This window comes from Lelliottia sp. EB106-05-01-XG201, from assembly GCF_058791735.1.
Window position 1 is genome coordinate 2015821 of sequence record NZ_JBYTDV010000001.1, and the last position, 57259, is coordinate 2073079.

The following is a 57259-nucleotide window of genomic DNA, read 5'->3' on the forward strand; positions in this document are numbered from 1 at the left end:
ATTCACCGCCTGGCTGGATCTGTGGCAGCACGACGGTCTGTACGTGGTGCCGATCGACCCGAACGAAACCGACTTTAAAAACACGCTCAACTACGCCTGCGACGATCACCACATGCGTGAAAAACGCGTCCACCGCCTCTACAGCGGGGAGTCGATCTCCACCACGCCGCGCGCCAGAACCCTGCGCACGCTGTCGCGTTTTCGTCTGCTGGAAGCGAACGACGATTTACTGGTGGTGCGCGGGGCGCAGTCCCTGTGGGAACACCGCAAGGGCCACAGCCGCCATTACGCGGCGGATATCACCTGGCAGCTGCAGCGCGAGACCGACCGCCTGCGCATCCAGCAGAAGGTGATCCGCCTGGTCAACAGCGACGATGTGCTGCACAGCATCGGCTACATCCTGTGAGGAATCGCTCATGACGCAAACCGCATTAGTGACCGGCGCGGCCGCCGGTCTGGGCAATGTCATCGCCGCGCATCTGCTGGAGCAGGGGTTCCAGGTGGTGCTGACGGACGTCGACGCCGCGCGCGCCCGACAGGCGGCGGACGCGCTCGACCACGACAACGTGCTGGCGCTTGGGCTGGATATCCGCCAGCCGGAGGATTTTACCCGCGCGCTGGACGCCACCGTCGCCCGTTTCGGCAGCTTACAGGTGCTGGTGAACAACGCCGCCCTGACCCTCGCCACGCCGGTGATGGAGATTGGCGTCGATGAGTTCGACCGGGTGATCTCCACCAATCTGCGCGGCACCTTTGTCGGCTGCCAGACGCTGGGGCGCTATTTCGCCGCCCAACACTACGGCCGCATTATCAATCTGGCGTCGCTGGCCGGGCAGAACGGCGGCACGGCATCCGGCGCGCACTACGCGGCCTCGAAGGGCGGCATTTTGACGCTGACCAAAATCTTCGCCCGCGAGCTGAGCAAATCCGGCGTGACGGTCAATGCCATCGCGCCGGGCCCGATGGATTCGCCGATGGTTCACGCCCTGGTGCCAGAAGAGAAAATGGCCGGGCTGCTTGCGATGATCCCGGTCGGGAAACTCGGTGAGCCGGAGTTTATCGCCCAGGCCGTGGCATTGCTGGCTTCCCCGCAGGCGTCGTTTGTCACCGGGGCGACCTGGGACATCAACGGCGGCCTGTTCATGCGCTAAGGAGTTCTCATGCTGACTTTACAGGTGATCCGCCGCGAGCTGCAGGGCGAGGTGGTCCTGCTGACCCTGGCGCATGTGGATGGCATTCCGCTCCCGACGTTTCGCGCCGGGGCGCATATCGACCTGCATCTGAGCGCCGATCTGATTCGTCCGTACTCGCTGTGCAGCGACCCTAAGGACGCGCAGCACTACCAGCTCGGCGTGCTGAAAGACTCACGCTCAACGGGCGGGTCGCTGGCTGCCCACGCCCTGCGCGAAGGGGATGAGATTCAGGTCAGCGAGCCGCGCAACCTGTTTGCGCTGGACGACGCCGCGGCCCACAGCCTGCTGATTGGCGGCGGGATTGGCATCACGCCGATGCTGGCGATGGCTGCGGAACTCCACGCCGCCGGACGCAGTTTTTCGCTGCACTACTGCGCCCGATCGCGCTCGCAGGCGGCGTTCATTCCGCAGCTGGAAAACGCCCCCTTCGCGGAACGGGTACACCTGCACTTTAGCGACCAACATCGTCTGAATCTGGACGCGGTGCTGTGCGACGTGCCCGACAACACCCACGTCTACACCTGCGGTCCGACGCGGCTGATGGATGCGGTGACCGATCGGGCGAAAGCTCAGGGATACCGCCTGGAGCAAATCCATCAGGAGTGTTTCAGCGCGGAAGTGCAGACCGGCGGTACGGCTTTTGAAGTGGTGGCCGCGGCCAGCGGCATCAGCGTGAAAGTGCTGGAAAACCAGACCATCGTCGAGGCGCTGGCTCAGGCCGGGCTGAAGGTGAATGTGTCGTGCAAGCAGGGGATCTGCGGCAGCTGCCTGACGGACGTGCTGGAAGGCGAGCCGGATCACCGCGACCACTATCTGACCGACGAAGAGAAAGCCGACGGCGATCAGATCCTGCTCTGCTGTTCGCGGGCGAAGTGCGCCCGTCTCGTTATCGATTTGTAAGGAATCACTTATGACACTGCAAACAGAATTTCGTAATGCGATGGCGCAGCTCGGCAGCGCGGTTTCGGTGATCACCACCGACGGTCCGGCGGGGAAATTTGGCTTTACCGCCTCGGCGGTCTGTAGCGTGACCGACCAGCCGCCAACGCTGCTGGTGTGCATGAACCGCAACTCCTACGCCCATCAGCACTTCAAACAGAACGGCACCCTGTGCGTCAACGTGCTCTCCGGGGAGCATCAGGATCTCTCCGGTGTTTTTGCCAACGCCAGCCTGCGTTCCGAAGAGCGATTTCTGCACGACCGCTGGCAGGTGATGAGCAGCGGCGCGCCGGTGCTCAGTTCAAGCGTCGCCAGCTTCGACTGCACCATCGACACCTGTCACGAAGTGGGCAGCCACAGCGTTTTCTACTGCCAGGTGCAGGCGATCCGCATCAGCGAGCAGCCGCGCGGGCTGGTCTACTTCAACCGCCGCTATCACACCGTCGGTGACGATGTGCAGGCGTAAGCCCACGACAACAAGAGGGGACGCGCGTTATGAGTAATGTCGTCACTGAAAACCGCGTGACCACCGCCGCGGGCAGCCAGGACGCGCAGCAGATGCGCAAGCTGGTGATCGCCTCGGTGCTGGGCAATGCGCTGGAGTGGTATGACTTTTTCCTGTACGGCACCGCGGCGGCGCTGGTGTTCGGCCCGCTGTTCTTCCCGGTGGGCGGCGATCCGCTCCAGGGCACGCTGCTGGCGTTTTCCGGTTTCGCGGTGGGTTTCCTGGCCCGTCCGCTGGGCGGGATTGTCTTCGGACATATCGGCGATCGCTACAGCCGCAAAATGACGCTGATCATGACCCTGACGCTGATGGGCGCCACCACTTTCGTGATCGGCCTCCTGCCGGTCTACGCGCAGATCGGCATCTGGGCACCGCTGTCGCTGATCATTCTGCGCTTCTTACAGGGCGTGGCGTCCGGCGGGGAGTGGGGCGGCGGGGTGCTGATGCTGAGTGAGAACGCGCCCGCGTCACGTCGCGGGTATTACACCGCCTGGAGCCAGATGGGGGTGTCCGGCGGGTTTGTTCTCTCGGCCTTTGCCTTTTATCTGGTGCAAAAACTGCCGGAAGAAGACTTTATGAGCTGGGGCTGGCGCGTCCCGTTCCTGCTGAGCATCGTCATCTTTTTGGTCGGCGTCTACATCCGCAAAAACATCCGCGAGAGCAAGGCGTTTACTCAGGCCAAACCGGAAGACACGCACGAGAAAATCCCGCTGCTGGTGATTATCCGCGAACACCCGAAAGCGCTGCTGCAGGCGATTGCCCTGCGTCTGCCGGAGAACGGCGCGTCCTACATCTTCTTTACCTTCTCGGTGGTCTACGCCAAACACATCGGCATCAGCACCGGGGAGATCATCAGCGCCGTAACCCTGGCGATGCTGGTGGAGTTCTTCTCGATTCTGTTCTGGGGGGCGCTGTCGGATCGCATCGGCCTCAAGCCGGTCTACTACATCGGCGTGATCGGCCTGCTGGTGATGGCGTTCCCGTTCTTCTGGCTGCTCGCAACCGGGACGTACGGCTGGATCATGCTGGCGATGCTGCTCGGGCTACCGTTCTGCCACGGGGCGATGATCGGCACCCAGCCCTGCATCATGAGCGATCTCTTCCCGGTGCGGGTGCGCTACTCCGGCCTGGCGCTGGGGCACGAGGTGGGATCGATCTTCTCCGGCGGTCTGGGACCAATGCTGGCGGTGGCGTTGCTGATGGAGTTCAACGCCTCGTGGCCGGTCTCCCTTCTGCTGATGGTTTACGCCCTGCTGGCGTGGATTGCCCTGCGCAGCCTGCCCAATCACAACAAAGAGGCTCAGGAATGATTGATAAACGGATTGCCACGCTGGATGGCGCGGTGAAAGACATTTTTGACGGTGCGACGGTGATGGTCGGCGGTTTTGGCCCGGCGGGGCAGCCGTCGGATCTACTGGACGCCCTGATCCGCCGCCGTCCGCGCGAACTCACCCTCATCAGCAATAACGCGGGCAACGGCGACTACGGTCTGGCGGCGCTGCTGAAAGCCGGATGCGTGAAGAAGGTGATCTGCTCCTTCCCGCGTCAGGTGGATTCCTGGGTGTTTGACGATCTCTATCGTCGCGGCGAGGTCGAACTGGAGCTGGTGCCGCAGGGCAATCTCGCGGCGCGCATTCAGGCGGGCGGGTCGGGGTTAGGCGGAATTTTTACGCCAACCGGCTACGGCACAGAGCTTGCCGGGGGCAAAGAGACGCGCCATATCGACGGCAAAGATTATGTCTTTGAACTGCCGCTGAAAGCCGATTTCGCGCTGATCAAAGCGCTGAAAGCCGACCGCTGGGGCAACCTGGTATACGACAAAACCGGACGCAACTTTGGCCCGATCATGGCCGCTGCGGCGAGCTGCACCATTGCGCAGGTGAGCGAGTGTGTGGCCCTCGGCGAACTGGACCCGGAAGCGGTGGTCACGCCGGGGATTTTCGTCCAGCGCGTCATTCAGGTTACTCCCACGTCACTCAAGGAGATCGCGTGAACACATTGACGCATCAACAGCTTGCCGAACGCATTGCGCGCGACATCCCCGAGGGGGCCTACGTTAATCTCGGCATCGGCATGCCGACCCAGATTGCCAACTATCTCCCGGCGGACCGCGAGATATTCCTGCACAGCGAAAACGGCATTCTCGGCATGGGGCCAGCGCCTGCGCCGGGGGAGGAAGACGCTGAGCTGATTAACGCCGGAAAGCAGCCGGTGACGCTGCTGGCGGGTGGCTGCTATTTCCACCACGGCGACTCCTTCACCATGATGCGCGGCGGGCACCTGGATATCTGCGTGCTCGGGGCCTATCAGGTCTCGGCGCGGGGCGATCTCGCCAACTGGAGCACCGGCGCGCCGTCCGCGATTCCTGCCGTTGGCGGGGCGATGGACCTGGCGATCGGGGCCAAAAAAGTGTTCGTGATGACCGAACACCTGACCAAAAAGGGCGAGTGCAAAATCGTCGAGCACTGCACCTATCCCCTGACCGGGATGGCCTGCATCGACCGCATCTACAGCGATATGGCGGTGATGGATATCACCCCGCAGGGCGTGGTGGTGCGCGAGCTGTTTGGCGACATCACGGCGGAGTATTTGCAGTCCGTCACGCCGGTGGCGCTGACGTTCGCGCTGCTGACCGAAGACGCGACGGCGTAAGGAGAACCCATGGATATTGAGTATCGCCTTGATGGCCCGGAGGATGCGCCGCTGCTGGTGCTGTCGAATTCGTTAGGCACCACCTGGGAGATGTGGCAGGCGCAAATCTCTGCCCTGACGCAACATTTTCGCGTGCTGCGCTACAACACCCGCGGGCACGGACGCTCGGCCGTCGGGCAACAGCCCGTCACCCTCGAGCGACTCGGGCAGGACGTGATTGCCCTGCTGGATCATCTCGACGTGGAGCGGGCCTGTTTTTGCGGGATCTCGCTTGGCGGCATGACCGGGATGTGGCTCAACCGCCACGCGCCGGAGCGTTTTCAGCGAATTGTGGTGGCCAACACCGCCGCGCGAATTGGGCAGGAAGCGGGCTGGCGTGAGCGTGCCGCGACGGTGCGCGCGCAGGGCATGATCCCGGTTGCCGAGAGCGCCGCCGACCGCTGGTTTACGCCTGCGTTTCGCCACAGCAATCCGGAGGTGGTTTACCCGCTGATTGAGCAGCTCGCCGCGACGCCCGCCGAGGGCTACGCCGCCTGCTGCGACGCGCTGGCGATGGCCGATCTGCGTGATGAACTGACGCAGATGCCGCGCCCGATGCTGGTGATTGCCGGGGAAAGTGACCCTGTCACCACCTCGCGAGACGCCGAAGCTATCGTGGTCGATGCCCCCCATGCGCACTTTCTTATTTTACCCGCGTCACACCTGTCGAACGTCGCCTGCGCGGCGGCGTTTAACCAGCATGTGATCACCTTTTTAACCGCAGGAGCCGAGCATGAGCCTCACCATTGAATCCATCACCTGTTGGCTGGTGGATATCCCGACCATCCGCCCGCACAAACTGTCAATGGCGACCATGGGCTGCCAGACCCTGACCATTGTGCGCATGGAATGCGCGCAGGGCGTGGTTGGCTGGGGCGAAGCCACCACCATCGGCGGGCTAAGCTACGGGGTGGAAAGCCCGGAAAGTATTCGCTCGGCGATTGAAACCTATCTCGCGCCGCTGCTGTGCGGCCAGACGTTTAGCGGCGTCGCATCGCTCGCCGGGAAGATGAACGCCAGCGTTAAAGGCAACACCTTTGCCAAATCTGCACTCGAAACCGCGTTTCTCGATGCGCTCGGCAAACAGCTCAATGTGCCCGTCAGCACCCTGCTCGGTGGGGCACTCACGCCACGTCTGCCGGTGCTCTGGACCCTGGCGAGCGGCGACACTCACAAAGACATCGACGAGGGTAAACGCCTGCTGGCGGAAGGGCGGCATAACACCTTCAAGCTGAAAATCGGCGCGGGCGAACTGCACAGCGATATTCGCCACGCCCTGGCGATCAAGTCGGCGCTGGGCGATGAGGTCAGCATTCGCGTGGATGTGAATCAGGCGTGGGATCTGACCAGCGCGATCCAGGGCATGACGCGGTTACAGGCGGGCGGAATCGACCTGGTCGAACAGCCGATCCCACTCTGGGACACGCGCGGTCTCATTACGCTGAGTCAGCGCTTTACCCTGCCGATCCTGGCGGACGAGGCGGTGGCAACCCTTCACGACGGCTATGCCCTGGCGAGCGGCGGCTTTACCGGGGCCTATGCCCTGAAAATCGCCAAAGCGGGCGGTCCGGCGCAGGCGCTGAAGCTGGCGCATACGGCGCAGGCCGCAGGCGTGGCGCTGTACGGCGGGACGATGCTGGAGGGGACGCTCGGCACGGTGGCCTCTCTTCACGCCTGGTCGACGGTCAACATGCAGTGGGGCACCGAGATGTTCGGCCCGTTGCTGCTGAAAGACGACATTGTGGCAAACCCTCTCGATTTCCGCGACGGCCAGGTGACCCTACCGCAGGGGCCGGGCCTGGGCGTCGAAATCGACGAAGACAAACTGCGTTATTACGCCAGAAAAGAGAGGAACTGAGCATGCTATTTAAAGTCGAGATGACGGTGAATATTCCCGCCACGCTGTCCGCAGCCCAGGCAGAAGAGATAAAAGCCAGAGAAAAAGCCTATTCGCAGCAATTACAGCGCGAAGGGAAATGGCTGCATATCTGGCGGGTGGTCGGGCAATACGCCAACGTCAGCCTGTTTGAGGTGAAAGATAATCAGGAGCTGCACGAGATATTAACCGGCCTGCCGCTTTTCCCTTATATGGAAATTAGCGTGCAGCCGCTGTGCCAGCATCCATCGTCTATTTATGTTGAAAAGCCGTAACACCTAATAATAAACCTTACCCTACAAGAGGAATACGCAATGTCAGTCAATCCAACCAAACAAACCGAACTGGAAACCTTACTCGCCATCAGCAGCGGATTAAATTCTGCCCAGGGTAACGAGCGTTTTAAAACGATTATGCATCAGCTCCTCGGCGACCTGTGCGCGACCATTAAGAAGTTTGATATCACCGACGAAGAGTTCTGGCTGGCGGTGAATTATCTCAACGAACTGGGCGAGCGCAAAGAGGCGGCGCTGCTGGCCGCAGGACTCGGGCTGGAGCACTACCTCGATATGCGCGCCGATGAAAAAGAGGCGGCGACGGGCAACGATGTCGGCACCCCGCGCACCATCGAAGGGCCGCTGTACGTGGCGAACGCCCCGCTGAGTGAGGGTTATGCCCGCATGGACGACGGCAGCGAGAAGGCCGAAACCATGTGGCTGCACGGGACCATTACCGATCTGCACGGCAAACCGGTGGCCGGGGCCATCGTTGATATCTGGCACGCCAACACCCTCGGCGGCTACTCGTTCTTTGACGCGTCGCAGAGCGAATACAACCTCCGCCGCCGCGTAAAAACCGGCGCGGATGGTCGCTACGCGGTGCGCAGCATCGTGCCGTGCGGCTACGGCTGCCCGCCGGATGGGCCAACGCAAAAGCTGCTCAACGGGCTGGGGCGTCACGGTAATCGTCCGGCGCATGTGCATTTCTTTGTCTCCGCGCCGGGCTTTAAACATCTCACCACTCAGATTAACCTCAACGGCGATGAATATCTGTGGGACGATTTTGCCTTTGCCACCCGTGAAGAGCTGATCGCCGATCCAATTAAAATCACCGACAGCAAGGTATCGCAGGAGCGTGATATTAATGGCCCGCATACGGAGGTCAGTTTTAATTTCGCCTTAGTGACCAGTGCCGACAGTCAGGAAGAAGCGCGCGGCAAACGTGCGCGGGTGAAGGAATAACGCGCGAGGACATTGTCGGGTGGCGGCTTCGCCTTACCCGACCTACAAAACCACGAATGTTGACGTATTTGTAGGCCGGGTAAGCGCAGCGCCACCCGGCAATAAACCGCACCGTTCTTTCTATTTCCGGCAAAGCATTACCATTTAAATTCTTTGTGATTTCCGACGTTATCTCACATCTTCGTGGGATAACGTCATATTACGGAAATGGCATTGAAACACATGGGTCAACGGTCGCCTCTCTATTTACACCCCCAGCAACGCGATACACTTCGCCAGCTCTCCCAAAGCTGGCTCTGGCGCAGCGAATTCCCCACCTGGGGGTTAATCGTCGTCATTTACGGCGGCTGGTTTGCCACGCTGTTTTACTGGCAAACCCTCGGACGACTGCCCGCCACGTTGCTGCTGATCGGGTTTACCGCCTGGTATATGTCGCTCCAGCACGAGCTGATCCACGGGCATCCGACGCGTCGCGCCTGGTTTAACCAACTGCTCGGGACGCTGCCGCTGGCGGTGTGGTACCCGTACGGGCTGTATCGCGATTCGCATCTGGCGCATCACAATCATGACCACCTGACGGTTCCGGTGGACGACCCTGAATCCTACTATTTCACCGATGAAACCTGGGCAACATTCTCCCCCTGGCAGCGCAAGCTGATTCACGCGCGCAATACCTTTCCCGGTCGGCTGCTGCTGGCACCGCTGCTGGATATTGCCCAGACGCTTGCGGGCGCATACCGGGCGTTTCGCCATCTGGAGCGCAAGAGTATGGCGATGTGGTTGATTCACGTCGCGCTGCTGGTGCCGCTGTTTGTCTGGATGGAGATGATCGGCTTTTCTGCCCTGTATTTTGTCGTCGCGGTGAGTTATCCCGCGCTGGCGCTCACGAAAGTGCGCTCGTTCCTCGAACATCAGGCGGCGGACGATCCGCACGCACGCTCGGTGATCAACGAAGCTTCCCTGGTGTGGCGGGTGCTGTTTCTCAATCTCAACTATCATGTTGTGCATCACGATCTGCCCGGCGTGCCCTGGTACGGCCTGCGGGCGATCTATCTGCGCGATAAAGCGCAGTATCAGCAGCGCAATCAGCACTTTGTGGTGCGCGGCTACGGGGAATGGCTGCGTCGCTTCTGGGCGAAAGCCGTTGATGTCACCGTCCATCCGGGTGTCAAACAACATGACTAATACCCTCGCGTTTCCGATGTATGGCCTGAACCAGGCTGATAATGAACGGCTGTGGCAGGCGGTGCAAAGGCTGCTGCTCGAACGCGGTCTGGCGGTCAGCGGCTGGAGTGGAGAAGATTTGCTGGCGCACTGGCAAAGCGGCGACCTGCTCCTCAGCCAGACCTGCGGTTTCCCGCTGGTGACACAGCTGCCGGAGGTGCAGACGGTAGGGTGTTTTCACTACACCGCGCCCGGCTGCGAAGGGATTCACTACCGCAGTTTTCTCGTGGCGCGTGAAGCGGATGCGGGCAAAACGCTTGCGGATTTTCGCGGTCAGCGGGCGGTGTGTAATTCTATTGATTCGCAGTCGGGGTATAACGCCCTGCGCAAAATGGTTGCCCCGCTCGCAGAGCAGGGACGGTTTTTTGCGCAAACGAGTTTCAGCGGAAGTCACCGGCAGTCGCTTATCGCGCTGACAGAAGGGGGCGCGGATATCGCTGCTATCGACTGTGTGACCTGGGCCTTGTTGCAGCGCCATGAGCCTGAGTTAGTGGAGGGTTTGAGCGTGGTGGGGGAAACGCCGCTCGCGCCGGGGCTGCCGCTGATTACGGCGGGGGAGGCTTCGACGGTTGAGCTTTTGCGGGATGCGCTGAGCAGTCTGGTGAGTGACCCGCAGTACCGGAGTGTGTGCGAGGCGATGTTGATCGGCGGGTTTAGCGCGGTGTCGCGCGAGCCGTATTCTCTGTTGCTCGCGTGGCGCGATGAGGCGGCGGAGTTGGGGGTGACGCGGATTTGACGTTGTGCCCAGAGTGTCGGGTGGCGGCTGCGCCTTACCCGACCTACAAAATCCGCGACTGCCACCCGGCAACATACCGCATCACCCCAACCAATAACTCAACCCCGAAAACGCCACCATTCCGGCGATCACCGTGGCAAACAAGCTGCGGGTGATAATCCCGGCGACCGCCGCCACGCCGGCTGCCAGCAGCGAAACGCTGATCCCCGACGGGGTCAGCGCCGGTTTGTCGACCAGCTCCGCCGTGATAATCGCCGCCATGATCGCCGAGGGGATAAAGCTCAGCCACTGCTGCAGCACGGGCGCCAGCCGAAAGCGCGAGAGCAGCAGAATCGGCACCGTACGCATCAGCGCCGTCACCACCGCGCAGGCGATAATCGCCAGTAAAATGTTTCGCTCCATCATTTCCCGCCTCTATAAAACAGGCGCAGCCCGAGGGTCGCCAGGGTTGCGGAGACCGATGCTGCGACAATCACCACCACGCTCATGTCCGTATGGCTGGCGGTCAGCAGGGTAATGACCACCGCCGCGGCGATGCTGAAGGACTCCAGCGCCTTGCGGCGGCTGGCGAACCAGATCATCAGCACCAGGCCGATAAACATCGACACCAGGCTAAAGCTCAGCCCCTCCATCAACGACGGCGGAAGGGCGGAGGCCAGCCACGCGCCGACGATGCAGGCGAGGATCCAGTTGAGCCACGCGGCCATGTTCAGCCCCAGCATCCATGCAAAGGGGACTTTGCTCTGCTGGCTACCTTGCTGAACCGCTACGCCAAAGGTTTCGTCCGTCAGCAGCAGCCCGCTGACCACTTTTTGCAGGGTGGTATAATCGCGGAAAAATACGCTCATCGCCGAGCTCATCAGCAGATAGCGCAGATTGACGAGGAAGACGCTCAGCACCACCGAGGCGATCTCCGCGCCGGTGGCCCACAGGGAATAGAACAGAAACTGGGCCGAGCCTGCGTACAGCGCGCTCGCCAGCAGGGCCGTTTGTAAAATGGTAAACCCGGCGAGGGTACCGATGGCCCCGGCGGCAAAGCCGATGCTCCAGTAGCCGGGGATGGTCGGCAGACAGGCGGTGATCCCGGCGCGAAATTCCATGCTGGCCTCGTTCCGTGGCAGCGCTTTTGTTTTCATCAACATCACATTGTCTCTTTTATATCGCACGGATCTCTTTTGATCGCAGCGTCACCCGGACGGGCACCGATTTATAGGACGGTGTCCCGCTGTCTTTGTCAAGATAATCGAGGGGAACCAGCACGTTAGCCTCGGGATAATAGGCCCCGACGGTCCCCGCTGCGATGCTATAGGCCACGACGGTGATGTCTTCCAGATGCTGCACGCTATCAGGCAATGCGGTGGAAATATCCACCCGGTCGCCATGCTCCAGGCCGAGCTGCGCCATGTCACCTTCGTTCATAAACAGAATATCGCGGCGGCCAAATACGCCGCGGTAGCGATCGTCCAGGGCATAAATAGTGGTGTTGTACTGGTCGTGACTGCGAAGCGTCACCAGGCGCAGAACGTTGTCGCCGACGCCAGCCCGGTTTTCATCCACGCCCTCAAATACTGAGAACATCGCTTTGCCGGTTGGTGTCGGCCAGACGCGCTCGGTCGGCGGAAGCGGCATGCGAAAACCGCCGGGGACGCGGATGCGCTGGTTGTACTGCTCAAAGCCGGGGATGGTTTTTTCGATCAAATCGCGGATCAGATCGTAATCCGTCACCAGGTTTTCCCAGTCGACTTTGGTGTGAGTCAGCGTGGCTTTCGCCAGCCCGGCGACAATCGCCGGTTCGGAGCGCAGCGCGGGCGAAGCGGGTTTGAGCTTGCCGGAAGAGGCATGCACCATCGACATGGAATCTTCCACGGTGATGGACTGACGGCCGGTCTGCTGCATATCCAGCTCCGTGCGGCCCAGGCAGGGGAACAGATACGTCTCTTTCGCCGTGAGCAGGTGGGTGCGGTTGAGCTTGGTCCCGACGTGGACGCTGAGATCCAGGCTGCGCATCGCCGGAAACGCACGCGCATGATCGGGCATCGCCACCGCGAAATTGCCGCCCAGACAGAGCATCGCCTTCGCGGAGCCATTGATCATCGCCTCGGTGGCCTGTACCGCGTCGTGGCCGTGCGCCGCAGGCGGCGTAAAGCCAAACACCTCTTCGATTTTGCCAAGAAATGCCGCGGTCGGTTTTTCGGAGATCCCGACGGTGCGGTTGCCTTGTACGTTCGAGTGGCCACGCAGGGGGCAAATCCCCGCGCCCGGCTTGCCGATATTGCCGCGCATCAGCAACAGGTCGGCAATCAGGCGCACGTTGGAGGTGCCTTTGTTGTGCTGGGTAATGCCCATGCCGTAGGTGATGATGGTGGCGTTCGATTTGGCGTAGGCCGCGGCGACCTGATGCAAATCCTGACGCGTCAGGCCTGACTCGCGCTCAATCGATTCCCAGCGGGTCGCCTGAATATCCGCCGCAAACTCTTCGAATCCCTGGGTGTGGGTGGCGATAAACGCCTGATCCAGGGCGTTTTCAAATTCCAGCAGATGTTTCGCGATGCCTTTCAGCGCGGCGGCGTCACCGCCCGCTTTGACCTGGAAATAGGTCGAGGCGATATCGGTCGAGCTGTAGGTTGCCATCTCCACCACGCTTTGCGGATCGGCAAAGCGCTCCAGGGCGCGCTCGCGCATCGGATTGAGCACGATAATCGGCACATTACGGCGGGCCAGCTCGTGCAGCGTACCCATCATCCGCGGGTGGTTGGTGCCGGGGTTATGCCCAATCGAAATCACCAGTTCGGTGTTATCAAAATCGTCCAGCGATACGGTGCCTTTCCCGATGCCAATCGAGCGCGGCAGACCGACGCTGGTGGCTTCGTGGCACATATTGGAACAATCAGGAAAATTATTGGTGCCGAGCTCGCGGGCGAACAGCTGGAACAAATACGCCGCTTCGTTCGACGCCCGCCCCGAGGTGTAAAACTCAACCGCATCCGGCGGGAGTTCGCGCAGGATCTCGCCGATGCGCGCGAAGGCCTGTTCCCACTCGACCGGGCGGAAGGTGTCGCTCTCCGGGTGATACACCAGCGGATGGGTCAGACGCCCGTAGCCTTCGAGTTCGAAGTCGCTTTTTGCCAGCAGGGAAGACACGGTGTTTTCAGCGAAAAAGGCTGGCGTGACGCGTTTGCTGGTCGCTTCCCAGGTGACGGCTTTGGCGCCGTTTTCGCAGAACTGGAAGGTGGATTTGTGCTCTTTGTCGGGCCAGGCGCAGCCGGGGCAGTCAAATCCGTCAGGCTGGTTGGTGCGAAGCAGAGTGGCAGGGGCGTCGAGGGTGTCCATCTGCGTGCGAACGGCGATGGCGGTCGCTTTCAGCGCACCCCATCCACCGGCAGGACCATCATAGTGCCTGATTCCTGGAACCGAGCGGCGTTTGTTATTCATGTAAGCTCCGGCAATGTCGATCAATAGATCAATTCTACACCGTTGGAGTTAACGAAATAACAACAAATAATCATCATTTTTGTGATAACTGTCGGCATCGCCGGGCGGCGATACCGACAGTTCAGTTAGCTGCGAATAAACGCCAGCAGATCCTGGTTAATCACATCGGCGTGCGTCGCGTGCATCCCGTGCGGGAAGCCCGGATAGATCTTGAGCGTGCTATTGCTGAGGAGCTCATCCTGAAGCAGGGCCGCATTTTTGTACGGCACCACCTGATCGTCATCGCCATGCAAAATCAACGTCGGTACGCTGATGGCTTTCAGATCCTCGGTCTGGTCGGTTTCTGAGAAGGCTTTGATACCCTCGTAGTGCGCCTTTGCGCTGCCGATCATCCCCTGACGCCACCAGTTCTGGATGATGCCCTGAGAGATCTCCGCGCCTTCCCGGTTAAAACCGTAGAACGGCCCCGTCGCGACATCGAGAAAGAACTGCGCGCGGTTGGCGGCCAGCGCCTGGCGGAAGCCGTCGAAAACTTCCAGCGGCGTGCCGCCCGGGTTGTCCGGCGTTTTGACCATCAGCGGAGGGACGGCGCTGATTAGCACCGCTTTCGCCACGCGCCCCTGCGGCTGACCGTATTTTGCGACGTAGCGCGCAACCTGCCCGCCACCCGTCGAGTGCCCGATATGCACCACGTTTTTCAGATCCAGATGCTCAACGACGGCGGAGACGTCGGCGGCGTAGTGATCCATATCGTGCCCGTCGCTGACCTGGCTGGAACGCCCGTGCCCGCGTCGGTCCGAGGCGAGCACGCGATAACCTTGCGCTAAAAAGAACAGCAGCTGGTTATCCCAGTCATCCGCGCTCAGCGGCCAGCCGTGGTGGAAAAATATCGGCTGTGCATCTTTGGGGCCCCAGTCTTTATAGAAGATCTCAACGTTATCTTTCGTGGTGACAAATGACATGATTGAACCTCTCGGGTGGAGTGAAAGGAGAAGGGGTAGGTTGGTTATCAGGTGGAAAAGTACAGCATCCAAGTCTAGTTGAGAATGGTGCCGTTTGCCTGAATTCTCGGGTCAGGAAGTTCCCGAAGGGGTTCGTGAATATCCTTGTAAACCAGAGCGTTAAAAAGGCTTAGCTAAAATCCGGCAAGCCTAACCTGATGAAATCATAACGGTATTCCTGGCGGCATGGTAAAGGTGGTGAAATCTAACGAAGCGGAGTGGAAAAATGAAAGCCTCTATTGCGGGCGTCGTCGCGAGTCTGCCGGAGATCTGGCGTTCACGCGTGCTTGGAACCGTCGGGAACGCCAGTATTAAAGTGATCAAAATGGGCGGGGAGGGTATTCCGTCAGAGGTTCACGACGATTTCGACGAGCTGCTGCTGGTGCTCGACGGCGAACTGCCGCTGGTGGTGGCGGGCGAGCAGTTTACGCTGCAAACCGGGGAGTACTGTTTCGTGCCGAGAGGGGTGAGCCATTCGGTGCCGGAGGGGAGTTTTGGCGTCTTATTGCTGGTGGACGTGGGGCAGGGGAGCCCCGCCGCCCCCTGAATCCTTCACTTTAACCCGGCCCCTCGCTGCCCGCCGCCAGCAGCGGAACGATGACGTTGCTGATGGGCACGGGAAGGCCATGTTTTTGCCCGTAGCGCTGGATCACGCCGTTGCGGATGTCCCACTCCAGCGGGCGATTAGCCTGGCGGTCGGCCAGAATGGAGGTGCCCAGATCTGCCGGGGCACGATGAAACCCGTCGACGATCTCCTGTGGCACGCTGTCGCTCAGGCTTGCGCCCTCTGTCCGCGCGACGCTCAGACATTCGAGCAGATAGGCCAGCGCCAGCTCGGTAATATCATCCCGCGAGAACATGCCCGCGCGACGATTCGCCAGCACCATCAGCCCGGCCGCCGCATTTTGCAACAGCTTGCGCCAGGCAATGGAGGTAAAATCGGCTGACAGCTCGACCGCACAGCGCGTACCGCTGAGGGCATCGGTGATGCGTGTGGCCTGCGGGATATCCGGGAGGGTCAGACGCGGTTTGGCGCGCAGCCAGACGGAGGCATCCGCCTCGCGCTGCGCCGGAAACCAGACCACCGACGGGATCACCGTGGCGCCGTTGACGTAAGGTTCGAGCTGGGTTTTCTGCTCGACGCCATTTTGCAGCGCACAGACGACGGTGTTTTCATCGCACAGGGCGGCAAGCCATTCGGCGCAGTCTGCTACCTGGGTCGTTTTCACCGCGACAAACACCAAATCGCACGGATGACGCACGGTCGTCGGATCGTTTAATACCGGGCCGGGCACCGTCACTTCACCTTCATCGTGACGCAAAATTAACTGCGGATGGGCCGTGCGCCCGCAGAGCAGGGGCGTTCGGCCAACTTCATGAAGTGCGGCGGCAATCGTGGTGCCGATAGCGCCGGGACCAATAAGGGCGACTGAGGGATGGTCGGACATCTTATTACCTCCTTCTTTGAGTAACGAGACTGACTTTTTAGCATACTCCTCTCGCATTATGCGGCTCTTTGGGCTGTGGCTGGCAAGGAGAAGATTGATCAATTTGCGCGTAAACAGTCCGCTTATCCCCCTTTTTACCGTTGCCATATCAAGGGTTAATCTCGTCTGCCAGCGTCTGGAGTTTTGCCTTGAGCCATTTGGTTGCCCCTCGCTGACCACTGCGTTTGTGCGAATAAATTTTGACTTCAAACGGGCTTATCGCGAACGGCAATGGAAAAATCTTGATACTGGCGGCAGGAATGAGTTTCTCAGCCGCATAACGGGGAATGGCCATCAGCAGATCGCTTTGCGCAACAATAAAGGGTGCACTCAGCATCGACGGCGTCTTGAGCGCAATCTGCCGCGTATATCCCATCTGCTCAAGCTGAATATCCAGTACTCCCCGCTTCTCATTCCAGGGGGTGATAACGAGATGGCGCGCGGTGAGATAATCCTCCAGTGTCAGCTGGGTTCGGCGAGGGTTGCTGATGACAACATACTCATCTTCAAACCAGTTGATCTCTTCCAGTTCCTGATGCTGATGATCTTCCGGTGTACTGAACCCAAGCGCCAAATCCACTTCGCCCGCCAGCAGTTCAGTCAGCGCCGGGCTGTGCGGCAAATACCGTAACTCAAAGCGTAAACCGGGAGCGTCATGCTGCAACTGATGCATCAGCGCAGGAAAAATGCATAACGCGGTGAAGTCCGTAATGGCGACCTGAATACAGTCCGAGCTTTCGGCAGCGATGAATTCTGGTTGGGGAGTCAATTCCTGATTGAGAAGTTTCAGGGCTGAAGCGATGGAAGGCGCGAGCTGGGTGGCATATACGCTTGGACACATCCGATAGCCTTCCCGGTAAAACAACGGGTCATTGAGAGCCGCGCGTAGCCGTGACAGGGCGTGACTCAGCGCCGATGTGCTCATCGCCAGTTCATCTGCGGCGTGTCGAACGGAAGAGTGGCGATAGATTGCGTCAAAAATGAGTAGCAGATTCAAATCAAGGCGCCTTAGCGCTGGATGCATAATATTCATCATTGGGTGATTTCATTGCACTTAATTCTTCCGACAATACCTCCTATGCTTACCGCCTTCAATATCGATATCTTGTAAAATGACAGGAAAACAAATGAGTATCACTCTTCGCCAGGCCCGTCCGGAAGATGCGTCTGCAATCTACGCGATGATTTATGAACTGGCAGTCTATGAAAAAGCCCCGGAAGAGGTGGTGACGACGCCAGATGAAATTCAGGAAACCCTTTTTGGCGACGGCAGTCATACAGAAGCGTTGATCTGCGAGATTGATGGCAAAGCAGCAGGGTATGCGGTCTTCTTCACCAGCTATTCCACCTGGCTTGGCCGTAATGGCATTTATATGGAAGATCTGTATGTTTCCCCCGAATATCGCGGTAAAGGTGCGGGGAGAGCATTGCTGAAACAAATTGCGCAATATGCCGTTGAACGGCGGTGTGGACGCCTGGAATGGAGTGTTCTGGACTGGAACCAACCAGCAATTGATTTTTACCTCAGTATTGGTGCATTACCGCAAAACGAATGGGTGCGCTATCGCCTGGACGGTGAAGCGCTTTTGAAGTTCGCTGAATAAAGCAAGGGTAGGGGGGAAGATGCCCGTGGCGGGCATTTTCTGTTGATTGGGTTGTGCGAAATGGGCTTTGTTGAAGGGCTTGCTGAGTGCGCCGGTAGGCGGCGGATATGTTTGCTTTGAGAGAGGAGCGGACGCTTCACTTCTTACGACTCAGTCATAAATTGAGTTAAAAATACAATTGCCCCAGGCATTTACCGTTGCAGCAATTGCTGAGGACGCTTCTGCTGCTAACGTCTGAGCAGCCCGCGAAACACATTTTTAAGCGAAACGTCATTGTCCCTGTCTTTTAAAAAGGAGTCAGTCATGACAACTAAAATGAACGAGGAATCTGCCATAGGGTGACTCAATGACGAATTCATCGTGTAGAGAGCCATACCACACTGGTGGGCTGGTAGTGAGGATGAAGAACTGTGCATTACCGGTCATTTCAATGAGGTTATCTTTAAAATTAGCGAGCAGATTTTGCTTGAGTGATGAAGGGAGTCGCTGAGTGTCCTGATGCTCAAAAAACCATGACGCTACCGTTTCCATAAACATTTTTTCAGCGCATGCTTTAAGCTTTGGATGCCAGTATGCAGCCGGAAACTTGTCAGTGATGCTCGAGTGATACAACGACAAAGAAGACAACGTACTATCGCTTTCTTCGAGTTTCACCACAAAATAATCTGATACGCGGTTTGCTGCATCATTCATACAGCCCACGGCTCGCATAAATCCTGTAAGTCTTTCTACATACTTATCCATTTTTCATCTCAATGCGTGGTGTTATCTGAATTCATGGACATGATTTCAGATGACGAGTGAAGTTTCAGGACATTACAGCATGTCTATAGATAATCGTGTTAATCAGCATGATGAGGACAGGCTGCTTTAATGACTTCCGCTTCTCACACGCAGCGGACATTGCTGCCTGAGCTGAAGGTCCGGCGGAAGTTGGCACTGGACGGTCCCACGCCCCTGAGGTGGTAAATATGGACATCAGTGCTATTCCCAGAAGCGGCGTGATTGCCTTTAAAAGGTCATGCCGCATTGATATTAAGGCTAATTCTCCCCAGACCAGAGACGAAAAGCCTTGCGATGCTGACCAGAAAATTGAACATTGTCGGAGTAATCTTTTAACCAACTAAAGAAATGGAATCAATGATGAGTTTGCCTGTTCCGAAAAGAAACTTACGGATTTACGACCTGCTGAAAATGGCCGGTATGTCATTAGATGATTGGCCACATGCTAACTCACCCAACCACAACCAACGCTGGGCCTGGCTTGAAGGTGACATCGCAGTGGTTAATGTTTGGACCGATAACATACGGATATCGACCGGCCCGGAAGATACATACACGACCAGCTACCAGGCTCGGGGCCAAGTCAAGAAGGGGAAGGATACCGATGACACTTATAAGGAGATTATTCGCCGGAGATTGCCGGTCCACGTGCTGTTGAAGGTGCGCAATACGAACAAGCGAATTCTGGATACCGAACAGTGGTCTGCGGCTTACGACGATCTGACCGGCGTATTATTCCTTACCCGGGGTGAAGTCACTCACTACGAAGACCAGCATGGTGATTTTCGTGATGACAGCAGTGTAGAAAAATCAGAAGCAGCCCGCCGGAGTAGTGGGTTGCGACTGAAGGCGTTAAAAAGAAGTCGTGGAAATTGTGAGTATTGCGGCGAACCGGGATTTCTGACGTTCAAAGGGACACTCTTTGCTGAAGTGCATCATATTCAGCCCTTGAGCGAGGATGGTCCTGATACACTGGCTAATCTTGTAGTACTTTGTCCCAATGATCACAGGCGAGCGCACCATTCCACGGAGAGCGCCAAAATGAGGCTGTTTTTCACCAAGCTCCGTAATGCCTAGCCAAAAGTGTAATCAACCAGCAATGATGCCGCTCATCAGGAATTATCTGCTTAATTGCATATTACTTGACTACCCAATTGCATTTTACTTGGCGACCGTTTGCGAATCACTTGATCATCGCAAACAAATTTTCGCTTAGCTCACTACGTAAGACCAGGCTCGGACAGAACGGCTGCTGTGTGCCATTTACAGCGGGGTACAAAGCAGTTTTCAACCTTATTGGGGATTAGTAGCGTCCGCTCCTGGCACGAAGCGGACCGCCTGAAGTGCCGCGGGGTGTGTTCTGAGCAAGGTGCGGACAGTGGTAGCGTTAAGCACTTTCAACGTCATTACGATTGTCAATCCAATATTGCCGATGATTTATCAGATGAGTTGTTAACGGCCAGTTTTGCTTATCTTTAGGTAACCTGAGATATCGGCCATCTAACTCTGCATATTCTGTCCCGGCCAACTGTTCGGATATCCTTATTTTCAACTCGGTATCAATCCAGAGCAAACCACGGTCAAATAGAGTATGGATATCTGTTTTCAGTAACAGCCCATGCTGAGCACGAGTATGCCAAGCACCTGCGTAGGGGGTGATATGTGCAGCTTCAAGCAACACTTGGATTGAACAGCCCGTTACTGCGCATTTACCCTCATAAGCTTCAATGAGCTTTCGTCTAAATACTGGTTGCCCTTCTCGAATAATGACCTCACGTAGTGCTTTGAGGCGAAAATCACCTTCATCGTCAGGCAATTCATTGAATAATTCATCTCTCGCTTCAACTACCATCCGATCGCCTGGCTTTGGGGCGGCAATCTGAATTGGCGTCCTACCATCATCGCCAATGTCCCATATGCCGTGCAGCTCCTGCACATACTGTTCATACCGTGTATTTCGTAGGTTTCCGCTACGAAATAACAAGTCGTATGGGCTACCCAGGTCAGTCCGGGCGCTTTTTCGGCTACCAAGATATCGATATCGGGAGTTGCTATTAACGGTTAATGCATCCAGTTGAATACGAATCTCGCTCTCTTTCAGGGGGGCGTTGCTGTTACGGATCCACTGAACAATATTTTTAGCAGAAGCGGAATTTAGTTGTGTCACGGCATACCATACGCGGAGATATTGCGGATAATGCATTTCTTCAGGAATTATACCTGGCACATCAACAACATACGTTGAGAAATTATGATGACGCATCCATTCTCCCCACTGGCGGGAATGGGTGCTAATACCTATGCGATGAGGTTCGCGTTTGCCAATTTCATCATTGAATTCCTGTCGCGAGGGTGCTCGACCTAGTTTCTGATAAAGCTCATCACAGCAGTCCCACACAGCTCGTACTAACGGGCCCTGTGGGTATCCATCTTTGCTCTGGTTCAAAGTGTTCTCCGTCAACGAACATATCATGAGAATAGCAATATCCAATTCTGACACTAAATCCCCCGCATAGCATCAGGCGGCTATGAGTGAGAAGCGGACACCGCGGAGACAATGTGCTTCTTTGTTCGGATGTCCCACGGCGTGTCATATTGCTCGCCGTATCACTTGTTATTTGTATTTGAAACGAGAAGTTGATGCAATTCCTTCAGGGATAAGTCCAATAACTCATTTTCCCTGATGAGATTGTTATCAGCATCGGTACCCTCTGCGCAGGATTCATTTAAATAGTTCAGAGTTTCCTGATCATCATCCAAGCATACATCGCTGCCTGAATAAAATTCATCGCAATTTGCTTTGTGGTTTTTGTTAATGTAACCAATGCATTGAATCATGCCTTTAACAACTTCAGTAGCAGAATAAACAAAGTAACCACAGTCATTTATATAGCGTTCAACATCAGAAATCATATAAAAATAGTGCATCGAAGTTTTTTCAACTTCAAATTCACTTTCAATTATAGCAACTTCACATTCAAGGCCTTTCAGGTCGTCTAACATTATGGAAAGTTTACGTTGTTTTTCTAGCGCAGTTTCATTCTTAAATGACTCTCTACCCTTTGCCCTAATACTTACTCTTTCCTCAACTGCATAAATATAAGCAGGATATGTCCGCGACCACACTTGGTTTACTTTCAGGATTAACCGATCTCTTTTCAGTTTTTCTTTTTTAGCTATAAATTCTGCATATAGCGCGGCATCCTCTTCGCACCATACATCAACTTTTCGTTTATAGCCCAACTTTAATTCTTTTCCTGCGCATACAGGAAACAAAGGATCAAAGGCCTTTAAGTATTCAAACTCACTTAGATAGAACCCTATATTATAACGATTAAATAATTGTCTAAATTCTTTCCCACTTAAGGTTTTCATTATCTCGCCAACTCCATTTTATTAAGCCAAAGCCAACAAGATAAAACCATAAACACTCTTACACAACAGGTTGATGTTGTTCAAATGGAAGATATTATAAATCACCTTCACTGCTAAACTGTCCTAACGTTGTTTTGTGTCACAGAATATCTGCCGGACGGCTGCATCACAGACCAGACGGAACTGCTGCCGTCGATTAATAAGATGGCAGCGCATAACCACGATCAACAACCTGTTTGACAGTTTCAATCTTAACTCTTCAGGATAACCCTCACCGTGTAAGTATCCCTGCAAAACGAACCATCAACTTTTAGGGAGTCTCTGGCACTCCAATTTCCTCCTCTGGCACGGAGCGGACCGCCTGAAGTGCCGCGGGGTCTGTTCTGAGCGAGAAGCGCCCCCAAAGATATCAGCTGGAAGGCACGCTTGTGCCTGATGGATATCCGTAAGCCTGGCAATCCGCGAATCCCGATCAATAACGAGAGGTTAACCCCTGACCTGGCACTGCGAGATTTTGATGGCTGAGTCCTCAACGCCATGAAGCGAACATTGACACTACAACTGCCAGCGACGAAATTGAGTTCGAGGATTTTCCAGCACGGGTTGAATTTCAGCATTAATTGATTGGCGCGCACACCACGGCTGGGCACGCCTGTGAAAGATCCTGTGGCCGTAAAGATGGGCGTTAGTCTCAGCGGAAAATCAGTGCTCTGTGACAGTAAAGTAGCTTCAAATGGGCTGTTGCAAACATATAGAAAACATCGGGTTGTTCGGGTCTAATTACCCGCTTCTGTCACCCTGATAACTCATCGAAGCAGGCTATCGAGCCTTTAAAAAGGACCAATATCATGACCATAAAAATTCGGCCTGGAGTAGCAGTAGTACTGCTTGCTGTGGCATTGCCAGTATTAGCTAAAACGCCGGAGAACTTTATCTACACCAGCTCTGGTGAGCTCGAAGCAGCGTCTGCCATTATGGCTCGTAGCGACATTGGCGGTGCGCAGATCGTTTACAACTGGCGTTCACTCGAACCTGAGAAAAACAAATACGACTTCTCGCAGATTGAAAAGGATCTGGCTCGTCTTAAGGGGGCCAATAAAAAACTGTTCATCCAAATCCAGGACCGATTTTTCGAACAAGATGCCCGGTATGTCCCTGATTATCTCATGAGTGAAGCGCGATATGGCGGTGGGATTTCGCCACAATTTGATAACCCTGGCGAAGGGAAGCCCATTGGAGCAGGCTGGGTGGCACAGCAATGGGATCCTGATGTTCGTCAACGTTATCAGTCGTTGCTGGCGGCGATTGCAGAGCGTTTCGATGGTCAAGTCTATGGGGTGAATCTACCTGAAACCGCCATTGATCTTGACAAGAACAAACTACCCAAAGGATTTTCCTGCGATAACTATTTTTCAGCAGAAATGGAAAACCTGGCCTTTGCACGAAAGGTGTTCACCAAATCCCACGTGGTTCAATATGTCAATTTCTGGCCGTGCGAATGGAACAACGACCATAATTACATGGGGCGTCTGTTTGAGTTTGCCAGTGCTAATCATATTGGTGTTGGAGGTCCGGATATCGTCCCCAACCGCAAGGCGCAAATGAAGAACTCATATCCCTTCTTCAATCAATATAAAGGCAAACTGGCGCTCGTCGCCATGGCAGTACAGGAACCGACCTTAACCTATAAAAATCCTAAAACGGGTAAGCCATTTAGCAAGGATGAGTTTGTCCTGTTCGCAGAAGATTATCTCGGTGCTGATATCATTTTCTGGAGTACGACATCTCCCTGGTTGACTAAGAAATAGGTAACAATCGCGAGATCAGACATAGGATCGTTCCCGTACAAAACATCTGTTTTTCCCGAACGCGCAAGCACGCAAGATCCCGCTGGAGAAACTGGGTGCATTTGAAGACGGGAACAAACCCCTGGCGGGGCTCACAAGCCGATGTAGTCAAAACTCAATCAAAGAGAAAATCATGAGAAAAATCGTTTCGTTTGTTCATGTGTCGCTGGATGGTTTTGTCTCTTCTACCGCTGAGGGCCCAGCGGGTCTGGAGTGGATAAGCATAAGCCCCGACTTGTTTGAGTACGTGGAGCAGCGAATTCAGCAGACCGACACCGCCTTATACGGGCGCAACACCTACCAGATGATGGAGTCGTACTGGCCAACGGCTGCCGATAAGCCTGACGCCAGCCCGCATGATCATGCACATTCGCGGTGGTATAAATCTGCCCGTAAAGTGGTGCTGTCGAAAACGCTGGTGCCAAAAAATCACCCTGATACGCAAATTATCAGTAGCAATTTAAGCGACGAAATCAGCAAGCTCAAGCACAGTGCGGGCAGCGAAATCTTACTGTTTGGCAGTCCCTCAGCGACTCACGCGCTAATGGCGGAAAACCTTATCGATGAGTATTGGCTATTCGTCAATCCGATTCTGCTGGGGCAAGGCATTCCCTTGTTCAAAAACATAAAAGACAGAACCTCACTCAGGCTGGTGAAGAGTCAAGTTTTCCCGTCGGGCGTCGTGTGCCTGCAATACGAGGTGAAACGAAATCAATGATGCAAGGTTCTGCCAGTGGTGCGAGGAGCTGATGTCTAAAACTGCCATCGTGGAGCGTTGCGGCTCCCTTCAGACAACAAAAAAGCCGTAAGCAGTTATCTGCTTACGGCGACAGGCTCGGTGATGATGTGTTCTGACAATCAGGCCGCTTTCACTGCTCTGATTTTTTTAGCATCAGCTGCATCGGATTCTGTTTTATCTGCAACAACGGCGGGATCGGGAAGCTTGCTGGTACGCAGAATATGCTGCACGGTCTCTTTCTGCTCGGCGAGATAAAGACCCAGATTTTCAGCCTGCGTCTCATCCATACCCATTTCGCTTTGCAACAGCCAGTCGGTAAACGCGTCTGCCATATCAAGCAGCTTGTCGTGAGCGTCAGCTTCTTTCTTACTGGCAAAAGTCATTTTCTCTACACCTTTTCTTACGACAACAAATTTTGTTTCAACAGCCATTATGCGCACCTCATACTGTAATTATATACAGCATATCAGTTCCGGTTTTATGTTGCAGCTAAAAAGTGCTGACATTCTAGCGAGAAGGAGGCTCATTTGAAAATCGTGCACTGATCGCATCACGCTCATAGCCCTGCGGCTGTGTCAGTATCTGGTATAACTCAGGACGGCGACCATGGATCCAGCGGCGTCCGGTGCTCATTGCAAGCAGGCTTAAATCCAGTTCAGCGCTCACCATCACATTTTCAGCCGCCCAGGTCTCATTCACAATCCTGCCATAAGGATCGAGGATCATAGCATTACCTGTTCGCACTTCGTCATCATCGGCACCGACACCGTTGCTGAAGAGAAGAAAGACGCCGTTGTCATGTGCACGGGCAGGTAGCCAGCGCATGAGCCATTCCCGTCCGCTTGGCCCTTTGAAGGCGGCCGTAATTTCCTCCTTGCGGGTTTCCCGCTCCTCCCAGAGCGACAGCGGAACAGGCTTCATCGCGTGAGGACTGCGGGAATCGGTCCCCCCTGTTTGATGCGGTGCGAGAAGAATATCGGCACCCAGCAACGCCGTCGCACGCACATTTTCGACAAGATTATTGTCCCAGCAAATCAGGATGCCGACTTTCACGCCCCAGGGCGTATCAAAAACGGTAAAGCTGTCCCCGCTGCTGATGGCCGGATGTTCAAAAGCATGGAGCTTACGATGCGTATGCATGGAGCCGTCCGGCATACAGGCCACGTACGCGTTGTAAAGGCGTCCATCGTCGGCTCTTTCAATCAGACCGGCGCCAATAAGCATGTGATGTTTCATCGCCAGAGTGCGAATTAACGACAGGGAAGGGCTCTTAGCAATCGGCTCTGCCAGAGCAGACACCTCCGTTGCGGTGAGTTTGGGGACATGCCAGTAGCCGGTGATACACATTTCAGGGAAGGTGAGAATTTTCACCTGCTCAAGCGCCGCCTGTTCAATAAATTTCTCCATGATCAGCAGATTGTATTTTTTGTTATTCGCCTGATGCTGAAACTGTACGGTTGCCGCCTTGAGGGATGGATGTTCGTTCATGATGCGTCTCCAGTTGTCATCGAAACTGAATTACATAACGCTTTCCGATAACTGTATAATCAAATCATTTCTGATTTTAATAACTATCTGGAATGCAAAATTGAACATCCGGTTGCTTAAGGCCTTTGTGATACTGGCAGAAAAAGGAAATTATGCTGATGCGGCGCGGGCGCTGTTTATCTCGCAACCGGCCTTGACCAAACAGATTAATCTCCTCGAATCCCAGGTGAATATCGCGCTATTTTCACGAGGACGTCACGGCGCAGCCCTGACGGCTGGCGGTAGACGTTTGCTGCCAGAGGCTGAGAAAGTGGTCAGGCAAACCCAGTTATTTATGCAACATGCTGAGCGGGTATCAAAAGGGGTCGAGGGGCATATAAGCGTAGGCTTCGGTCTCTCTAGCTTTTATCTGGCACCCCGGTGTATCGCTGATTTTCGTCGAGACTATCCGGGAGTCGAGATGTCATTGACGGATCTTCCCTCCTTCCAGCAGTACGAGCTTTTACAAAATGATGAGCTTCAGGTCGGTTTTGTCAGGGTTCCGCCCCCCGTGGCGCTTGAATACCTGCCGTTAGTTACCGATCGGCTGGTTCTGGTTGCGCCCGCGACATCGCCGACAATGCCTGCGGCTGAGTGGCTAACGAAACGTCCCCTGTTGCGCCTGCATGATGAGCGGGGGCAGGGTTTAAATAGGCAGATCGACCGTTTCCTGCACGATAACAGTCTTTTCATCTCATCGACTCAGCTGACGGATGATATCCAGACTATCGTTGCGATGGTGATTGCGGGGATCGGTGTTGCCATTCTGCCCACCAGCGTTACGCATATCGCGCCGCCGGAACTGGTGATCATTCCGTTGACGGGGGAGTCAATCAGCTGGAAGGTCGGCATCGCCTGGGACGCAAGCAAAGAGGATGTCATTCGCGACAACTTTATTGCCAGTATACGAGCAGGCATTTCCGTCGATGGCGGGGAATGATCCCACGCGTGATGCACGACCGGGATTACTGGCGTAGCGGCTGCGTTTCCGGGCCGCCTAAACTCCGCCGCCATGCGCCGGGCGCCTGACCATACTGACGCTTAAAGCTGCGGTTGAAGGACTGCTGAGAGTCAAAGCCCAGGGCGATCGCCACGTTTAAAATCGGTTCATCGCTGCGGGTTAAGCGCTCAACCGATTTTTGCAGCTTTTGCGCGCGAATATACCCGGCGAGGGGATAGCCCGTATGTTCTTTGAACAGGCGCTGGAGGTGCCATTTTGAGTAGCCGGATCGCCTCGCGACGGACTCAATGTCCAGACGGCTATCCAGGTTGTTGTCGATCCAGTCGAGTAAATCATGCATAAATGCGCCAGTGTTCATCTGGTTACCCCCACACAGCTTGTCTAAAAGTATCTTTATCTGTTGCATTTAAAGGTGGCCCGTTTTGATATGAATTGCAAGTTTTATTGTTGCATTTAAATCCTTGCGCGAAACGGGTCTTTTCTCTCTGAATCAAATAGCACATAAAGTGCAACAATTATTCTTGCACTTAGTTAAGCGCCTTCCTACAATCGCCGCAAATAATGTATTCATTATTGTTACAGTTTTGTGGCGATGAACGGCACAAATGGCCTTAAGCCAACCCGGACAAAGGAAGTGGCGCGGCGTCTCCCGCAGCGTCTTGTCTGGCGGCTAAAATTACCGGAATAAAAATAATGAGCCTGCAAAAAACCTGGGGTAACTTTCATCTGAGCGCGCTGGGGGTCATGTTGCTCGCCGTGCTGCTCGTCGGATGCGATAACAGTGTCGCGCAAAATGCTGCGCCACCTGCGCCTGCCGTCAGCGCGGCTGACGTGGTTGTGAAATCCATTAGCCAGTGGGATAGCTTTAATGGTCGGATTGAAGCGGTGGAAAGTGTTCAGTTACGTCCGCGCGTCTCCGGCTACATTGTTAAAGTGAATTACACCGACGGCCAGGAGGTGAAGAAGGGCGAGGTGCTGTTCACCATTGATGACAGAACCTATCGTGCCGCACTGGAACAGGCGCAGGCGGCGCTGGCGAGAGCCAAAACGCAGGCCAGCCTGGCGCAAAGCGAGGCTAACCGTACCAATAAACTGGTCAATACCAACGTGGTCTCCCGTGAAGAATGGGAGCAGCGTCGTTCGGCTGCCACTCAGGCACAGGCCGACATTCGCGCTGCCCAGGCGACGGTGGATGCCGCACAACTCAACCTGGATTTCACCAAAGTCACCGCGCCTATTGAGGGTCGCGCCAGCCGGGCGTTGATCACCAGCGGTAATCTGGTCACTGCGGGTGACAGCGCCAGTGTGCTCACCACGCTGGTCTCGCAGAAAACGGTTTACGTCTACTTTGACGTGGATGAGTCGACCTACCTTCACTATCAAAACCTCGCCCGCAGCGGGCAGGGCGCGTCCAGTCATCACACGGCGCTTCCGGTGGAAATTGGCCTGACGGGCGAGGAAGGCTACCCCCATCAGGGCAAAGTGGATTTTCTGGATAATCAGTTAACGCCGAGTACGGGCACCATCCGTATGCGTGCGCTGCTGGATAACGCGCAGCGTCAGTTCACGCCTGGGCTCTTTGCCCGTGCGCGCCTGCCGGGCAGTGCTGAATTTAAAGCCACACTGATTGACGATAAAGCGGTGCTGACCGATCAGGATCGCAAATACGTGTATATCGTGGATAAAGAGGGAAAAGCACAGCGTCGCGACATTACGCAGGGGCGTCTGGCAGACGGTTTACGCATCGTGCAGCAGGGGCTGAACCCTGGCGATAAAGTCATCGTCGAGGGTTTACAAAAAGTGTTCATGCCGGGGATGCCGGTTAACGCGAAAACCGTTGCCATGACCGCCAGCACCGCTCTTAACTGATCCCTTACCTGAGAATCCGACCCATGGACTTTTCCCGTTTTTTCATCGACAGGCCAATTTTTGCTGCCGTACTGTCGATTCTGATTTTTGTCACAGGTCTGATCGCCATCCCGCTGTTGCCGGTGAGCGAATATCCTGACGTTGTGCCGCCAAGCGTTCAGGTCCGCGCGGAGTACCCGGGCGCCAACCCGAAAGTGATTGCCGAGACCGTGGCGACGCCGCTGGAAGAAGCGATCAACGGCGTTGAAAACATGATGTACATGAAATCCGTCGCGGGCTCGGACGGCGTACTGGTGACCACCGTCACTTTCCGTCCGGGGACTGACCCCGATCAGGCGCAGGTTCAGGTGCAAAACCGGGTCGCACAGGCCGAGGCGCGTCTCCCGGAAGACGTGCGACGTTTAGGCATCACGACCCAGAAACAGTCGCCAACGCTCACGCTGGTGGTGCATCTGTTTTCGCCCAACGGTAAATACGACTCCCTGTATATGCGTAACTACGCCACGCTGAAAGTGAAGGACGAGCTGGCGCGTCTGCCCGGCGTCGGCCAGATTCAGATATTCGGCTCGGGCGAATACGCCATGCGCATCTGGCTGGACCCCAACAAAGTGGCGGCACGAGGGTTGACCGCTTCGGATGTGGTCACGGCGATGCAGGAGCAGAACGTACAGGTTTCCGCCGGCCAGTTGGGCGCCGAACCGCTGCCGAAAGAGAGCGATTTCCTGATCTCCATTAACGCTCAGGGGCGTCTGCATACTGAAGAAGAGTTTGGCAACATTGTCCTGAAAACGACGCAGGACGGTACGGTTGTCCGCCTGCGCGACGTGGCGCGTATCGAAATGGGCTCCGGCAGCTACGCCCTGCGTTCTCAGCTGAACAACAAAGACGCGGTCGGGATTGGTATCTTCCAGTCTCCGGGGGCAAACGCCATTGATTTGTCTAACGCGGTGCGCGCAAAAATGGACGAACTGTCCACGCGTTTCCCGGCTGATATGAAGTGGGCGGCACCTTACGATCCGACCGTTTTTGTACGCGATTCCATTCGTGCAGTGGTACAAACGCTGCTGGAAGCGGTGGTGCTGGTGGTTCTGGTCGTGATTCTGTTCCTGCAAACCTGGCGCGCGTCGATCATTCCGTTGATCGCGGTGCCGGTCTCTGTCGTGGGGACGTTCAGCATTCTCTACCTGCTGGGTTTTTCACTTAACACCCTGAGTCTGTTCGGGCTGGTACTGGCTATCGGTATCGTGGTGGACGACGCCATCGTGGTGGTGGAAAACGTCGAGCGAAATATCGAAGAGGGCCTGACTCCCCTTGCGGCGGCGCATCAGGCGATGCGTGAGGTTTCGGGGCCGATTATTGCGATTGCGCTGGTGCTGTGCGCGGTGTTTGTGCCGATGGCATTTCTTTCGGGCGTCACCGGGCAGTTCTACAAACAGTTTGCGGTGACGATCGCGATTTCGACGGTGATTTCCGCCATCAACTCGCTGACGCTTTCTCCGGCGCTGGCGGCCCTGCTGTTAAAGCCACACGGCGCAGCGAAAGATTTTCCGACCCGGATTATCGACCGTCTGTTCGGCTGGATTTTCCGTCCGTTTAACCGCTTTTTCCAGCGCAGCTCGCACGGCTATCAGGGGCTGGTGGGCAAAACGCTCGGACGACGCGGCGCGGTGTTTGCGGTTTATCTGCTGCTGCTCTGTGCGGCGGGAGTGATATTTAAAGCGGTACCCGGCGGCTTTATTCCGACGCAGGACAAGCTGTACCTGATTGGCGGCGTCAAAATGCCGGAAGGTTCGTCACTGGCGCGCACCGATGCGGTGATCCGCAAAATGAGCGAAATCGGGATGAATACCGAAGGCGTGGACTATGCGGTGGCGTTTCCAGGGCTGAATGCGCTGCAGTTCACCAATACGCCGAATACCGGAACGGTCTTCTTTGGCCTGAAACCCTTCGATCAGCGTAAACACTCTGCGGCGGAAATTAACGCTGAGATCAACGCAAAAATCGCGCAAATTCAGGAGGGCTTCGGTTTCTCCATCCTGCCGCCACCGATTTTAGGGCTGGGTCAGGGGTCGGGCTATTCGCTGTACATTCAGGATCGTGCGGGTCTTGGGTATGGCGCGCTGCAAAACGCGGTGAACTCGATGTCGGGTGCGATTATGCAAACGCCGGGGATGCATTTCCCGATCTCGACCTACCAGGCTAACGTGCCGCAGCTGGATGTGCAGGTCGATCGTGATAAGGCGAAAGCGCAGGGCGTGTTGCTGACCGATCTTTTTGGGACGCTGCAAACCTATCTGGGCTCGTCGTACGTGAATGACTTCAACCAGTTTGGGCGAACCTGGCGCGTGATGGCGCAGGCCGATGGCCAGTTCCGCGACAGCGTGGAAGATATTGCTAATTTACGCACCCGGAATAACCAGGGCGAAATGGTGCCGATCGGCAGTATGGTGAACATCACGACCACCTACGGGCCGGATCCGGTGATTCGCTACAATGGTTATCCTGCGGCGGATCTCATTGGCGATGCCGACCCTCGCGTGCTTTCGTCCACACAGGCTATGACGCAGCTCGAAGGCATGTCGAACCAGATCCTGCCAAACGGGATGAACATTGAATGGACAGACCTGAGCTTCCAGCAGGCTACGCAAGGTAACACGGCGCTGATCGTCTTCCCGGTCGCTGTGCTGCTGGCGTTCCTGGTGCTGGCGGCGCTGTATGAAAGCTGGACGCTGCCGTTGGCGGTGATCCTTATCGTTCCGATGACGATGCTGTCCGCGCTGTTTGGCGTCTGGCTGACCGGGGGCGATAACAACGTGTTCGTGCAGGTGGGGCTGGTGGTACTGATGGGGCTTGCCTGTAAAAACGCGATTCTTATCGTGGAGTTTGCCCGCGAGCTGGAAATGCAGGGCAAGGGTATTATGGAAGCCGCGCTGGAGGCCTGCCGCCTGCGTTTACGCCCGATCGTGATGACCTCCATCGCCTTTATTGCCGGGACGATACCGCTGATCCTGGGTCACGGTGCAGGTGCGGAAGTGCGCGGCGTGACCGGGATCACCGTCTTCTCCGGGATGCTGGGCGTGACGCTGTTTGGTCTGTTCCTGACACCGGTGTTCTACGTGACGCTGCGTAAATTCGTGACGCGCGGTAAAGTGGAAAGGGAAGAGTTGCTGGTCCATTAAGCATCTGAGGTTGTTCCGTTCACCTTATGTTCAGCAGAATATAATGGCGTCTTAACCTGTGAACGTGACAAGGGGGCTGCGCGGCCCCCTTGTCAATCCCCGCGCCCCGCCATGAAATCGGTGCTTCGCACTGCGCTCACCTCCCGGCCATCTGCCTGCGGTCGGCTCGACTCGACTTCCTGTCTCGTTTCGCCTCTGGCCGCCATCCCTGGCGTCCAGCCCTTGTCATCCGGCCTCCGGTTCGCCGATTTCTGCGGGGGCCCACACCGGTGCCACATTCAGACGGCTGTAAAGGTTGAGGGAGCCGGGGTTGCCAGGGGGGGATCGAGCCACCCTGGCACGTTCACCGCAGAGAGATGGACCGGAAGCAGAGGAACGAAAGTGAACGGAACAATTCCACTGATGCTATAAAGGTCTTGGGGCAAGCATTACTTCGGTTTTTTTTCGCAACAGGGAAAGCGTTAAGACGTTTTTTGATACTGGGCTATAAGCTCTGGGAGCGGATCACATCCGCTAGTATCGGCGTTTTTCACCGCATCCAGGGCGCTTGCCACGGTATGACGGGCTAATACCGCTAACGAGGCCTGCTCAGCTTCTTCAGAGATCGACTTAAAGTACCAGCAGGCGTTCGCGCTGACCACGCAGCGGGCCGGAACATCAGGGCGCGACGCCCACAGCTTTTTATCTTCGATAACCGACAGGTAGATGTCACGCAGGGTGATCTCTTCCGGCGGGCGACCAAGATGAATTGAGCCGTTACGGCCAAGCGTTGAGACGATAATGCCGTCACGCGTGAGGGGAACCATCAATTTGCGGATGAAGCTCGGATTTGCTTCCAGCCCGTAGGCCAGAATAGCACTCGTCGAACGTTCACCCAATTGCTCCGCCATCGCTACGCTGAGAACCATCTGCAAAGCTGTCGGGAAGCGGTAATCTAGCATTTTTCTGTCCTGGGTTGCGGTGAATCTTGTTCTTTTTGGCACCGCAGAGGTGAATAAGCAATAAACAACAATATAACAAATACGGTAATTATTTTGAAGCAATCTGCGGCATTCGTGATCGAACATCAAATTGAGACCCCGGTCCCCTTGCTGCCTGTACCCGATTGCAGTGACGACAGATTCGTTTCACAGGACACTCGAGTTTTATGCTTGCGCGAAAATGACTGCTTCTGGCACAGTGCGGACAGAAAGCAAGGTCATAGGGTCCGCTATGAGCGATAAGCTGACAATGCTATCTTTAACATTCTCTGAGCGATGATAGGGTATCAGCTGATATGGATATGAAATTGTCAGGTGGATGTTTATGTGGGTTTATCCGATTCACAGCGATTAACCCGGCTTCCTCTCATTCCTGCTCCTGCGATATGTGCCAGAAGCATTCTGGCTGTCAGACCGCAGTATGGCTTGAATTCCACTCGTCAGATGTTGAATGGACGGGGGAAGGGGGCGCGCCTTCTCTCTACCGCTCATCTGCGGCTTCATCCAGAGCATTTTGCGCCAGATGTGGCAGCTCCATCGGCGCTATCGATGACAATCCGGTGATTGCTTTGCTCAGCGGCATTTTTGACCACAATGAATGCGCTCTGTTTTCGCCAGACTCTCACTCATTTCAGGATATGAAACCTGAATGGTGGAGAAAAATCATGCCTGATTCTGCTGTATAATTATGGAAGCCAATGCGTTCACTTTAAAAGTAATTTGGACCACTGACCATTTTCTTGATTCATAAAACACTAACATCTGATATATCATCAAAGGTTAAAAAATGAAAAAAACAACCCCAGAATATACCCCTGTTGACTTATCGCGTTGGGCAAGGAAAGAGCATTTTGAGGTGTTTCAGTCGTTTGCGCAAAGTACCATTAACCAGACCGTGATGATCGATATTACCACGCTGCTAAAATATTCTAAGGAAAAAGGCTGGAAGTTTTATCCTACTATTATTTTTCTTATCTCTAAGGTCGTCAATAATCACACGGAATTCCGAATGACCATGAAGAACAATGAGCTTGTCATATGGAATGAAGTCCATCCCAGCTATACCATTTTCCATCATGAAACGGAGACCTTTTCGTCATTATGGAGTCACTACGATGGAAATATTCATCACTTCCAGAACGTTTATGCAGAAGACACTGCGCGCTACGGTAATAACCTGGCTTATTGGCCTAAAGAAGAGTCACGGGAAAATATGTTTTTCGTATCGGGTATTCCCTGGGTCAGTTTTACCAGCTTTAATATCAACGTGGCTAATATGCAGAACTTTTTTGCTCCCATGTTCACGCTTGGAAAATACTACACGCAGGATGGCAAAGTATTATTGCCTCTTGCCGTTCAGGTTCATCATTCCGTGTGCGATGGTTTCCATCTGGCGAGACTGTTCAATGAGCTACAGGCGATGAGTGATGACATACAGCATCTTTCTGAGCCTGATTCGCCACAAATCTAAACCTATACAGAGCGGGCACGAGGAATATTTTCCGTTGAGCCGTTTCTGATTTTCTCATCTACATAAGGCTGAGGTTTACCGAACAGATAGCCTTGCACGAAATCGCAGCCCAGCGCTTTAAGGCTTTCCAGCTGTTCCTGCGTTTCAACACCTTCCGCAACGGCTTTCATGTTGAGGGATTTCGCCATACCGGTAATGAGCCTGATGATATTCAGGGCGTCTTGCTGTGTCGATAATGAATACACAAAGGACTTGTCTATTTTGATTTTATCGAAGGCAAGCCTGCTGAGGCGCGACAGAGAAGAATAACCGGTCCCAAAATCATCGATAGAAATTTTCACCCCCAGCGCCCGGAGTCTGTTAAGCGTATTCATCGGCGTATTGCTCTCAGTAAAGAGAGAAGATTCAGTCACTTCCAGTTCAAGACGCTCAGCCGCAAGTCCCGTTTCGTTCAGAATAGAGAGCACGACTCCGGCAAAGGCTTTGCTGCCCAGCTGGACAGGAGAAACATTGACTGAAATTTTAGCCGGAATCGCCCAGGAAGCGGCTTCGCGGCAGGCCATTTCAAGCACCGATTTCCCGATCTCGTTAATCATTCCTGTTTTTTCCGCCACAGGGATAAAGCTGTCCGGCGAAAGGAGGCCCTTCAGAGGATGTTTCCAGCGAATAAGGGCTTCATAGCTGTAAATTTCCTGGCTGAAAGAATCAACAATAGGCTGATAATAAACCACGAATTCTTTATTCACTATCGCCAGGGCCATATCATGCTCAAGGGTTCGGCTTTCTTGTAGTTTATCTAACATCCATTGGCGGAAGACTTTTATTTTGCCAGCGCCTTCTTTTTTGGCTTCATAAAGGGCCAGATCGGCAAATTTATAGAGATAGTCGGAGCGGCGTTCAGTGTCTGAAATAACAATGCCGACACAGGTGGTAATATTGATAATCGTATTATAAATCGTGTAGGGCTGGTTGATCGCATCGCATATTTTTTGGGCTCGTGAGACGGCGCTGCTCTCCGTCAGGCCACTCGATAGAAACGCAAACTCATCCCCGCCTAACCGATAAAGCGTATCGGAAGTCAGGCCCATTGAAGTCAGACGCTGTGATATCTGGCGTAATAACATATCACCGACATCATGACCGTAGGTATCATTAACCTCTTTGAACCGATCCAAATCAAACAACATCACGCTGACAGAATTATTGTTTTTAACTGCGCGCTCGATGGTTTCATTTAAATTCTCCCAGAAATAATGGCGGTTATTCATCTCCGTCAGAGAGTCATGGTAAACGTCATACTCCAGTTTTGCATTCTGGACCTGTAGTTTTTCTTTCGATTCCTGTAAGGCATCAGCAAGGCTTTTCACCTGAAGATGCGCCTTCAGAATATTTCTGTTCTGGAAGTAAATCAGCACACCCAGTATCGCACTCATTATTATCAGCAATACCGAGGTCGCTGAGTAAATATAGTACAGGGTTTTAATCTTGAGGTTGGCGTCATTAATGGTGTTGATATCTTTGTCTAAAGCGCCGGAAGAGAGACGAGCCAGCTGTGGATCCAGGGTGTGCATGGTTAGCAGGTAGGCCTGCAGCTCGGAACGATTCATTTTCTCAAGATGAACATCCAGATAATCCAGCGTCTTTTCAAGCTGGACCGCCAGTTCATGATGGGCTTTACTGCTTTCAATGTAATTGCTCAGATCGCCTTGTTTCATTAAATCACTCTGGCTGAGCATAATATCGAGACGCATGCGCACATCATCGAGCGTCATCGTTTCATCGATAGCGTAAAGACCCAGCAGGGATTCGAACCGGTAATATTGTGAAACCAGCTGTGCAGCAGACCACGACGCGGCGTAGTGCGTCAGTTTCTGTAACTCCTGTTGCCTCTCATGCACAAGGAAAGAGATATACCCTGTAGATATAAAAAGGAAACAGATGATGCCAGCCAGAATTCTGTTCATGTTGGTCTTCTGACCCCTTACTCAATATTCATTCTGCTGACCTGCCACGCTGACCTGGAATAATAAATCTGATTATTCAGCTCAGGAATGCTGTCATAGGGGTAAACCACAAACAGCGGGCCTTTATCACGGATGCGCATATATTCTCCGTTGACTTTTAACGCCAGGATAACGTTGTATTTTTTAAAATCACTGAGCGGGATTTCCGTGGTGTAGTCATTGAGCGCAGTGACCTTAACAACAGATCCTTTCGCCCCGACATAATCCATGAGTTTTTGCAGTGGAATACCCGTGAAGGTCGTGCGGCCATCATACCAGGGGGAAGTGGTCTGGAAGCTGACCATACCCAGTTTCTCAAGGCTTGCGAGATCAAAAACGGCTTTGCCATCTTCATTGGTATTTTCGATGTGACCAGACAGCGTTAAAAGGATTTTACCGGCAGGTCTGGAAAGTTCACCCGCCCAGGCCTGTGTTGAGAGCGCAAAGCTTAACAGCATGACAATTAACCGCATTTTTGACCTCGAATATCAACCGGATGTTAAAGAATTATAATTTAGTTACTGTGCTATTTACATATCCGCCAGGGCTATTGTTAACGTAATCACTTTGCCAATATTTTAACTCATTAAAATCAACAGGTTAAAGGTTTTCTTTTTTTTAAAATTGATCGGGCAAGAGCGATGCCGTTATTTGATCGCCACCCAACGTGAGTACATCTGTTCAAAAAACAAGCCACCTGTTAACTCAGCGCAAATAAACACGCAGTAATACTAAGGTTTATGGGGCAGTGAACCGGAAGGGATTTCACGCCGTCTGGTCATTTTTAGACCCACTATAAAATCCGCCATCTCAAATGGTAACGGATGTTTAAAGTTTAAAATCCATTTGGCGCGAAATTATCTACTATCCTTAGTGCGTGGAATAAATTTCCACTGTGATTTTTTCGATTTCGTTTGTTTATGTTTTCAGCCTTTCTGTTTATCAATTGCATCACTTGGCTCATGAAGAGCCTCAATGTTGAAGGTGGTAATGTTTCCTGTTTCATCAATCAGTTCCTGGTTCCGAACGCAAAGATTAATTCAAGGACAACAGCTATGACTCACATTCACGAACAGTCCACAGTTAACACGTCGTATCCCGATACGCGTCTGCCTCTGCCTGCCGCGAGCAGCAGCGCCGTATCCTGGGGTGCCATCTTTGCCGGTGCGGCAGCAGCGGCATCCCTCTCTTTGATTTTGCTGATGTTGGGCGCCGGTTTAGGGCTCACGTCCGTTTCGCCATGGGAAAGTCGCGGGCTTGACGCCGGTACGGTGGGTATCGCGGCTATCGCCTGGCTGACCTTCACGCAAATTGTGGCGTCGGGTATGGGTGGCTATTTGGCCGGACGACTACGCACGAAATGGGTCGATACCCACACCGACGAAGTGTACTTCCGCGATACGGCACATGGTTTTTTGGCCTGGGCGGTGGCGGCGCTGGTCTCTGCTGCGCTGTTAACGAGCACGGTGGGGGCTATTGTGGGAGGGGGCGCTAAAATCGTAGGTACCGTTGCCGGAGGGGCCGCGGCGACCACGGCGGCTGGCGCAGCGAGTATGGCGAACGGGCCGTCCGCAGGGCCCGGTTCGTCAATGAACTATTTCGTTAACTCGCTGTTCAGGGCGAGCAATCCTGCCACACCGGCAAACGGCGCAGCCGATCCCGCTTCGCCAACTGCGGCTCCTGTCGCGCCATCACATCAACCCGTTTCGCCTGCACAGTTAGGTGAGGTGACCGGTATCTTTGCCAACAGCATTACCACCGGCGCCTTACCCCAGGACGATCGTCAGTATGTCGCCCGACTGATTGCTCAAAATACGGGTATCAGCCAGCAAGAGGCTGAACAGCGGGTACAGAGCACCTATGACAAAGCTCAGGCTAAGTTAAAAGAAGCGAAGGAAAAAGCGCAGCAGGCTGCTGATGCCGCACGTAAAACCACGAGCTATCTCATGCTCTGGACATTCATTTCTCTGCTGGCGGGTGCCTTCGTAGCCAGCTTGTGTGCGACCTTCGGTGGCCGTCAACGTGATTTATAATTTCTAATTATGCGAGAGGTTTAAAATGCGCTCATTATTACTGTTTTTTTTAGGCGTCCCCATTCCCATCATTATTCTGATTGCGCTGTTTGCCCATTAATATGTGTGTTTAACGCGGCATGTTAACCCGCTATATCAGAATCGTCGTAAGTAAAACATAAATGCCCGATAGGGCATTTATGTTTTTCCGAGCTCCTTACTTTCAAGGGCCGCCAGGATTGTGGCTTCCATTTTCTCCGGAGTGGTGAACGGTGCGAACCGCTTGAGCGGTTTGCCGTCGCGTCCGATCAGAAATTTCGTGAAGTTCCACTTGATCCGCCCGCCCAATACGCCAGGCAAGGCTTCTTTGAGATAACGAAATACCGGGTGCGCGGCGGCGCCGTTGACGTCTACTTTCTCGAACATCGGGAAAGTCACTCCGTAGTTGATGTGGCAGGTCTGAGCGATGTCGTCGGCGCTACCGGGCTCCTGCTTACCGAACTGGTTGCAGGGGAAACCAAGAATCACCAGCCCCTGGGCGGCGTACTTCTTGTAGAGCATTTCCAGGCCTGCATATTGCGGTGTGAAGCCACACTGGCTGGCCGTATTGACCACCAGAACCAGCTTACCCGCATAGTCGGCCATAGGGATGGGCTGGCCTTGCAGGCTGGTGGCAGTGAGTTGATGAAAAGCAGTCATGACGAAAACCTCATAGTGGAATCTTTATAAGAAGTTCCTGAGTATAGAGTTGGGGCTTTGAGATTGCAGCTTTTGGGATGGAAGGGATGGGGTAATCGGGGTGAAAGTCCGCTGAGAGCGAGAAGCGGACGCTCAGGCTTCGGGAATACCGCCTGCTTTTTGTGTGATACAATGTCGTATCTGCTTCCATGAAAGTAAATTATCCAATGTAAAGATTCTGTCTTTTAACAGTTTTTGCTTTCCGCATTGCCTGTGGGCTGTGTGGGCTTCTGTTATTTAAGGTGAGAATCTTTCCGCATGAATACTTTGCTGCTTGCGCTTTTTCGCGCACTGCGTAGTCATGACTGGCTGCGCTTCCTTGGTTTTGCCTATATCCTGTCATCCCTTGGTAATGGACTTACTCAGGTAATTGTTTTTGGACAACTTTTACACTGGCAGGCTTCTCCTGCGACTCTGACGATGGTTTATATGCTGTCAATGCTGCCCAGTTTTATAGGGAGCATCCTGGGCGAAGCCCTGTGTAAGAAGGTTTCACCACTCCGTATCCTGATTTTTACAGAGCTGCTCGGCCTGCTTGCACTTATTTTTCCGCTATATGGTTTGCTACATCATAACGTTCCGGCTCTGCTTGCGGTGCAGTGTTCGGAAGCGCTATTCAGCGGCATGAGTTACCCAGCTCTAACGCTGCTGTTTAAACGCGGATTACCGCATGACGAACTACCTGCAGCAACCGCCATGGAAACGATAATTTTTGCCTCACAGGTTTTGCTGGGTACCGGGTTGGGCGTTTTACTGTTCGACCAGATTTCTCCTTTGAATCTCCTTGCCATTGATGCCGTGAGTTTTGTCGCTTCTGCTGCTTTGCTTCTGATGTCAGCCTCTGTTTTTCAGGCGATGGAGCTGCAACCTGAAAAAGCGGTGCCTGACACGCATAAGTTATTCTGGCGATGTTTATCTCCCCTGCAAAAACGAAGCGTTATGCTTTTACCTGCCCTAGCAGCTGTGGGTTCTCCCGCAATGGCGCTTTTACCTGCTCTTGCACAGGAAATAAGGCCAGAAGAGTCAGCCGAGCTGGCACTGCCGCTGCTTTTTGCGCGCAGCCTCGGACAACTCTGCGGCCCGCTAATACTTAATGCTGGTAAATTGCAGCGCTATTCCGCTAATAACAGGCTGTTGTTGCTATGCCTGGGCGGATACATCTGTAGTTATTTTTTATTACCTTTGTCCGCCGGCTTTCCGTACGCCGGGCTTATTATGATTTTCAGTGCACACATGGGTTCGAATATTGTTTTTGCTTTAGGTACGTTCGGCGTACTTAAGAACTTCGCAGAAACTCAGGTCGCCAAAGCCAGTGCACTTGCATGGCGCGGACAGGTTCTGACCGCGGCTATTTCTACCGGTATAACCAGTGTGATAGCGCAGAATTTTGGTGCTTTTACTGCTCTGTACAGCATTTCTCTGTTCAGTCTGGGAGGCGTCGGAGTTTTGCTCTGGTTAAACAGGACACCCAGAACAAATTAACACGGGGTTGTGCGTAGCATCATCAACAAAAGTGGGGAGCAGGTTTCTCCCCACTAATATAATGTCCGCCCCTAGCACAAAGCGGACCGCCTGGAGTGCCACGATGTCTGCTGCGAGCGAAAAGCGGAAGCTTAGATGATATAATCCTTGTGACTCAATCGTTCTTTTAGTGAATAAAATCAAGACTTTCTTATACGTACATTATCTTGCTAAAAGATTTTGAGACTACTTCCATTGACGTTCCCTGTACGGAAAATCAGTAAGTTAAGTGCTGTTGGCATTCTTTTAGTTATTTTTCAAAAAATGTAAGAAACATCTCAAAACTTGCAATTTTTAAAGGATTATCTAGTCTTTGTATAAAGTAAAATCTTAGTGTTTTAAATCAGAAAGAGGTTTTTAACATGGTCAAAAAACATAACATTCAGAAAGAGTTGAAAACTGCACTCGACTCTATTAAAGAAGCACAAGCAGCCATTGAATCTTTAATGGATGTGCTCCCTGAATATACTAATGCTCCTGAATGTAATGTGGCAACCCCTCTAGATAAATCGGCAAAAGAAAACACCCCCAAGAAAAAACCTTAAGTTTATTTCAGTTCTATATTCCATTCCCATTGACGTTAAATTATAAGGATGTTAAGTATGGATATGTTGAAAACATCAACACTGACATTTCCAAATGCTTTGTCGACAACTATTTTTGACTTTCTTGTGAAAAATAAAAAACTTAGCGGCTCTTTTTCTGATCTTGGCAACAAAGAAGAATTATTCTCAAATTCAGCAGATTGGGATGAACTCATAACAACTGTTAAAAATAAAATTAACGATAGAGATTTGGGGATCGCCGTGATCGACATCCCAGAACCAAAAATCAACATTAATATAAAGGAAAGAATATGGTTTGGTGCATTTTTGGCTTTATTTTTAATTAGAAATATATTCACACCGAAAGTTGATAAAAACACAAAGTTAGATTTCAGCATTTACAATGCATCCTCACGTGGAGCGAAATTATTAGAAGAAAAAGGCATTAAATATTTCTCACCAGAAAAACATCTTGGGTTTCATACTGATGGTACAATTCTTGATGATTGCATTTTCTCACCTAGAACAGTAGGCATTTACAATATGTTTTTAGGCTATAAGAACCCTGGTGATTTTTACTGGATTCCATTTTCAAAATGGGAAAGATTTCACGATTTCATAGAATTAGCATCAGGTAAATCATTCCAATTAGAAATCACACCAATCACTTACAAAGATCGTAACGGGAATTTAATAATAGATCAGCAAGGCATCTATGACATTCCTCTTGTAGCTAAATGCAGCAACATGAACATTCCTTATTTCAACGGTGAAATCATTGGGTGCAAGAATAACCCCTTAGAGAAAGAAAGGGTAATTGAAATTATTAAAACACTTGGGGGTGAAGGTGAGGCATTCAAAATACAACAAAAAGAAAGACGCTTGATTATACTAAATAATTGGTTTGGGGCGCATGCGAGAGATGTTTTTCAAGAGCCCTGGATCCAAACTGGATACACTCGTTCTTTCTTTCGTGCAATGGATGAAGTAACACTCCGTTTTCAATGAAAATTTTATCAACTTACAAATACCTCACCCTATAAATCACATATAAAAATATATTATTTTACAGACCTGCATCTGTTCGTATGTATTTTAGGTCACTGTTTATGTGAATAACTACGTCCGCTTCTGGCACGAAGCAGACGTAGCGCTGAAGGACTGCATTAAGCGAGGAGGGGAAGTTTGCAAACGCTCTCATTGCTGAGGAAGGCCGCATCCTTGGCAGGATAGGATATGTTGCCACTCAATCTATCCAGGGCACAGGTTCACCTATATAAGTGTGTGTGCAGCAACGGCAAGTCACCTTAACGTCATTTTTCGTAATTGAAGGGTTTACCTGTTGCAGAATTCCATTCTCATCAACAAACAGACCCGGGAAAAAACTGCTTTCGCCAATGCAGACCAAATCCCTTCTCTGATATTCATGTAGCGCGACCAGCCAGAATACAGGCTCGGTGGTATCAAGACGTCCACATACTTCGCTGAATATTTCATCCCACGATTTGCCAATCGCTTTGATCAGAAAATAAAACAATGGTGTGTAGTCTCGGCCACGCTTCTGTCTGCCATGCATTGTCTCGCGCTTTGCCAGGAGCTCATCTCCGACTTTTTTACGATTGCGTTCCCAACGATACTCAGCACCTGGATTATTAGAATGGTGCCGCGTAGTCGTGTTGACGCTGCGATAAAGTTTACGGGACTTATTCAGCTGATGTGTACGCATAGCTCGATCTCGTGCATTCTTTTATTCCGTGAGTCAGTAACCCGGGTGGAGCGAGATTCAATGGTTTGTGACTGCATTAAAAATGCTCATGCTTAAAGGCAGTCATCATTCTGATGAAATACCTTCCCACTGACAATACCAACAAGTCCATATCTGAAACAAAGCAGACATGCGCCTGGAGTGATGACGCTAAACAAATAGCAAACACCCCATCTGCATACACATTATGCACCGTCGCCTTTAAAACAACGCCAACATTAACCCTTAACCTCAACGCACCAGCAAAGCAATTAACGCAACCAGCGCCGGAAGCGCCTGAACATAGAGGATCTTCCGGCTGGCCGTTATCGCGCCAAAAACACCCGCAATCAGTACGCAGGTCAGGAAGAACAAGGTGACCGGAACGCCGCTTTCGCCGAGCCATAATCCCCACAGCAAACCTGCCGCCAGAAAGCCGTTGTACAGGCCCTGATTGGCGGCCAGAACGCGGGTTTCACGGGCAAAATCTTCGCTCAGGTTAAACGCCTTGCGACCGGTTGGGGTATTCCATAAAAACATTTCCAGAACCAGAACATAGAGATGGATGGCGGCAACAACCGCGACGAGAATAGTGGCGAGCACAGAGGGCCTCAGGCATTGAGAAAAGGTGAGGTGGAGTATAGATAAGTTAATAAAACACCGCGAGTACTCAGTCAGAGTCCATTAATCTTCCAGCAAATACTTCCGGTATGCGCGCAGGATGTTGATTCCTTTTCTCACCAGCGAAAAGTGCGCGCTGCGAGTGCGGCGGTCGAGCAGTTTCACCCTCGAAGAAACCCCAATCCTTAGCGGATACTGGCTCATCTGCATCGGATTGATGGAGATCCGCACGGGAATTTTTTGCACCTCACTGATCCATTTTTCTGCGCTGCTGAGGGCGGACAGCGCGGCGTCGGCATCCTGATCCCACCCCTCCACCTGACCGTCGAACACCACCTTGTTGCCATACATCTCCGTCAGAATCACCGCTTTCTGGCCGACGCGGACGTCAGCGATCTCTGCGGCAGTAAAGTTGGCATTAATCCACATCTGGTCGGCGGGGACGATGGTCATCAGCGTTTGCCCGGGGCTGACGTGTAAACCCGTGTGCACATTCCGGTGCGCGACATACCCGCTCACGGGGCTTCGCACCCGCGTGCGATCCAGCGCCTCAGCGGCTTTTTGCAGGGCCTCTCTGGCCTGCACTATCAGCTTTTGCTGCGAGATATCCGCCTCGCGAAGCCAGAGCAAATTCCGGCGGTACTGTTGAATGGCGATATCCAGCGCCGCTTTGCTGCTGTTGACGTTTTTAAGCGCCTGTCGGAGATCGTCCTGCGAAATGGCCGCCGGGCCTATCGACTGTAACCGGCGGTTATACTCAATCAGCGCCTGCTGGTAGGTCATCTGGGCATGGAGAATCTGGGCATTATTCTGGCTGTCGGCGATGTAGCGCTCCTGGGTCTCTTTTTCCGTCTCCAGCAGGCTTTGTTCGGCTTTTTTAAACTGACGCTCTTCGCGGGCATTTTCCAGCTGCAGCAGAATATCGCCTTTACGAACTCTGTCACTGTTGACTGGTGCGATGGCCGCCACGCGACCCCCAGTTTCTGAGAAAATAAAGACAGGATTACCGGTAATATAGGCATCGCTGGTGTCTGGCATCGTGCGAAAACTAATATCTGGCCCGAAGCTGCAAATAAAATAAAAAATGATAATGAGCAGGGCGCATATCATTCTTTTTTTACTTTTTCGCTGCGGGTGTTTTTTGCCAAAACTAACGCTGGCTCCGTGTAATTTGTCCATGCGAGAGTGTATCCAGTCCTGCTGAACAGAATGTGATAATAATATTCAGTCAGGTTAATCATCCATGCGGATGAAATACAGGAGACACATCGGAAACTTTTGCAGGGGATATCCTACACGTGAAATCCCTGATGAATTAATTCTTTGTAAAACAATGGGTAAAAAATTGACATAAGTTTATTTTAAACCCTTCCTTAACGACTTTTCGCAAGCGCGATGTTTTCCTGCATGCCGTGATACACTTTATTTTAATGCTAATAGAAATCGTCTTCCCGAAACGGTAGACTTCTTCGACTCGACGTCCATTCGAATCACTAAATAATAAAGGTTTGTGAAAAACATTCATCCTCCTGCGGCACGTTATAATTACGCCATCAGGGGCGGTGATGTGCGTTGTCTTGTGGGCGAAAACCGGTGAGTCAGGAACCAGAAAAATGAAGCTAATAAGGAGCTAAGATGGCTAAAACCAATAAGTTACATGCTATCGTCGTTGATGACCATCCGCTGGCTCGTATGGCGATTAAAAATCTGCTCGAAAATGAGGGCATCACCGTCGTGGCGGAAGCCGGAGACGGCGCGCAGGCGTTACAGCTTGTCGGTGAGCACAGTCCGGATCTGGTGATTGTCGACGTCGATATTCCGGTGATGAGCGGTATTGAAGTGGTGGAGAAACTGCGCAAGCAGGCGTTCAGCCGGATTATTATTGTGGTCTCTGCCAAGAACGATCTTTTTTATGGCAAACGCAGCGCCGACGCGGGAGCGAATGCCTTTATCAGTAAGAAAGAGGGCATGACCAATATTATTGCGGCGGTCCACGCGGCGCAAAATGGTTACAGTTATTTCCCGTTATCACTGCAGTCGTTCATGGGCAGCCTTTCCTCGGAACAGGAAATGTTACAGTCTCTGTCGAGCCAGGAAATTAAAGTGATGCGCTATATTCTCAATGGCGATGACAATATGAAAATCGCGGCGGAAATGTGTATCAGCAATAAAACCGTGAGCACCTATAAAAGCCGTTTAATGGAGAAGCTGAACTGCAAATCCTTGATGGAACTATTCTCCTTTGCGCAGCGTAACGCGATTGGCTAACACCATGATCATGCGCGCTATCGCGGGGCTGTTTTTGCTGTTTATCCTGAGTGTTCCGGCGCGTTCAGCCAGCCCTGAACCGGCGACGCTCCAGCTTGCCAGCGATAATCAGGTGTTTACCCCCGCGCTGCCCTTGGGCCATTACGATCTGCTGTGGCTGGCGGCAAAACGCTCCCTGACCATAGCAGTGTACGGGCAGGAAACGCCGCCGCTGAGTATGAATTCGACGACCGGACGTTACCGGGGAATGAACGCGGACTACCTGCTGCTGATGGAAAACTCCCTGCAAATCCAGGTGGTGATTAAGCATTACGCCGATCTGGATCAGGCTTTAAGGGCGCTCAAGGCCGGGGAGGCGGATATTATTCTGACGTCGCCCGCCGGAGAGAGCGACCTGGATGCGGGTTTCTCCGCTTCACTGCCGCTGATCCGGGCTTACCCTACGCTTGTCACGCGTCAGGCAGATGTGATGAAGCCGCTTTCAAACGATAAGGACGAAGTGTCGGTGGCCATTAAGCAGGGCTACCCGTCCGAGCAGTTTATTAAAATGGTTTTTCCGAAGGCGCACATTACTTCCTATGCGGATAATTATCTGGCGCTGGCCTCGGTGGCAAATCACGAAAACGACTATTTCTTTGGGAATAACCTGACCTCCAGTTTTATTCTGGTACGCGATTTTTATCAGTCCCTGGAAATGGTGAAGTTCTGGCGTGAACCCCAGACGGGAAATCATTTCATCGTCCCGGCCGATCAGAAACAGCTGCTCGGCATTCTTGATACCTTTATCAGCTCCCTCACAGAACAGACCCATAAACAGATCGCCCAGTCGTGGGTCGATACCGGCAATATCTCGTTTCTCAATAAGGCGATGAAACTCACGCCACGGGAAGAGCGCTGGATTGCCAAACACCCGGTGCTGCGCGTACTGATTAACCCTTACTACGCCCCGATGAGCATGGTCGACGATCATCAGGAGATACGCGGTCTGCTGGGCGACATCCTGAATCTGATCCAGCTGCAAACGGGGCTGGTGTTCCAGCCGGTGATCGCCAACTCGAATACGGATATGGTCAACATCATGCGCAAAGGCGGCTGGGACGTGCTGCCGACGGCGACGTTCAGCGCCGAACGCGAAGAGGAGATGTTGTTCACCCATCCGTTTATCGCCACGCCTTTTGTGCTGGTGACCCGGGCGTCCTCGGGGCCAAACGAACTGCTCGCGCCGGGCTCCAAAGTGGCGATACCGGCCTACCATCCGCTGACGGACAAACTGAAACACAAATATCCGGGCGTGGAGTGGGTGATTGCCGAGAATACCAGTACCGCGCTCAGCAAGCTGATGCTCGGTGACGTGGATGCCGTGGTGTCTACCCAGCTCGCGTCGCGTTTTATCATCGATCACTACTACCCCGGCACCATGAAATACACCCGTATTCCGGACGAACCGTCCGCGCAGATTGCGTTTGCGATCCCGCGCGACGCCTCTGAACTGCAGAGTATTTTGAACAAGGCGCTGGACGACATTCCGCCTAAAGAGATCCTCAATCTGGCCGGGAAATGGATCAAAGCGCCAGAGGTGAAAATCGGCACCTGGAATCTGTATAACCGGCCTTTTTACCTGGTGATCGGTCTGGCGATTTTGCTGGTGATCACCAGCCTGCTGTGGGGCGTGTATCTCCTGCGGGCGATTGGGCGGGGCAAGGCCGCGCAGGCCGCGCTGAATTATCAGCTGACGTTCAGCCAGACCTTATCGAACTCCATTCCCGTGCCGGTCTACGTGATTACCCTCGAAGGAGAGCTCGAAAGTTACAACAGCGCGTTCAGCGAATTCTTCATTGCTGAGCGGCGCGAGGCGATGAGTTATTCTCTGTTTGACCGACGCAGCCCGCTGGCGGATGTTTTCTACACCGTACAGCCGGAGATTCAGCAGGGCCTGACACCCGGCCATGTGATCACCCATTCTCTGACCCTCAATAATGGCGGCGAAAATCGCCAGATCCTTCACTGGCTGACGCTCTGCCTGATGCCGGAAAACCGGCCTGCGATCCTGATTTGCGGCTGGCAGGACATCACCGAATCCCGACAGCTGATGAAAGCGCTGCAGGTGGAGAAAGACAAAGCCATCGATGCGAATCAGGCCAAAAGCCAGTTCCTGGCGAGCATGAGCCATGAGATCCGCACCCCGGTCAGCGCGATCATGGGCTTCCTTGAGCTGTTGACCACCCGCAAACAGAGCGCGGAAGAGACCAAAGAGGCGATTCAACTGGCCTACAGCACGGCGCAAACCCTGATCGCGCTGATTGGCGATGTGCTGGATATGGAGAAAATTGAGTCCGGCAATTTTACCCTGACGCCGGAATGGGTCGATCTGGAGTCGGTGATTAACGCCACGGTCGCCAATTTTGAAGGGCTGGCGCGGCAGAAAAATCTGCGCCTCACGGTCGATTGCCGTCTTGAAGACGGGAAAACGCTGTGGCTTGACCCGCAGGCGATCAAACAGGTGCTGTCGAATCTCCTGAGCAACGCCATCAAATTTACCGCCGAGGGCGGTGTGGACGTGATGGCCCACACCCAGGCGATGGGCGAGGAGCGGGTGTATCTCACGCTGAGCGTGCGGGATACGGGGGCGGGCATTAGCCATGTCGAACAACAGCAGCTGTTTAAGCCCTTCAGCCAGACGGAGTCGGGAAAACGGCAGATTGGCTCGGGCCTGGGTCTGGTGATTTGCCGGGAAATGGTGGAGCGTATGGCGGGGCAGATCAGCATCACCAGCCAGCCGGGCATGGGCACCACCATGATGGTGACGCTGGTGACGCAAACCTCTGATCATGCGCCCGATGTGCCGCTGATCGCCGAACAGGAAGCGACGCTCCCCGCCTCGCTTCGAATTGTGATTGCTGAAGATAACCCGACCAACCGCCTGCTGCTGCGCCGTCAGCTGGATATTCTCGGCTATCACGTCGACGAGGCGGAAGATGGCCTTCAGGCGCTGAACCTGATCAGAAATCAGGAGTATGACCTGCTGATTACCGATCTGAACATGCCCAATATGGACGGCATCACCCTGACCCAACGGGTGCGCGAGCTGAATCAGAATATGGTGATCTGGGGGCTGACCGCCAATGCGCAGACGGAAGAAAAAGAGCGCTGCCTGGCGGTGGGTATGAATTTGTGTCTGTTCAAACCCATCGAGCTGCAGCAGCTCAAGGCAGCGCTGAGCGGGGTGAATATGGCTGAGGACGGGCCGCCGCTTGAGGCGTTCATCGACATGCCAGGGCTGGAAGCGCACAGCCTTGGCGATAAGAAACTGATGTGCCAGATGCTTGAACAGGCGCGGATTGAAAACGACAAAGACGTCGCGGCGGCCGTTCAGGCGCTGGCGCAGGAAGAGTGGGATGTGCTGCAACACCACTTGCACCGCATCAACGGCACGATGCAGCTCCTGGGCGCGACGCCGTTATATGAGCTGGCCGAAACGCTGGAGAATCAGCTGGCGGCCGGGCTTCATCCGCCCGCGCTTGAGAAGGGGGTTATGCAGCTGGAGCAACAGATTAGCGCTCTCAATGCGGCGATTGACGGTTATTCACGTTCTGTTCGCCATTAAATAAAGCATCGGATGTGATTAATGGTTGTCCCAGGACCTTTATGGCATGAGTGGAATTGTTCCGTTCACTTTCGTTCCTCTGCTTCCGGTCCATCTCTCTGCGGTGAACGTGCCAGGGTGGCTCAATCGCCACCACCCTGGCAACCCCGGCTCCCGGCAAAGAAAATCGCCGCTTCGCGGTGCCCTCAGCTTATTCCTTGCGGCTATCGGGTCGGGCGCGATCCTGCATCCATGCAGGTCGCACCCTCTCGGCGCTTCCCTGCGCCTCGACCCGGCCTCCAGGAAACGCTTCGGCGATTTTCAGCCGGACTCACGATCCCTCAACCTTCACAGCAGCCTGAAAGTGGCACCGGTGTGGGTCCCCGCAGAAATCGGCGAACCGGAGGCCGGATGACAAGGGCTGGACGCCAGGGATGGCGGCCAGAGGCGAAACGAGACAGGAAGTCGAGTCGAGCCGACCGCAGGCAGATGGCCGGGAGGTGAGCGCAGTGCGAAGCACCGATTTCATGGCGGGGCGCGGGGATTGACAAGGGGGCCGCGCAGCCCCCTTGTCACGTTCACAGGTGATTAAGCGATTATATTCTGCTGAACATAAGGTGAACGGAAAAACCTCAGGTGTTTAACTGGCCAGCACTATCCAATATGATGGCTTTATTTTTAAATCACGTCGTGTTAGTTTTTGAATTAGCTAATCTATTATTCAGAAAATAAATAGCGTCCTACACCTGTAGTCGACGACCTTCATTAAAATCATCCCCCTCCCATAGTTAACCATTCTGTCACGCTATATTATCTTTCCATCAGCCACGGCAGGCTGAGATAACTCTTTTTAACCGTAACAAACGCTATTTTAATGAAGGATTGAGTAATGAATAAAATGATCGCCCTTGCGCCCGTCGCTCTGGTTTTGGGTTTTGTGGGTCACGTTCAGGCGGCCACTCAGGCTGATGTGACTCTGCAGGGGAATATTGTTTCCACCACGTGTGAAGTCACGGCAAATAACGGTGCGGCAACGCTGAACGTGGGTTCTTTCGCCAAGACTGAATTCACCGCAGCGAAACAACAAGTGGGCGAAGAACCACTGGTTGTGACCCTGAAAAACTGTAATGCCGACGAAGAAGGGGCACTGCAGGTCAGCGGCGTGGTGGGTTCTGACAACAACCTGTTCCTGAGCGACGTTGCCCAGACTGCGGGCTTTATGCTGAAGCAGTCCGACAACACCACTCAGGTCACCAACGACACCAGCATCCCGGTTGTGGCTGATGAAGACGGCGCGCTGAGCTACACCTTCACCGCCGGAATGGCAGTGATGGATACCGCAAACGTACTGCCAGGCGCATACAACGCACCGGTTAAAATTTCCTACGTTAGCAACTAATTGCAGCAAATCCGTCGCCCGCATTCACCCTGAGGGCGACGCGGAGAATAAAAAAGAGAGGCACTTGCGGTCTCTCTTTTCATTGAACGGGCAGAATTTATGATGAAGCGTTATCACCAGGCCGGCGTTATTTTAAGCCTGAGCCTTTTATTCCTTCAACCGGCATTCGCCAGTATCAGTATTGGTACTTCGCGCGTGATATTTTCCGGTAGCGAAAGCAGTCAAAGTGTTGACATTAATAACCGGTCGCATACTCAACCTTACCTTATTAATGTCGGTATTTCAGAAAGCCTTTCAGCGAAATCTTCGGACAACGTATTTATGCCTGTCCCGGCATTGTTTCGTATTGAATCCGATGCCAGTAATAAGATTCGTATAGTTAAAAAATCCAATTCACTGCCGCGCGATCGGGAGTCTGTTTTTTATCTGAATATTATGTCTATTCCGACCGGGAAAGCCGGACAGGGGAATAATGAGAATACCGTCGGCGGAACCCTGCAGGTGGCGACCGGCAATACGGTGAAACTCTTCTATCGCCCGGATAATTTGCCGCTGACGCAGAAAGAGGCGATGGGGAAACTACAGTTCTCTCGTACAGGCCAGGGCGTGAAGGTGACGAACCCGACGCCTTACTACATCTCCCTGAACAAGCTGATGATTGACGGCAAAAAAATCAAACTCGACGTCATCAAAGGCACCAGCATGGTGGCCCCGTTTGCGGCAAATACCTATCCGGTCAGCGTCGGGCAGGGGAAGGCAGAGTGGGCGGCGATTAACGATTTTGGTGGCGTGGAGGCGTTCCGTGGCGCCGTTCATTAAACCGCTTTTTGCCGGAATGACGCTGATGTTATCAGGCGCGGCGGCCAGTGCCGCCACCACAGAGATTAAGGCCAATATCGTCGACGGCAGCTGTCAGGTCTCCCTCGATAACGCCAGCATCACCTTTGATCAGAAAGATGTGACCCAGTTTGCCACTGGCACGGCGCAAATTCTGCCCCTGGGCGTGAACCTGAACTGCGTGGAAATGCAGGGTAAATCGCCGTCCCTGAGCGTGACCGGGGAATCGAGCGGGCTGACGGACACGCGCCTGTTCCGCGCCGCCAGCTCAACGGCGAAATACGCCGGTTTTATGCTGAAAAAAGGGACGCTCACCAGCCTGAATGATTTCTATCACGCGGCGGATACCGTCGCGCCCGGCGACATCGTGGCGATTGCTCAGGATCAGGGCAGCTCCGTGCAGCCGTTTTCCGTCGGCCTGGTGCGCAGTGCAGGCGATCCGATGCTGACGCAGGGTAACGTCAACGCCCGCATTACCTTTGCCTTTATTTTTCCTTAACGCTTTCAACCGACAAACCCGATGAAAAATTTGAACATTTTATCAGGGCATTTCATTGCCCTGAGGAGATCCCTTTGCCTGTGGCTGATGGGGATGGCGGCCAGCGCGACGGCGGCGGATGTGCAGTTCAGCGCCACCTTTCAGGCCCCGACCTGCCAGGTTTCCGCCCCGGCGACGCTTGATTTCGGCGCCGTGCTCTCCTCTGACATTCGCCAGGGCCTCAGTCTGGCCGATCCGCTTGCGCTTGAGATCACCCTGACGCAATGCGCCGGTTTTATCGGTGCGGTCCAGCGCCCCGGCATCACCGTGACCGGCGCGGGCAATTCCGCCTCCGGTGATTTCCTGTTCCGCCAGGCTACCTCTCAGGCGGTGAATTACGGCGTGCGTCTGGTGACGGCGGCGGGCGTGGTGGTGGCGAACAATACGTTCATTCCTGCCCCCGCAGACGCCGCGAGCTTTAACGGCGGCACCAGCACCATTCCGCTCAAAGTGGCGCTCTCCTGCGGGAATCAGTGTACCGATGCCGCCACAAAATCCGGGCTGCTGAACGCCAGCATTACCTTTGATTTCGCGTATCAGTAAGGAGCTCTCCATGAATCTTGTTTCTTTGATTGTGCGCCGGATGCTGCTGGTGTCCGCACTGCTGGTGGCCCTGGTTCAGGGCGCGACCGCAGAAAACGGCGGGATCAGCATCAGCCGGACGCGCGTCATTTTTCAGTCCACGGATAACGCCCAGACGGTGAGCCTGCAAAACCACGGAACCCTGCCGTATCTGGTGCAATCGGCGGTCGTCGCCAGCCCGAACGGACGTGAGCCCGCGCCATTTCTCACCACGCCGCCGCTGTTCCGCCTGGAAGGGCACAGCAAAAACGCGGTGCGAATTTTGCGCAAAGGCGATGCCGCGCTGCCGGACGATCGTGAGTCGGTCTTTTATTTCACCGCGATTGCCGTGCCGTCGATGAGCCAGCCCAAAGCGAGCGACGACGCTGCGCTGGCGGCGCGGGTTTCCGTGGGCATTCAGAACACCATCAAGCTGTTTTACCGCCCGGTGGGGCTGGCGATAGCGCAGGAAGAGGCGGCGGGACGGGTAGGTTTTCAGCATAGGGGGGCAACCGTGCAGGTGAGCAACCCGACGCCCTATTACCTGACGTTCTCGCGCCTGGCCTTTGATGAGGCAGAAGTGGACACCAGCCGCGGGATCATGATCGCGCCATTTTCACATATCAGCCTGCCTGCGGCGGGCAACGTCCGCCGGGCGCAATGGACGCTGATTAATGACTATGGCGGCAACAGCCCGCTCTTCAACGCCGCTGTGAAAAGTGGAGGGGCAACATGAAACGCATTTTGCTGCTGGCCGCGCTGACAGGCGCGCAGCCCTGTTTTGCCTCCCCGGAGACCGCGTCCGGGTTTTCCCTAAACCAGTTTCGGATTGTCTATCCCGCGGCGGAAAAGAAGGGCATCACCTGGTCGATGACCAACAACACCGGACGCGCATATCTGATGCAGTCGTGGATCCGCCCGATGGATTTCACCACCGGATTACCGGCCGCTGAAAGTGACAGCAAAGGGCCTGGCGACGCCATTCCGCTGATGGTCACGCCGCCGCTCAAGCGCCTTGACCCCGGCGAGCAGCTCACGCTGCGTATTCGACTGACGGGCATGACGCTGCCGCAGGACAGGGAATCGGTCTTTTATCTTTCGGTGAAAGGCATCCCCGCGATGCCGGACAAAGCCAGCCAGACCGGCGGTCAGCTGGTGCTCGCGGTGGTTAACAACATGAAGATGTTTTACCGGCCTGCGGGATTGCCCGACGAGGGGGTGAAAGGTGCCGCGAAACAGCTGCGCTTCAGCCTGCAAAACGATGCGCTGGTGGTCGATAACCCGACGCCGTTTTACATCAACTTCAGCCAGGTGACGGTGGGTGGGAAACCGCTGGAGGCCGAAGCGTTACGCAGGCTGGTGCCGCCGAAAGGGCAGCAGCGTTACCCCGTATCAGCGGGCATGCGCGGAGAAGTGACGTGGCAGGTGGTGGACGAAGACAGCCAGCAAACCGCAGTGCAGCGCCAGACAGAGAATAATTCATAACACAGCAGGGAACGATTTTGAGTAAGACATTAACCTCCTGTTTCAGGATAAACGGCACGCACACTATTCCGCGCCATTCGCTGGCCCTTTTCGTGCTGATGAGCTGCCAGAGCGCGTGGGCAGAAGATTACTTTGACCCCGAGCTGCTCTCGCTGGGAACCGGCACCTCCGACGTCGATCTCTCTGCGTTTTCGCACGTGGGCGGCGTGGCGGAAGGTGATTATCTGGTCACGATTTTCGTCAACCAGCGTGAAGCCGAGTCTCGTGAGCTGAGTTTTAAAAAAAATACGCAGGGCAATGTCGTGCCGCAGCTGACGCCGGCGTTGCTGAAAACTCTGGGCGTCAACGTCGACCAGCTGCCGGCCCTGAAAGATCTCCCCAAAGACCAGCCGGTGGCCGACCTGAGCGCGCTGATCCCGCAATCTACGGTGAAATTTGATCTCTCGCGCCTGCGTCTGGATGTCAGCATCCCGCAGGTGGCGATGCAGCCGGGCAAGGACAGCCAGAGCGACCCGGCCCTGTGGGACGACGGGATCCCGGCGATGCTGTTTAACTACAACCTCAGCGCCGGGCGCAACGAGCAGACGGCGAACGGCGATTCGCGCGCGACCAACAACGTCTTTGCCAACGTACAGACCGGCGCGAACGTCGGCGCATGGCGTCTGCGCAGCACGCTCACGCACAGCCAAACGAACGCTGACGACGGCAACAGCAGCCACAGCACCCGTTTTTCCAGTACTTATCTGGCGCGGGATGTGCGCGACTGGCGCTCGCGCTTGCTGATGGGCGAAGCCAGCACCGGCGGCGACGTGCTGGATGGCGTGCCGTTTCGCGGGGTGCAGTTGCGTTCCGCCGAGCAGATGATGCCCGCGCGTCTGCGGGGCTTTGCGCCGCAGATTAACGGCGTGGCGAACAGCAACGCGCGTGTGACCGTGCGCCAGAACGGGTACGTGGTGTACGAGACGTACGTCGCGCCCGGTCCGTTTGAAATCAAAGATCTGTACCAGGCGGGGATGTCCGGCGACCTGGATGTGGCGATCACCGAATCGGACGGCAGCGTCCATACCTTCGTGGTGCCCTATTCATCGCTGCCGGTGATGTTGCGCCCGGGGGCGGTGAAATATGAACTCACCGCCGGACGGTATGACGGCGGCACGACGCAGGGATCGCGCGAGTCCGACTTTGTGCTCGCCACGCTGATCTACGGTTTGCCGAAAAATCTCACCCTCTACGGCGGCCTGCTGACGTCGCAGAAGTACAGTGCGCTGAGCATGGGGAGCGGGGTGTCGCTCGGTGACTGGGGGGCGATGTCGGCTGACGGTACCTTTTCGAGCACTCAGTTTGAGGATAAAGATCGTCAGGGCGGGGCCTCGTGGCGCGTGCGCTATTCAAAAAGCATGCTCTCTACCGGCACCTCCGTGGACCTGACGGCGCTGCGTTATTCCACCCGCAACTACTACAGCTTCGCGGAGTACAACAGCGTCGGGTATGCGCAGCGGGAGGACGTATCGCCGTGGCTGTTGAGTCGCCGTCGCAGCAGCTTCCAGACCCAGGTGACGCAGCAACTCGGCGACTGGGGCTCGGTCAGCCTGCGGGCGAACCGCGACGATTATTACGGCTCGACGAAAACCCTTACCAGCCTGGCGGCAGGGTATAACGGCAGCTATCGCGGCGTCAGCTACGGGCTGTATTACACCGTCGACCGCATGAAAGGCAACGGCGACTGGCCGGAAAACCGTCAGCTGTCGTTCAACATGACGGTTCCGTTCAGCCTGTTTACCTACTCGCCTGCGCTGCAAAACACCTGGGCCAGCAGCCAGTTCACGCACGATAACCAGGGCCGGACGCAGAATCAGGCCGGGATCGCCGGAAGCAACGCCGACGGCGCGTTCTCCTACAGCGTGATGCAGGGCTGGGGTAACCAGGATCAGGTCAGCAACAGCAACCTCAATCTGGGCTATCAGGGCAGCAAGGGCAACATTTCCGCCGGGTACGGCTATTCGTCTGACATGCGCTCGATGAACGTCAATATGAGCGGCGGCGCGGTCGTCCACTCGCAGGGTGTGACGTTGTCACGGCCTCTGGGCAGCTCGGTCGCGCTGATCAGCGCCCCAGGCGCGGAAGGTGTCAGCCTGTCGAACAATGGCGGGAAAACGGACTCGCGCGGCTACGCCGTGGTGCCTTATCTCTCGGACTACAGCCGCAACAGCATCGGCCTCGACCCGAGCACGCTGCCGGATAACGTCGATTTGCCGCAGAACCAGCAGACGGTTTATCCGACCAACGGGGCGGTGGTGAAAGCCGAATTCGCCACCCGCATTGGCTATCAGGTGCTGATGACGTTGATGCGAGACGGCGGGGCGGGCGTGGTGCCGTTTGGCGCCACCGCTGTGCTGGCGCAAAGCGCCGCCGGGGAGGAGAACACCGGGATTGTGGGCGATAACGGACAGATCTACCTGACCGGTTTACCGCAAAAAGGTGAGCTGGCGGTGACGTGGGGCAAAGGCCGCGATAAGCAGTGCCGCGTGAGCTACAACCTGCAAGGCCTTGCGCCGACCGCGCAGATGCCGGTGATTCAGATGAACGGCGACTGCCGCTAACTAACATGACATGCGCCACCGTGCAGTCGTGGCGCACAAGGAGTAAAAAATGACCCATCTCCGTTCGAACGGCCCGTGGAAACGCCGGGCAAAAACACTTTTGGGTGCAGCAGTGCTGCTCAGTGCGGCGAACTGTTCCGCGCT

56 protein-coding genes (2 of these 56 running past the window's edge) are annotated in these 57259 nt (G+C 54.3%); 37 read left to right on the plus strand and 19 right to left on the minus strand.

Translation table 11 applies throughout. From position 1 onward, the window contains the following. The 13 genes from AC3WS9_RS09380 to AC3WS9_RS09440 form a co-directional block, all read left to right on the plus strand. On the plus strand, positions 1-406 hold the 3' portion of the coding sequence (locus tag AC3WS9_RS09380; protein WP_492490313.1) for an aromatic-ring-hydroxylating dioxygenase subunit beta. The gene continues 74 nt to the left of window position 1, outside the view; 406 of the gene's 480 nt are visible here — the last part of the coding sequence; its start codon lies beyond the left edge, outside the window; the stop codon is at positions 404-406. Positions 407-416: 10 nt separating this feature from the next. Continuing rightward, on the plus strand, positions 417-1151 hold the full coding sequence (locus AC3WS9_RS09385; RefSeq protein WP_492487939.1) for an SDR family NAD(P)-dependent oxidoreductase: 735 nt from the start codon (positions 417-419) through the stop codon (positions 1149-1151). 9 nt (positions 1152-1160) lie between these two features. Further along, positions 1161-2093, plus strand: a complete 933-nt coding sequence (locus AC3WS9_RS09390; RefSeq protein WP_492487941.1) for a PDR/VanB family oxidoreductase — start codon at positions 1161-1163, stop codon at positions 2091-2093. Positions 2094-2103: 10 nt separating this feature from the next. Beyond that, positions 2104-2598 carry a flavin reductase gene (locus AC3WS9_RS09395; protein WP_282494571.1) on the plus strand — a complete coding sequence of 165 codons (495 nt, stop codon included), beginning with the start codon at positions 2104-2106 and terminating at the stop codon, positions 2596-2598. Between the two features lie 92 nt (positions 2599-2690). Next, positions 2691-3947 (plus strand): MFS transporter, encoded by a 1257-nt coding sequence (locus AC3WS9_RS09400; protein WP_409339922.1) that lies wholly within the window; start codon positions 2691-2693, stop codon positions 3945-3947. Continuing rightward, entirely contained in the window at positions 3944-4630 is a 687-nt protein-coding gene (locus AC3WS9_RS09405) for a 3-oxoacid CoA-transferase subunit A (protein ID WP_492487943.1), read from the plus strand. Before AC3WS9_RS09400 ends, AC3WS9_RS09405 begins: the two co-directional genes overlap by 4 nt. Further along, positions 4627-5289, plus strand: coding sequence for a 3-oxoacid CoA-transferase subunit B (locus AC3WS9_RS09410; RefSeq protein WP_492487945.1), 663 nt, complete (start codon positions 4627-4629; stop codon positions 5287-5289). Before AC3WS9_RS09405 ends, AC3WS9_RS09410 begins: the two co-directional genes overlap by 4 nt. Before the next feature lie 9 nt (positions 5290-5298). After that, positions 5299-6078: a 3-oxoadipate enol-lactonase gene (gene pcaD / locus AC3WS9_RS09415; RefSeq protein WP_492487947.1), complete on the plus strand. Its 780-nt coding sequence runs from the start codon at positions 5299-5301 to the stop codon at positions 6076-6078. After that, complete coding sequence (locus tag AC3WS9_RS09420; protein ID WP_492487949.1) at positions 6062-7186, plus strand: muconate cycloisomerase family protein; 1125 nt, start codon at positions 6062-6064, stop codon at positions 7184-7186. The genes pcaD and AC3WS9_RS09420 overlap by 17 nt, the downstream gene beginning before the upstream one ends. 2 nt (positions 7187-7188) lie before the next feature. Beyond that, complete coding sequence (catC, locus tag AC3WS9_RS09425) at positions 7189-7479, plus strand: muconolactone Delta-isomerase (RefSeq protein WP_492487951.1); 291 nt, start codon at positions 7189-7191, stop codon at positions 7477-7479. Between the two features lie 39 nt (positions 7480-7518). After that, positions 7519-8445, plus strand: coding sequence for a catechol 1,2-dioxygenase (gene catA, locus AC3WS9_RS09430; protein WP_282494564.1), 927 nt, complete (start codon positions 7519-7521; stop codon positions 8443-8445). A gap of 222 nt (positions 8446-8667) precedes the next feature. Continuing rightward, complete coding sequence (locus AC3WS9_RS09435; RefSeq protein WP_492490314.1) at positions 8668-9630, plus strand: fatty acid desaturase; 963 nt, start codon at positions 8668-8670, stop codon at positions 9628-9630. Continuing rightward, positions 9623-10405: a phosphate/phosphite/phosphonate ABC transporter substrate-binding protein gene (locus tag AC3WS9_RS09440; RefSeq protein ID WP_492487953.1), complete on the plus strand. Its 783-nt coding sequence runs from the start codon at positions 9623-9625 to the stop codon at positions 10403-10405. The genes AC3WS9_RS09435 and AC3WS9_RS09440 overlap by 8 nt, the downstream gene beginning before the upstream one ends. Positions 10406-10486: 81 nt before the next feature. Here the strand turns inward: AC3WS9_RS09440 and AC3WS9_RS09445 are convergent, their stop codons facing one another. From AC3WS9_RS09445 to AC3WS9_RS09460, 4 genes are all read right to left on the minus strand, one after another. After that, complete coding sequence (locus AC3WS9_RS09445) at positions 10487-10810, minus strand: AzlD domain-containing protein (protein WP_492487955.1); 324 nt, start codon at positions 10808-10810, stop codon at positions 10487-10489. Beyond that, positions 10807-11547, minus strand: coding sequence for an AzlC family ABC transporter permease (locus tag AC3WS9_RS09450; protein ID WP_492487957.1), 741 nt, complete (start codon positions 11545-11547; stop codon positions 10807-10809). Before AC3WS9_RS09450 ends, AC3WS9_RS09445 begins: the two co-directional genes overlap by 4 nt. Before the next feature lie 13 nt (positions 11548-11560). Beyond that, positions 11561-13837, minus strand: a complete 2277-nt coding sequence (locus AC3WS9_RS09455) for an FdhF/YdeP family oxidoreductase (protein WP_492487959.1) — start codon at positions 13835-13837, stop codon at positions 11561-11563. Between the two features lie 125 nt (positions 13838-13962). Continuing rightward, positions 13963-14799 (minus strand): alpha/beta fold hydrolase, encoded by an 837-nt coding sequence (locus AC3WS9_RS09460; RefSeq protein WP_285148996.1) that lies wholly within the window; start codon positions 14797-14799, stop codon positions 13963-13965. Between the two features lie 265 nt (positions 14800-15064). Between AC3WS9_RS09460 and AC3WS9_RS09465 the strand changes: the two genes are divergently transcribed. Continuing rightward, complete coding sequence (locus tag AC3WS9_RS09465; protein ID WP_492487961.1) at positions 15065-15385, plus strand: cupin domain-containing protein; 321 nt, start codon at positions 15065-15067, stop codon at positions 15383-15385. Between the two features lie 10 nt (positions 15386-15395). Here AC3WS9_RS09465 and AC3WS9_RS09470 read toward each other — a convergent pair whose 3' ends face one another. Both AC3WS9_RS09470 and AC3WS9_RS09475 read right to left on the minus strand, forming a co-directional pair. After that, positions 15396-16286 (minus strand): oxidoreductase, encoded by an 891-nt coding sequence (locus AC3WS9_RS09470; RefSeq protein ID WP_492487963.1) that lies wholly within the window; start codon positions 16284-16286, stop codon positions 15396-15398. A 148-nt stretch (positions 16287-16434) separates the two neighbouring features. Continuing rightward, entirely contained in the window at positions 16435-17361 is a 927-nt protein-coding gene (locus AC3WS9_RS09475; protein ID WP_492487965.1) for a LysR family transcriptional regulator, read from the minus strand. Positions 17362-17452: 91 nt separating this feature from the next. Here AC3WS9_RS09475 and AC3WS9_RS09480 point away from each other — a divergent pair, with 91 nt between their 5' ends. Further along, positions 17453-17929 carry a GNAT family N-acetyltransferase gene (locus tag AC3WS9_RS09480; RefSeq protein WP_492487966.1) on the plus strand — a complete coding sequence of 159 codons (477 nt, stop codon included), beginning with the start codon at positions 17453-17455 and terminating at the stop codon, positions 17927-17929. Between the two features lie 297 nt (positions 17930-18226). Here the strand turns inward: AC3WS9_RS09480 and AC3WS9_RS09485 are convergent, their stop codons facing one another. After that, positions 18227-18673 (minus strand): hypothetical protein, encoded by a 447-nt coding sequence (locus AC3WS9_RS09485; RefSeq protein WP_492487967.1) that lies wholly within the window; start codon positions 18671-18673, stop codon positions 18227-18229. Between the two features lie 396 nt (positions 18674-19069). On the opposite strand from AC3WS9_RS09485, the gene AC3WS9_RS09490 reads away from it, so the two are divergent. Next, complete coding sequence (locus AC3WS9_RS09490; protein WP_492487969.1) at positions 19070-19789, plus strand: HNH endonuclease; 720 nt, start codon at positions 19070-19072, stop codon at positions 19787-19789. Between the two features lie 310 nt (positions 19790-20099). Here the strand turns inward: AC3WS9_RS09490 and AC3WS9_RS09495 are convergent, their stop codons facing one another. Both AC3WS9_RS09495 and AC3WS9_RS09500 read right to left on the minus strand, forming a co-directional pair. Continuing rightward, positions 20100-21158, minus strand: coding sequence for an HNH endonuclease (locus tag AC3WS9_RS09495; protein ID WP_492487970.1), 1059 nt, complete (start codon positions 21156-21158; stop codon positions 20100-20102). A 161-nt stretch (positions 21159-21319) separates the two neighbouring features. Next, positions 21320-22087, minus strand: a complete 768-nt coding sequence (locus AC3WS9_RS09500; RefSeq protein WP_492487972.1) for a hypothetical protein — start codon at positions 22085-22087, stop codon at positions 21320-21322. A gap of 848 nt (positions 22088-22935) precedes the next feature. Between AC3WS9_RS09500 and AC3WS9_RS09505 the strand changes: the two genes are divergently transcribed. Further along, complete coding sequence (locus AC3WS9_RS09505) at positions 22936-23895, plus strand: hypothetical protein (RefSeq protein ID WP_492487974.1); 960 nt, start codon at positions 22936-22938, stop codon at positions 23893-23895. 172 nt (positions 23896-24067) lie between these two features. After that, the gene (locus AC3WS9_RS09510) at positions 24068-24652 is read left to right on the plus strand and encodes a dihydrofolate reductase family protein (protein WP_492487976.1); all 585 of its coding nucleotides are present in this window, start codon (positions 24068-24070) and stop codon (positions 24650-24652) included. Positions 24653-24792: 140 nt separating this feature from the next. Here the strand turns inward: AC3WS9_RS09510 and AC3WS9_RS09515 are convergent, their stop codons facing one another. Both AC3WS9_RS09515 and AC3WS9_RS09520 read right to left on the minus strand, forming a co-directional pair. Then, positions 24793-25104, minus strand: a complete 312-nt coding sequence (locus AC3WS9_RS09515) for a YebG family protein (RefSeq protein ID WP_282494553.1) — start codon at positions 25102-25104, stop codon at positions 24793-24795. A 76-nt stretch (positions 25105-25180) separates the two neighbouring features. Then, entirely contained in the window at positions 25181-26161 is a 981-nt protein-coding gene (locus AC3WS9_RS09520; protein ID WP_492487978.1) for a nitrilase family protein, read from the minus strand. A 100-nt stretch (positions 26162-26261) separates the two neighbouring features. Between AC3WS9_RS09520 and AC3WS9_RS09525 the strand changes: the two genes are divergently transcribed. Continuing rightward, positions 26262-27140 carry a LysR family transcriptional regulator gene (locus tag AC3WS9_RS09525; RefSeq protein WP_492490315.1) on the plus strand — a complete coding sequence of 293 codons (879 nt, stop codon included), beginning with the start codon at positions 26262-26264 and terminating at the stop codon, positions 27138-27140. Between the two features lie 25 nt (positions 27141-27165). Here the strand turns inward: AC3WS9_RS09525 and AC3WS9_RS09530 are convergent, their stop codons facing one another. Continuing rightward, positions 27166-27519, minus strand: a complete 354-nt coding sequence (locus AC3WS9_RS09530) for a helix-turn-helix domain-containing protein (protein ID WP_095281498.1) — start codon at positions 27517-27519, stop codon at positions 27166-27168. A gap of 335 nt (positions 27520-27854) precedes the next feature. On the opposite strand from AC3WS9_RS09530, the gene oqxA reads away from it, so the two are divergent. After that, complete coding sequence (gene oqxA, locus AC3WS9_RS09535; protein ID WP_492487981.1) at positions 27855-29030, plus strand: multidrug efflux RND transporter periplasmic adaptor subunit OqxA; 1176 nt, start codon at positions 27855-27857, stop codon at positions 29028-29030. 23 nt (positions 29031-29053) lie between these two features. Then, on the plus strand, positions 29054-32209 hold the full coding sequence (gene oqxB / locus AC3WS9_RS09540) for a multidrug efflux RND transporter permease subunit OqxB (RefSeq protein WP_492487983.1): 3156 nt from the start codon (positions 29054-29056) through the stop codon (positions 32207-32209). A gap of 461 nt (positions 32210-32670) precedes the next feature. Here oqxB and oqxR read toward each other — a convergent pair whose 3' ends face one another. Continuing rightward, positions 32671-33150: an efflux pump transcriptional repressor OqxR gene (gene oqxR / locus AC3WS9_RS09545; protein WP_492487985.1), complete on the minus strand. Its 480-nt coding sequence runs from the start codon at positions 33148-33150 to the stop codon at positions 32671-32673. 335 nt (positions 33151-33485) lie between these two features. On the opposite strand from oqxR, the gene AC3WS9_RS09550 reads away from it, so the two are divergent. Together AC3WS9_RS09550 and catA (AC3WS9_RS09555) are read left to right on the plus strand one after the other, a co-directional pair. Next, positions 33486-33875, plus strand: a complete 390-nt coding sequence (locus tag AC3WS9_RS09550; RefSeq protein ID WP_492487987.1) for a GFA family protein — start codon at positions 33486-33488, stop codon at positions 33873-33875. 101 nt (positions 33876-33976) lie between these two features. Then, entirely contained in the window at positions 33977-34660 is a 684-nt protein-coding gene (catA, locus tag AC3WS9_RS09555) for a type A chloramphenicol O-acetyltransferase (RefSeq protein ID WP_492487989.1), read from the plus strand. A gap of 2 nt (positions 34661-34662) precedes the next feature. On the opposite strand, the gene AC3WS9_RS09560 is transcribed toward catA (AC3WS9_RS09555), so the two are convergent. Together AC3WS9_RS09560 and AC3WS9_RS09565 are read right to left on the minus strand one after the other, a co-directional pair. Then, entirely contained in the window at positions 34663-36624 is a 1962-nt protein-coding gene (locus AC3WS9_RS09560) for a putative bifunctional diguanylate cyclase/phosphodiesterase (RefSeq protein WP_492487991.1), read from the minus strand. Positions 36625-36641: 17 nt separating this feature from the next. After that, entirely contained in the window at positions 36642-37136 is a 495-nt protein-coding gene (locus tag AC3WS9_RS09565) for a putative pterin-binding protein (protein WP_285144338.1), read from the minus strand. Between the two features lie 582 nt (positions 37137-37718). Between AC3WS9_RS09565 and AC3WS9_RS09570 the strand changes: the two genes are divergently transcribed. Continuing rightward, complete coding sequence (locus AC3WS9_RS09570; RefSeq protein ID WP_492487993.1) at positions 37719-38696, plus strand: hypothetical protein; 978 nt, start codon at positions 37719-37721, stop codon at positions 38694-38696. Positions 38697-38873: 177 nt separating this feature from the next. Here the strand turns inward: AC3WS9_RS09570 and AC3WS9_RS09575 are convergent, their stop codons facing one another. Beyond that, positions 38874-39374 carry a glutathione peroxidase gene (locus AC3WS9_RS09575; protein ID WP_492487995.1) on the minus strand — a complete coding sequence of 167 codons (501 nt, stop codon included), beginning with the start codon at positions 39372-39374 and terminating at the stop codon, positions 38874-38876. Positions 39375-39671: 297 nt separating this feature from the next. On the opposite strand from AC3WS9_RS09575, the gene AC3WS9_RS09580 reads away from it, so the two are divergent. From AC3WS9_RS09580 to AC3WS9_RS09590, 3 genes are all read left to right on the plus strand, one after another. Next, the gene (locus AC3WS9_RS09580; RefSeq protein WP_492487997.1) at positions 39672-40895 is read left to right on the plus strand and encodes an MFS transporter; all 1224 of its coding nucleotides are present in this window, start codon (positions 39672-39674) and stop codon (positions 40893-40895) included. A 401-nt stretch (positions 40896-41296) separates the two neighbouring features. Next, positions 41297-41479 carry a hypothetical protein gene (locus AC3WS9_RS09585; RefSeq protein WP_492487999.1) on the plus strand — a complete coding sequence of 61 codons (183 nt, stop codon included), beginning with the start codon at positions 41297-41299 and terminating at the stop codon, positions 41477-41479. A gap of 57 nt (positions 41480-41536) precedes the next feature. Further along, complete coding sequence (locus AC3WS9_RS09590; protein ID WP_492488001.1) at positions 41537-42487, plus strand: hypothetical protein; 951 nt, start codon at positions 41537-41539, stop codon at positions 42485-42487. 238 nt (positions 42488-42725) lie between these two features. Here the strand turns inward: AC3WS9_RS09590 and AC3WS9_RS09595 are convergent, their stop codons facing one another. The 3 genes from AC3WS9_RS09595 to AC3WS9_RS09605 all read right to left on the minus strand — a co-directional run bounded on the left by AC3WS9_RS09595 (position 42726) and on the right by AC3WS9_RS09605 (position 44813). Beyond that, the gene (locus AC3WS9_RS09595; protein WP_492488003.1) at positions 42726-43205 is read right to left on the minus strand and encodes a hypothetical protein; all 480 of its coding nucleotides are present in this window, start codon (positions 43203-43205) and stop codon (positions 42726-42728) included. 270 nt (positions 43206-43475) lie between these two features. Next, complete coding sequence (locus AC3WS9_RS09600; RefSeq protein WP_492488004.1) at positions 43476-43826, minus strand: DUF1304 domain-containing protein; 351 nt, start codon at positions 43824-43826, stop codon at positions 43476-43478. A gap of 81 nt (positions 43827-43907) precedes the next feature. Continuing rightward, positions 43908-44813 (minus strand): HlyD family secretion protein, encoded by a 906-nt coding sequence (locus AC3WS9_RS09605; RefSeq protein WP_492488006.1) that lies wholly within the window; start codon positions 44811-44813, stop codon positions 43908-43910. 666 nt (positions 44814-45479) lie between these two features. On the opposite strand from AC3WS9_RS09605, the gene evgA reads away from it, so the two are divergent. The 10 genes from evgA to AC3WS9_RS09655 form a co-directional block, all read left to right on the plus strand. After that, positions 45480-46112: an acid-sensing system DNA-binding response regulator EvgA gene (evgA, locus tag AC3WS9_RS09610; protein WP_492488008.1), complete on the plus strand. Its 633-nt coding sequence runs from the start codon at positions 45480-45482 to the stop codon at positions 46110-46112. Continuing rightward, a complete protein-coding gene (locus tag AC3WS9_RS09615; RefSeq protein ID WP_492488010.1) occupies positions 46087-49716 on the plus strand; it encodes a response regulator in 3630 nt (1209 codons plus the stop codon). Before evgA ends, AC3WS9_RS09615 begins: the two co-directional genes overlap by 26 nt. An 868-nt stretch (positions 49717-50584) precedes the next feature. Then, positions 50585-51094 (plus strand): fimbrial protein, encoded by a 510-nt coding sequence (locus AC3WS9_RS09620; protein ID WP_285144348.1) that lies wholly within the window; start codon positions 50585-50587, stop codon positions 51092-51094. A 102-nt stretch (positions 51095-51196) separates the two neighbouring features. Next, positions 51197-51913, plus strand: coding sequence for a fimbrial biogenesis chaperone (locus tag AC3WS9_RS09625; RefSeq protein ID WP_492490316.1), 717 nt, complete (start codon positions 51197-51199; stop codon positions 51911-51913). Continuing rightward, positions 51897-52430 (plus strand): fimbrial protein, encoded by a 534-nt coding sequence (locus AC3WS9_RS09630; RefSeq protein ID WP_492488013.1) that lies wholly within the window; start codon positions 51897-51899, stop codon positions 52428-52430. Before AC3WS9_RS09625 ends, AC3WS9_RS09630 begins: the two co-directional genes overlap by 17 nt. A gap of 21 nt (positions 52431-52451) precedes the next feature. Further along, the gene (locus AC3WS9_RS09635) at positions 52452-53012 is read left to right on the plus strand and encodes a fimbrial protein (protein ID WP_285155772.1); all 561 of its coding nucleotides are present in this window, start codon (positions 52452-52454) and stop codon (positions 53010-53012) included. 10 nt (positions 53013-53022) lie between these two features. Then, positions 53023-53766: a fimbrial biogenesis chaperone gene (locus tag AC3WS9_RS09640; protein WP_492488015.1), complete on the plus strand. Its 744-nt coding sequence runs from the start codon at positions 53023-53025 to the stop codon at positions 53764-53766. Next, positions 53763-54515 (plus strand): fimbrial biogenesis chaperone, encoded by a 753-nt coding sequence (locus tag AC3WS9_RS09645; protein WP_492488017.1) that lies wholly within the window; start codon positions 53763-53765, stop codon positions 54513-54515. The genes AC3WS9_RS09640 and AC3WS9_RS09645 overlap by 4 nt, the downstream gene beginning before the upstream one ends. A 17-nt stretch (positions 54516-54532) precedes the next feature. Beyond that, complete coding sequence (locus AC3WS9_RS09650) at positions 54533-57115, plus strand: fimbria/pilus outer membrane usher protein (protein WP_492488019.1); 2583 nt, start codon at positions 54533-54535, stop codon at positions 57113-57115. A 49-nt stretch (positions 57116-57164) separates the two neighbouring features. Further along, on the plus strand, positions 57165-57259 hold the start of the coding sequence (locus AC3WS9_RS09655) for a hypothetical protein (RefSeq protein WP_492488021.1). It continues 1081 nt past the right edge of the window; only the first 95 of its 1176 coding nucleotides appear in the window; it begins with the start codon at positions 57165-57167; its stop codon lies beyond the right edge, outside the window.

What these genes read in the sequence shown, in the direction of transcription:
- AC3WS9_RS09400 (WP_409339922.1), top strand. Translation starts at nt 2,691, where the DNA reads ATGCGCAAGCTGGTGATCGCCTCGGTGCTGGGCAATGCGCTGGAGTGG.
- AC3WS9_RS09520 (WP_492487978.1), bottom strand. Translation starts at nt 26,161, where the DNA reads ATGAACGAACATCCATCCCTCAAGGCGGCAACCGTACAGTTTCAGCAT.
- AC3WS9_RS09580 (WP_492487997.1), top strand. Translation starts at nt 39,672, where the DNA reads ATGAATACTTTGCTGCTTGCGCTTTTTCGCGCACTGCGTAGTCATGAC.
- AC3WS9_RS09515 (WP_282494553.1), bottom strand. Translation starts at nt 25,104, where the DNA reads ATGGCTGTTGAAACAAAATTTGTTGTCGTAAGAAAAGGTGTAGAGAAA.
- AC3WS9_RS09435 (WP_492490314.1), top strand. Translation starts at nt 8,668, where the DNA reads ATGGGTCAACGGTCGCCTCTCTATTTACACCCCCAGCAACGCGATACA.
- AC3WS9_RS09620 (WP_285144348.1), top strand. Translation starts at nt 50,585, where the DNA reads ATGAATAAAATGATCGCCCTTGCGCCCGTCGCTCTGGTTTTGGGTTTT.
- AC3WS9_RS09470 (WP_492487963.1), bottom strand. Translation starts at nt 16,286, where the DNA reads ATGTCCGACCATCCCTCAGTCGCCCTTATTGGTCCCGGCGCTATCGGC.
- oqxA (WP_492487981.1), top strand. Translation starts at nt 27,855, where the DNA reads ATGAGCCTGCAAAAAACCTGGGGTAACTTTCATCTGAGCGCGCTGGGG.
- AC3WS9_RS09445 (WP_492487955.1), bottom strand. Translation starts at nt 10,810, where the DNA reads ATGATGGAGCGAAACATTTTACTGGCGATTATCGCCTGCGCGGTGGTG.
- oqxR (WP_492487985.1), bottom strand. Translation starts at nt 33,150, where the DNA reads ATGCTAGATTACCGCTTCCCGACAGCTTTGCAGATGGTTCTCAGCGTA.
- AC3WS9_RS09390 (WP_492487941.1), top strand. Translation starts at nt 1,161, where the DNA reads ATGCTGACTTTACAGGTGATCCGCCGCGAGCTGCAGGGCGAGGTGGTC.
- AC3WS9_RS09475 (WP_492487965.1), bottom strand. Translation starts at nt 17,361, where the DNA reads ATGATGAATATTATGCATCCAGCGCTAAGGCGCCTTGATTTGAATCTG.
- AC3WS9_RS09530 (WP_095281498.1), bottom strand. Translation starts at nt 27,519, where the DNA reads ATGAACACTGGCGCATTTATGCATGATTTACTCGACTGGATCGACAAC.
- AC3WS9_RS09625 (WP_492490316.1), top strand. Translation starts at nt 51,197, where the DNA reads ATGAAGCGTTATCACCAGGCCGGCGTTATTTTAAGCCTGAGCCTTTTA.
- AC3WS9_RS09440 (WP_492487953.1), top strand. Translation starts at nt 9,623, where the DNA reads ATGACTAATACCCTCGCGTTTCCGATGTATGGCCTGAACCAGGCTGAT.
- AC3WS9_RS09385 (WP_492487939.1), top strand. Translation starts at nt 417, where the DNA reads ATGACGCAAACCGCATTAGTGACCGGCGCGGCCGCCGGTCTGGGCAAT.
- AC3WS9_RS09405 (WP_492487943.1), top strand. Translation starts at nt 3,944, where the DNA reads ATGATTGATAAACGGATTGCCACGCTGGATGGCGCGGTGAAAGACATT.
- AC3WS9_RS09490 (WP_492487969.1), top strand. Translation starts at nt 19,070, where the DNA reads ATGATGAGTTTGCCTGTTCCGAAAAGAAACTTACGGATTTACGACCTG.
- AC3WS9_RS09480 (WP_492487966.1), top strand. Translation starts at nt 17,453, where the DNA reads ATGAGTATCACTCTTCGCCAGGCCCGTCCGGAAGATGCGTCTGCAATC.
- catA (WP_282494564.1), top strand. Translation starts at nt 7,519, where the DNA reads ATGTCAGTCAATCCAACCAAACAAACCGAACTGGAAACCTTACTCGCC.
- evgA (WP_492488008.1), top strand. Translation starts at nt 45,480, where the DNA reads ATGGCTAAAACCAATAAGTTACATGCTATCGTCGTTGATGACCATCCG.
- AC3WS9_RS09500 (WP_492487972.1), bottom strand. Translation starts at nt 22,087, where the DNA reads ATGAAAACCTTAAGTGGGAAAGAATTTAGACAATTATTTAATCGTTAT.
- AC3WS9_RS09575 (WP_492487995.1), bottom strand. Translation starts at nt 39,374, where the DNA reads ATGACTGCTTTTCATCAACTCACTGCCACCAGCCTGCAAGGCCAGCCC.
- oqxB (WP_492487983.1), top strand. Translation starts at nt 29,054, where the DNA reads ATGGACTTTTCCCGTTTTTTCATCGACAGGCCAATTTTTGCTGCCGTA.
- AC3WS9_RS09395 (WP_282494571.1), top strand. Translation starts at nt 2,104, where the DNA reads ATGACACTGCAAACAGAATTTCGTAATGCGATGGCGCAGCTCGGCAGC.
- AC3WS9_RS09505 (WP_492487974.1), top strand. Translation starts at nt 22,936, where the DNA reads ATGACCATAAAAATTCGGCCTGGAGTAGCAGTAGTACTGCTTGCTGTG.
- AC3WS9_RS09485 (WP_492487967.1), bottom strand. Translation starts at nt 18,673, where the DNA reads ATGGATAAGTATGTAGAAAGACTTACAGGATTTATGCGAGCCGTGGGC.
- AC3WS9_RS09510 (WP_492487976.1), top strand. Translation starts at nt 24,068, where the DNA reads ATGAGAAAAATCGTTTCGTTTGTTCATGTGTCGCTGGATGGTTTTGTC.
- AC3WS9_RS09465 (WP_492487961.1), top strand. Translation starts at nt 15,065, where the DNA reads ATGAAAGCCTCTATTGCGGGCGTCGTCGCGAGTCTGCCGGAGATCTGG.
- AC3WS9_RS09585 (WP_492487999.1), top strand. Translation starts at nt 41,297, where the DNA reads ATGGTCAAAAAACATAACATTCAGAAAGAGTTGAAAACTGCACTCGAC.
- AC3WS9_RS09460 (WP_285148996.1), bottom strand. Translation starts at nt 14,799, where the DNA reads ATGTCATTTGTCACCACGAAAGATAACGTTGAGATCTTCTATAAAGAC.
- catA (WP_492487989.1), top strand. Translation starts at nt 33,977, where the DNA reads ATGAAAAAAACAACCCCAGAATATACCCCTGTTGACTTATCGCGTTGG.
- catC (WP_492487951.1), top strand. Translation starts at nt 7,189, where the DNA reads ATGCTATTTAAAGTCGAGATGACGGTGAATATTCCCGCCACGCTGTCC.
- AC3WS9_RS09455 (WP_492487959.1), bottom strand. Translation starts at nt 13,837, where the DNA reads ATGAATAACAAACGCCGCTCGGTTCCAGGAATCAGGCACTATGATGGT.
- AC3WS9_RS09635 (WP_285155772.1), top strand. Translation starts at nt 52,452, where the DNA reads ATGAAAAATTTGAACATTTTATCAGGGCATTTCATTGCCCTGAGGAGA.
- AC3WS9_RS09570 (WP_492487993.1), top strand. Translation starts at nt 37,719, where the DNA reads ATGACTCACATTCACGAACAGTCCACAGTTAACACGTCGTATCCCGAT.
- pcaD (WP_492487947.1), top strand. Translation starts at nt 5,299, where the DNA reads ATGGATATTGAGTATCGCCTTGATGGCCCGGAGGATGCGCCGCTGCTG.
- AC3WS9_RS09595 (WP_492488003.1), bottom strand. Translation starts at nt 43,205, where the DNA reads ATGCGTACACATCAGCTGAATAAGTCCCGTAAACTTTATCGCAGCGTC.
- AC3WS9_RS09450 (WP_492487957.1), bottom strand. Translation starts at nt 11,547, where the DNA reads ATGTTGATGAAAACAAAAGCGCTGCCACGGAACGAGGCCAGCATGGAA.
- AC3WS9_RS09560 (WP_492487991.1), bottom strand. Translation starts at nt 36,624, where the DNA reads ATGAACAGAATTCTGGCTGGCATCATCTGTTTCCTTTTTATATCTACA.
- AC3WS9_RS09645 (WP_492488017.1), top strand. Translation starts at nt 53,763, where the DNA reads ATGAAACGCATTTTGCTGCTGGCCGCGCTGACAGGCGCGCAGCCCTGT.
- AC3WS9_RS09420 (WP_492487949.1), top strand. Translation starts at nt 6,062, where the DNA reads ATGAGCCTCACCATTGAATCCATCACCTGTTGGCTGGTGGATATCCCG.
- AC3WS9_RS09590 (WP_492488001.1), top strand. Translation starts at nt 41,537, where the DNA reads ATGGATATGTTGAAAACATCAACACTGACATTTCCAAATGCTTTGTCG.
- AC3WS9_RS09550 (WP_492487987.1), top strand. Translation starts at nt 33,486, where the DNA reads ATGGATATGAAATTGTCAGGTGGATGTTTATGTGGGTTTATCCGATTC.
- AC3WS9_RS09565 (WP_285144338.1), bottom strand. Translation starts at nt 37,136, where the DNA reads ATGCGGTTAATTGTCATGCTGTTAAGCTTTGCGCTCTCAACACAGGCC.
- AC3WS9_RS09640 (WP_492488015.1), top strand. Translation starts at nt 53,023, where the DNA reads ATGAATCTTGTTTCTTTGATTGTGCGCCGGATGCTGCTGGTGTCCGCA.